This window comes from Exiguobacterium sp. MH3, from assembly GCF_000496635.1.
In the GTDB taxonomy this organism is placed as follows: Bacteria; Bacillota; Bacilli; order Exiguobacteriales; family Exiguobacteriaceae; genus Exiguobacterium_A; species Exiguobacterium_A indicum.
On the sequence record NC_022794.1, the window covers coordinates 1,656,918 to 1,710,243 of the forward strand.

Genomic DNA, 53,326 nt, shown 5'->3' on the forward strand with positions numbered 1-53,326 from the left:
TTTAATCCAGTATTCGAGTGCGGCATTCGTCGGAACACGGAACGCTGTCTTAAAGATTTCATTCGTTCCGTGTGACCCTTTTTGAATACCAGGGAAATCAAAGAACGTCATATCCGTGCCGGCAGATCCTTTATCATCGGCGAAGAATAAATGGTACGTTTGAATGTCATCTTGATTGACGGTCTTCTTGACCAATCGCATTCCTAAGACGTTCGTAAAGAAGTCATAGTTTTTTTCAGCACTGCTCGTAATCGCTGTCACGTGGTGGATTCCTTTTAGTTCATTCATGAAAAATCGCTCCTTTAATGGTTATTATCTCGAATTCGAGATATCAGTCTAAAAAATTTTTATTGTTTTTTTGCTTGATAGCCGATCGTTTTGGCTGTCTCGATGAATGCTTCGAGGTCTGACGGGGCTATTCCTTGAAATACTTGATTGATTGCTTGCTCGTGCTCCGGAAAAATCGTTTCCATCAATTGTTGCCCTTCAGAGGTCAGTTCCGCAAATGTCACACGCCGATCCTCTGGACATGCTTTTCGGACAACGTAATTCTTCTTTTCGAGCTTATCGATGACATAGGTGATGCTACTGCTCGTGATCAAGACTTTTTTCCCAATCAATTGAATCGGTTGCCTGCCCCTGTGAAACAGCAACTCAAGAACCGAAAAATCCGTCGGGTTCAACCCCCATTGCGCAACATCCTTCTTGATGACTTCATGTAACGCATCGACTGCGCGCACCATGACCGTCAATGCTTTCAAGTTCGGATTCGGTCGTGTCATTTCGTTCACCTCTTTTGTATCTTTAATTCATATATCTTTAATTCGAGATAAATATACCATCCTGATTTTTGTTCGTCAACTGTTTTGGCTACTATTTATATAAACTTGATGCGTAACAAACTAAAAAAAACTGAGCCGAAGAAAAATTTCGGCTCAGATGGGATGAATCACATGGTTTTTAAAATAGCTTGAATGTTAGACCCAATCAACGAGATCAGCGATGGCTTGACGCGTTTGCGCATGCGCCGGTGCTGCATTTCGGTAACCGAACGCGACCATGACGGCGACATTCAGATTATCCGTCAGGTGTCCTTCATCACGTAACAGCTGTTCGACGGCTTTTTGGTCGAATCCTTCCATCGGGCACGAATCAATCCCGATCTGTGCCGCACTGGTCATCATGTTACCGAGCGCAATGTATGTTTGTTTTGCCGACCAATCCCGCATGGCGCGCTTGGATGACACAAGATCGAAGTCGGCTTCCTGGAACTGCCGATAAAATGAATGACGACCTTTCTGTGCTTCAGGCGTTAATCCGATCACATCTTGCATCATATGGTTGATGTAAGGCGCGTCAAAATGCATGTCCTGTTCATTTCGAGCCAAGAGGATGACGAAGTGGCTCGCTGTCTCGAGTTGTCCGGTAGCGCCCCACGCAAACGGTGCAAGACGCGCACGAAGTGACTCATCTTGAATGATAAGAAAACGCCACGGTTCGTAGCCAAACGATGACGGTGAAAGACGTCCCGTTTCGAGAATGAAAGCAAAATCATCTTCCGGAATCTGTTTGTCCGCAAATCGTTTTGTCGCGTGACGGAAGGCGAATGCCTCGAGAATCTGTTGTTTTCGTAAATCGGTAGTCGTTTTAGTTAACATGTTCTAGCCTCATTTCGTATGATAGTGACATCTGAAGTGTATGCCGCTTCCTAACAAGCGACAAGTACGCACTTTGAAGTGACATACTATCAATCATGTAACTAAAGGAGACGATCCACATGCCAATCGAAGACAGTTGTGTCTTTCTGAATACCTATTCTTGCGCGACGGCAGCGACGGTTGAAGTGATCGGTGGAAAATGGAAAGCCATCCTGATCTATCAATTGCTTGACGGTCCGCTTCGCTTTTCAGAACTATTGAAGACCTCCGAATCCATTAGTCCGCGTATCTTGACCTTACAATTACGAGAACTCGAGTACGATGGGCTGATCCAACGTGTGACATACGCAGAAGTGCCACCTCGGGTCGAGTATTCGCTTACCCCACTCGGTGAGACCCTTCGTCCACTCGTCCTGATGATGAAACAATGGGCGACCGAACACATGTCTAGCGTGCTCGAACATCGTGCTACAGGAGAACTCGTTCGATGACGTTCTCACTATATGAAGCGCATCTACCGGTAACTGATTTACATCGATCGATTGTATTTTACGAATCACTCGGATTAACCTTTGATCATACCGTTGACGATCGAATCGCATTCTTATGGATTGAACCTGGAAAAAGTTGGCTTGGACTTTGGCTTAGCGAGCATGCGAACACACCGTATCATCCTTCCATCCGACACATCGCTTTAACTGTCGATATCGACTTTTTACGGAATGCTCCGAATTGGTTGCGCGAGCGTCAAATCGAACCACGCGCTGCATTTGGATTTGGACCAGATGAGCCCTTCGTGATGACACATACGGATTACGCCCATGCCAAACTGCATTTCAATGATCCGGATGGCAATAGTCTTGAATTCATCTGTCACTTACCGAATCTGAAACGACTATCGAAGAAGATGTCACTCTTAGAGTTCGAGACGCTAACGTTCACTTAATGTAACATCCATACAACGCGTGTCCTTCGCCTAATCGATAGTAATCGGTCCCAGAAAGAATATACGCCGTATCGTTAGGTAATCCGATGGCATGATCCATTTGAGGCAGGTGTTCCTGAAATCGGGTTGCCCGTTTTTCCTGGTTCAAGTGCGGACAGAGACAACCGCTCAGCCAGCCTTGCCCCGTATCCAGGCTATAGTCCGTTCCGTCCTCACTCGTACGGATTCCGTATTCCATCGCATAGATTGCTCCAGCGCTGACACCGACGTACCATGTTCCACGCTTAACGGCTTGTTCAAGCAATACATCCATACCTTTTAGAGCAAGCGTCTGAACGAGTAACGGGTAATTGCCACCCCCGACATAAAGAATGTCGGCACGTTCTATTAATCGTCGTTGCGTCGCCATGGATTGTTCGTCGTCAAACAGCGTGACGACCGAGATGATCGCTCCAAGTGCTTCATATGTATCTCGAAATTGGTATTGGTATAACGATTCATCTCGACTTGCCGTCGGCAGGAAGACGATATGTGGCGCGTGTTTCGTCAGTTGAACGACATGTCGATTGATGAATTGGTGAGACGGAGCAACCAGTTGACCGCCTCCGATTAGCATGAGGTTCATCTTTTTTCTCCTCTGTAGCGACTTTTTAGAAAAAGGAATACAGTCCGTGTTCGTAATAATCAAATTCTCGTTTAGTCAGTCGCTCAAGACGGTAGCCTTCGTAAAAGGCATCAAGGGCTCGCGGATCATCGATGATTGGACTGATCGCAAGAGCGATATCATACCGCCGATCGCCCGGTCTCATCGCCCCGACATCAATGAACGACAGCGTTCCGTCCGTCGCGATTAACAGATTGTCCGTCGTACAGTCTCCATGAATCCAACTGGCAGTTATCGGCTCCGGACAGGAGGACTTTAATCATTTCAGTAAATCCATCGTGCCGGACGTCCAAGCAGATGCGACATAACGTTCCGCTGTCATAAGTCGTTCCGTTAACCACTCCTGTGACGTTCCCCCTGTCATGCGTTGATGAAACTGGAAAAGATACCTTCCGAACGATTGCCACAGCTGAATCCGTTGCTCGCTTGTCGCCTGTCTTAAGGCTGTCGTCAACGTCATCCCGTCTCGCCACTGCATCAAGAGATGGCTTTGCTGTTCCATCTTAAAAAAACCAACGTACTCAGGTAGGAACCCTGGTTCTCGTTGCATCCATTCGTCTAAGACAATTGCTTCTTCTGCGAGCCATCCTTGGTATCTCGCTTTCGTAGCAGTCTTTAGTAAGTAACTCCCTTTCTTTGCTTCAATCCGATACACAATCGAAGTTCCCCCTTGCTCACAAAGCTTTTCGACGTGCTCGATATCTCCCGTCAGTTGTTCAATCCGTACACGTGTCGCTTCCGTCATACCGTATATCCCGTGAACGGCACTGGCGTCGACAGTCGAATCCAGGTCGACGGTTTGCCGTAGACCGATGCGTCATCGAGGAAACGCTCCAGTGTTGTAACGGACGCGGTTTGCAACTTGACCATGAAATTATAGCTACCGGTCAAGCGGTGACACTCGACGACTTCTGGATGTCCTTTACAAAATTCAATCAAACCTGCGCAACGTGTCTCTTCGAACATGACAATCGCGAGTAACCCTTGCGCGAGTGCTTCTGGATTAATGACAGCACGGAACCCTTCGATGATTCCCGCGTCCTCCATTTTTCGGACCCGTTCGATGACGGCAGGTGCCGATAATCCGATCTGACGTCCGAGTTCCGACCATGGAATCCGGGCATCGTCTTGCAGAATCCGGACAATCTGTTGATCAATTTGGTCCATTTTTCATCTTCCCTTCGAATTAAAACCACTTTCTTCAAATTAACATGGAATCAAAGGAAAATATAGCCTTTTACTTTATTCTCCTCCTGTGTTCATCGAGGAGTATTTCTTATACTACTAACAGGAGGTGATACTTATGGAACCAACCTGTGTCCGGTGCCAAGAGACGATTGAAACGACAGTCTATCAATGCTCGCACGCTTGTACATTTTGCGAACCGTGTACGAAAACGCTCGATCATATTTGCCAAAACTGCGGGGAGATGCTCGAACCCGTCACACCATTCGCGACTTAAAAAGACGGATGCCTCGGCACCCGTCTTTTGTCTATTTAGATCGTCTCTTGTGATTGCCGCTCGGCTAAGCGCCCTTTTGCTTGTTCTTGATGCGGCTTGATCGCCGACTCCCCGAGTGCTTTCGCTAGACCTCGTGTTGGAAGATTGACATACATCGACTCATAATTGCTGACTTCGAACGTCTCATGGAAGATCCCGACCGCTTCTGATGTCCGTGCCTTCTGATTGAATCGTTTCCACGCCGTCAAATGACGGGAACCATGGGCATATGCCATCAATTCTTCCATCGAACGCCAATACTGAATCAACGTCACGGAACGCCAACCGACAAGTGACTCATGCGAAATCAGACCGACATCGTTTTCATAACATTCTTGTAGCATCGGTCCCATCGCCTGGACCGTCGGCAACCATTGCCGGACGGAACGCAAGCGATTGATTCGTAAACCGATGATGAACACGACGACGTCTTTGTTCGGAGTCGCAATGATCCGTTTCATGTCAATTTCCTCCTTCAAGGGTCTCAAGGGAAGCGTCACACCAATCGAGTAAAGCTCGTGTTTTCCGAATGCCATAATCAAGCGTCAATAACCAATAGACGGCATCATTCGAGTCCGGATAAGAACGAATCATCGCATCGATCGCTTGATACGTCTCAAGCCGTTCTTCGAGCAATCGCGCGTGCTCCTGAATTTTCTGCAAGGTGACCTCTTTTGAAGCATGTCGAGCGAAGTACAGCTTCAACAATAGGTCGTTCCGTTGCACCGGCAGTTCGACGGACGGTTCAGCGACCCACCGTGCGAGCTCCGCATGCCCGTTTTTCGTCAGGGCGAATTGTTTCCGTTCCCCATCCGTGACCTCTTCAACGATCAACCCTTCCGCCTCTAACCGTTTCAGCGTTGGATAGACTTGTCCGAAGCTGATTTTCCAAAAGTGATTCAAGCTCGTATCGATCGTATGTTTCATCTCATAACCAGACGTACATCCGCTTGCAAGAAGTCCGAGAATCGCATAACGGGTCATGTTTTCTTTTGGCATCGGTCCCTCCTATATCTAAAAGATACTATCTTTTAGATATAGTTCCCGTTCATTCAAATGCCAAACAGGAAATTTACTGGATGAAGCAGGAATTCTCGTTTTAAATTCGAATTCTTGTTTACATACTTAATTAAAAAGGAGTTCACATATGACATACGCTAAAGCTTCTCTCTTCTTTAGTTTGCTCGGTCTGCTCATCGCCTCTATGATTTTCCCACCGCTCAACTGGTCGTTCGGACCGAACTCGATGCTTACGATACCAATCGGACTTGTCATTTATCTGTTTGGAATCGGACTTGGGATCGTCGCCATCAAACGACGCGAATTGGGAATCCTCAAATACGTCAGTCTCGCCTGTGCCGTTCCGCTTGGTGTGTTATTACTGCTCTTTCTCGGTTTCATCTTCAGCGGACAGATTTAATCATTTTACAATAGTTGTTCATGAGACGTTTTCCTGCCTGCATCGAATGTCAGCTGATGGATTGCTGGACTCCCCATCGCGCCCAGCCATTCATTTGCCGGTCGTCCAGTGTAGTGTTCGAGCACTAACGCCAACACGAGACCATGCGTCGCGACGACCACTCGGTGGTGCGGATGGGTTTTACGTAGCTGATCGATGGCTGTTAGAGCACGATTACGTGCTATTTGATTCGACTCTCCACCACTTTGCGTGTAATCGTCATTTTGGAATGATCGCTTCAACAGTTCTTCTAGCCGTTCAGGCGATAAACGTTCGTCTGTTTCCTGAAAACGCCGTTCCTGAAACGCTGCCTCGTAGATCGGCAAACCTCGTTGCTCAGCAAGTGGGCGAACGGAGTCCATCGCTCGTTGCATCGGACTCGAATAGATGGCGTCAATCGGTATCACTTCAAAGAACGCCACTAGTTCCTGTGCTTGTTCTTGACCTGCATCCCTTAATCCTCGTCCTCGATCACTACCTGTTTTGATTGATTCGCAATGGCGAATGAAATAGATCGTCCTCATCGCAACTGGACCCACGTTCCTTCAGAAATCACGTCTACGTTCGAACCGATGACACGGATCGCTGTCGCGTCATCGATTGCGTACGCCGGATTCGTTAATGTCTCAGCCCAAGACTTGGCAGCTTGTAAACGATTGTCTGGTAACTGCGGATGATCGAGATGCGGGAAGATTGAAAAATCAACGAGACCTAATGTTGCGTCCGATTGTTCCGGCGTCTTTTTCCACCCAACGAAATCTGTTCCGATTCGTGGCGTAAGCACCATGCTACCGGCGCTCATCCCGACATAAACACCGGTCAGTTGCGGTAATAGTCGATCGAAGCCCGATTCGACGAACCAGTGATGTAGAAAGAGTGGATCACCACCATTAACGAGAATGACATCCGCTTGTTCGACCGCTGGTTGCCAAATAGTTGGATCAATTACCGAGACCGCTGATAATTCCAACAGACCGACTGACTTCCATCCTAAATCCACCATCGGTGCCTCATCTTTTCCTTGAATGAAGTTGACAGCGAGGTCCGTTCCTCTGCCAAATGCGTAGGAAGCTGTCGTGATCGCGATGGCATGGCATTCTTCAATCGGTTTTCCAAGCATCTCACGTAACGCTTTATGAATCGATGGATTTTGTATCCCACCGGACGTTAATAAATAGTCCATCATCGTACCTCCTGTCCTTTGCTTCAATTTACAATATTTGTGTGTTTCTGGTATTCTTACTTTTATTAACAACTTACTTCATCAGGAACTTTTCTCCATTTTCTTTCGTATCAAAACATACAGGCTCATATTTTGACCAATTTTTGTGAACGGGAGGCACATATGTATTCGATTCCTAGCTACTTTACACTCTACTTAAGAATCATGCTGACGGATAAGATTCCGGTCTTTTGGTCGTTGATTTTCCCGTTGATTCTCGCCTTTGTCTTCGGGTCACGCCTCGACTTCACCGAGAACAGTTTCCTCTCATTCCTCGCGCTCTTTTGGGGCTATATCTTGCTCTCGATTTACGTGAATGGCATCGGTCTCCAACTTGCCCGGATGCGGGAGCATGGTTTGATGAAGACGTATATCATGATTTCCGGTAGTAAGATTGGTTGTATTCTCGCACTCGTACTCGTTCAGCTCGTGTTTGCAGCCGTTAGTTTGTCGGTCTTTACGACGATCCTGATGCTTGTATTCGGCTTCTTCTCACCTTTGACGTTGTTACTCGCTTATCTCGTCTTGTTGCTCAGCATCCCGCTTGCTTTTGCAAGTATCGCCTTGACGATGCTTCCAGCAAAGATTTCGAGTATGTCGACATTGATCAACATCGTCATGTATCCCCTGTTCTTGTTCGCAAGTAACCAACCGGATCGTTGGTACAGTTACTTGAATCCTTTTTATGTCATGAAAACACTCGGTCTCGCCGTCTCTGAGCACGTTACGGGAGCATCGTTACTTATCTTGACCGTCGTACTCGTCGTTTATCTGTTACTTGGTCTATTCTCTGTCAAACGCTTTAATCTCATGTCATTACTGACCCGATAGGAGGATTCAGATGCACGTTCAACACGTTCGCTTCAACTATCCGAAATCACCTGATCTGTTACACGATGTCTCCTTTTCGCTTGTTCCCGGGAAACTGAACGTCTTGATCGGGATGAACGGTGCCGGGAAAACGACACTGTTTGATTGCATGACCGGTGCTTTACCGATCACGTCCGGAGAACTGGACTTACCCGATATTTCGGACATTCTCTATTTGACGCAATTCATCTATTACTCTGATGAATTAAAGGGCAAGGATGTCGCTGTCTTCGTCGGTCGGCTCGCCCGTTTGAAAGCATATCGCAAACAAGAAACCTATACACGTCACCTGAAACAGCCACGAGAGCTCGATCTATTCGCTCATCTGTGGGAAATGAAAATCGGTAAGATGTCCGCTGGCGAAAAGAAATGGTTGTTCGTGACCCTGTTGACGACAGTACCACGTTCGCTCTACATCTTTGACGAGCCAACGAGCGGGGTCGATCCGGCAACACGCCTTCATATCATGCGACGCTTCGAGCAGATGACAGCTAACGGTCAAACGTGCCTCTTCTCGACGCATCAATTACACGATCTATTACATACCGATGCCCACGTCATCTTCCTCCATCAAGGTCGTATTTTGTACGAAGGCGACTTCAAGGATTGGTTGAACCGATTCGAGACGACGGATCCGGACGTCGCGTTCGTTCAAATGTTGGAATTAGCAGGTTAATGGATTCTAAAAAACCGTTCAGGATACTCGTATTTCCTAAGTGGAACACAAGTATCCTGAACGGTTTTTATTGCATGTTTATTTTTTCGACTCCGCATACGCCTTGAACCGATCAAGGATCGCCTGCCAGCCCGCTTGTTGCATCTCAGACGGGTTCATCGTTTCGGCATCAAACGATTCGATGACTTCGGTCTGTTCCCCGTTCCGAGAGAAGTCGATCGTCACCTGACGACCATCCTCGAGGACATACGCAATGCGTTCGTAAGGAACGATTGTCTCGTATGTACCCGTGAAATCAAATCCCATGCTACCGTCTTTTGCTTCCATTCGATTCGTGAATTGACCACCGACCGTCAAATCATTCGTTGACGCTGTCGTATGCCAATCGTCAGACGCTGCGTTCCAGCGTTTGATGTCTTCCGGTGCGTTCCAAATCTCCCACACGGTCTCGATCGGACGGTCAATCACGGCTTGAATCGTTAGTTTCGTCATCTTTCTTCCTCCTTACTAATTGAAGTTCCCTCCCTATTTCGAGGACGACTAAATGAATTCCTTGTTATTTTCGATTAATTCAAGTGTTAATTTGAACGCTTTGTTTTCCATACCATGAACAATAGAATCGCCGGAACGAGACAGATGATCGCATCGGTAACGGTCGGCAGGCGTAACGCCGGACTGGTTAAAAACCGAACGCCTTCCACTGTCCAGATCGTTAGCATACAGGCGGTCAACGCTGCAAGCCGCCAGCGTCTCGGAATCCGGATCCAGTAAGCGAGGAGTCGTTCCGATAACTTCATTCTCATTCCACCTTTCGGACCGCTTTCAAGAAGCTTTGTTCCGTTTTATAGGAGGCGTCGCGCCACATGAAACGTTTCGTATGCTTGAACGTATTTTTTTCAAACTGGTTGCCAGAACTCGTTTTGAAGTAGTGGGCGACACTTAACGAACCGTCGAATGTGTTCCCGATGATTTTGTTGTCATGGACATCATGCTGGACGAGCAATTGACCACCCTCGAGCCTTTTCGTATCATTCCCGATCAGCTGATTTTGCTCGATCCGGACGCGTTTTGTACCACCTCGCTTCGTATCATACCCACCGATTGAAATCCCGGTGTAAACATTTTGCCGTACATCATTCTGGCGGACGATGACATCTTCTGCGTACCGTCCGGCATGTTCACTCGTCACCTCAATTCCGATATCACTCGCTTCGACGAGATTCTTCTCGATCGTCAAATTTTTCCCACCATCGACATAGATACCGGCTGCGCTGTATTCCTTCCCGTAAGCAGGATTGCCGTAGCTTGACGTCCGGTAAACACGATTTTCTGACACGACGCCCTCACGGACGTAGTCGTCTTTCTTCGATCGAGCAATCCCTTCATGTCCAATCAAATCAATGCCGATGTTGTCGTTATCCCGTACGACGTTCTTCGTCACGTGGAAATGTTTGACGTTTCCGTTTAAGACGAGGGCTTCGCTGAAACCAAGACGATTTTGTTCGACTCGGTTACCGGTGATCGACAGGTGACGAATCGCTCCCGTTCCGTAGACAGCGATGCCGTGTGCATTCCCGTCCCTCGCGAGCGTCTTGATGTCGCGAACCGTATTATCCTTCAACGTGATGTGGGATCCTGATCCTGTGACCAAAATGCCGATCGGTGTCGCGTCCGTTCGTTTCGACTGAACGGCTTCGATCGTCAGTCCTTGGATTGTCACATATTTTCGATTTTTTACCTGAACGATCGGTAAAGTTGCATCCCGATCTTTAATGTTTTCCCCATTTAAGACGACTCGTTCTTGTTTATAATTCCGAAAGACGATTGGATGTTGTTTCGTTCCACTTTGTCTGACGTTCAGCGTCTCGTGATACGTTCCCTTTCGCAAGTAAACCGTCGTACCCGCAGTCGCTTTTTGTGTCGCCTGTCGAATCGTTTTAAACGGCTGTTTCAACGTACCGGTATTTTTATCACTGCCGTTCGGTGCGACGTATAACGATTTTGCCGTCGATTCGGCCTCTTCACCCGTCGAGGCACAACCGACGAGCAGGACGGTTGCTAATAACCATTTGCCTTTCATGATTTCCTCCTTTATTTAGCGAGAACATTGTTGGTATAATCTAGGTATCATTTCTAATTTTTTTGAATATTTTAATTTTATCCCGATTCACTATGACTATGGAAAAGAGGAACACGTCATGAAATATGCGCTTTTATTCACCCTTCCCTTCTTGCTTGCTGGTTGCACAACGGAAGCAACCGTCCTTCCAAAAGAAACCGTCAAGATCAAGAAGTCTTCCTTTTCGATCACACCTTCTACCGCGAAGGACGAGTCGCAGCAACAGCAGACATTTTTCTTAACTGGTACACTCGATCGCCCCCTCCAGCTCAAAGCGATTCAATTTGACGATACAGAACCATCAGAGGTGCTGATCGACAAATCGATTCCTGCCGGTACATATGATCGCACGCCGTTCCAGTTGACGTATGATTTGAACCTACTCAACGATTCGCATGCCTTCACCTATTCGCTTGATGCGAAGAATGGTATTCCTGAGACGAAAACGGCCTATACCTTACCTCAAAACGTCCAGACTGACAGCGGTCAATTCAATGATCAAAAACAGACGAATGCTTCGTTCTATCCCTTACTCCTCAAACGCTATACGACAGGAGAATCGATCATCGGTCGCTCAATCGACACGTTATCCTCTCCTCACCTAAAGGTCAGAAAACAAGAAGGCGCGATTTTGATCTATTTGGCGAAATCACGATAAGGAGAACGGCGGACCGAGAAAAATTCCGCCGTTTTTTTAGTCCGCTATGACATGCGACATGTCAGCTTCTAATCGAATCACGGCTTCCCCATCCCTGTATTCGACGATCGTCAAACTCGTTCCATGAATGAACGGCGGATCCCATAAGGTCGCGAACGGCTTACGTTGAAGATATGTCAGCAAGATGTTAAGGAAGATGCCGTGGGTGACGATTAAGATGTTTTCGTCTTCTTCATGATCTGCCAGTCGTTCCAAAAACGATAGGATGCGCTCGCGGACCGCGTCAAAGGATTCTCCACTCTCCGGTATGTACGTATGCGGCGTTTGCCAAAATGCAGCATGAGCAAGCGGATGCGCGACTTCAATTTCCGCCGCCGTCCGTCCTTCCCAGGTTCCCATGTGCATTTCACGTAATCGATCGTCGATGGTGACCGGAATCGCTGGATCGAGATCCATCATTCGAACTGTTTCTCGGACGCGACCAATCGGGCTGATATAGAGGTGATCCAGATGAATTTCACGTAAGCGGTGACCAAGGTCCCGCGCATTTTGTCTGCCCTTTGCTGTCAGAGGAGAGTCTTCCCAGCCTTGCATTCGTTTTTCTAAGTTCCATTCCGTCTCGCCATGACGCGTAATGTAAAGTGTTGGCATCTGTTCCATCCTTTCGATTTCTAATTTCTTTCAAAAGTGTATCAAACTCTGGCTGCTTTTTCCTACGACTAGAGAAAACGAATCCAGAAGAGCAATTCACCAATCCGTTCGGTATGATGAAGATAGACCTAAAGGAGGAATTCGATGAATCGCCAAGAGATGATTGACCTTGCCAAACAAATCCGCTCAGATGAGGAACGTCCTCAAGTCACACCTCCGCATCCACCGCAAGCGACCACGACTACGCTACACGTGCCGACTTCAGTCGGAGATGTTCGAGTGTTGCGTCACTCACCGATTGATGCAGTAGAACCATTACCTGGATTCATCAGTTTCCATGGTGGTGGTTTCATCACCGGAACGCCAGAGATGGATGAACCATGGAATCTGTTTCTCGCTGAGACCGCCAACTGTCATGTTCTCAATATTGAGTATCCGTTAGCGCCGGAACATCCATTTCCTGTTCCGGTCCACGTCGCCTATGAAGTCGTTCAGTGGATTTTCCAACATGCTGATACGCTACGCCTCGATTCTTCACGCATCGCAATCGGAGGGCATAGTGCCGGTGGCAATCTCGCGACTGCCGTATCGTTATGGAACGCTGATCAGACAGATCCTGTGCCGCTCATCGCTCAAATTCTAGACTACCCTCCGCTTGATCTCGCGACGGATCCCGCGGATAAACCATTCTTTGAGGAAGCGATCCCCGCTGAACAGGCACGGCAGTTCAATGCGATGTACATCGCTCGTGCGGAAGACGCGTATCATCACCTCGCTTCGCCACTCTATGCGGCTCAACTCGATGCGTTACCACAGACTCTCGTCCTGACAGCGGAGCACGACTCGCTGGCGCAGGAGGCACGGCAGTATGCAAATCGCCTTCAGGCGGCAGGTGTCGTTGTTGAGCACCAGGAATTCGCTGGTCAAGCTCATGCCTTTACACACCACGGTGACTTAGACGTGGCGTTTCAGGCTTGGCACCGTATCGCGGATTACCTCAAGTCCGTCTATCGTTCGTAAGTATAAGAGGCTGACTCAAAAATCCGTTTCCATAAAGGTAATGGTGGCAGAATGATGATCTGCCACCCTTACCTCGTAACAAAAAGAATGACGCGTTTCACGCAACTCCTACAGGAAAATACGCCTCTTTGCGCTGTCAGAGACAAATAAGATCTGCTTTCTTGCTTGAATAAGGCAGAAAAGCTCCTTGTGTCTCGCCTGAGGGAAGGGCGTGAACAGACGCGTCGTTCTTTTTTGGAGTCAGCCTCTTTGTCTATTCAGTCTGCTTAATTGTTTACTCAGTGAGAAGCGAGTCAATCGGACTTTCTGGTGATCGCTGAATCAACCGCATGGTTGTCTCTTCCGGTCGATCACTGACGATCCACATCACGTCTGTTCTATTTTGGTAGGCAAGATTGAGCTGTTTCCCTTGCTTTTGAACGTGTACCTTCAATCCGTTGATGGTACGTAGCCGTTTTCCAAATCGTGCCGGAATCTGCTCACTTTTCAGTCGTGTCTCCATTACCGTATAATGACGATTCGTTACAAGTTGCGTCGTCATTTTTTTCTTGTTTCCTTCCCACGCTAGACTCCCTTCGATCGACTCGCCTTTCGTGGATTGATCTCGAATGAGATCCATCGAACTGCGTAACATCCAGTTCGACTTCTTTTCATAAATCATCAGCGAATCGTATCGTCCATCGATTACGCTTGCTAGCAGTAAATTATAGTCACCGAATCGCGCGTCCACTCGGAAATCGTCTTGCTTTAACGTATAGGTGGACTTGTCACTCAAGTCATATTTAAACTGATGTTCGGCCGTCTCTACAGCAGTCGGATAAGAGCCACTGTTGAACAAACTCGTACCATCAACGTGAATCTTTTCTTTCACCTCAACATTATTTTCCGGTGCGCACCCGCTGAGAAAAAGGAGTCCTAACATGAAAAGAGTGATCTGTTTTTTAGGTTTGATTCGTTTGATCGTTTAATCTCCCTCTTATTTCATGTACATATATGTAGACCTGGGTCGTCTTGCCATCCTTTTTCGATCACACGTCGCTGAAAAATCGAATGACGCGCGGTACCGATTTGAAAAAGTGGCGTCGGTCGAATGATGCGATCAGCGAAATCGTTCGCACCATAAGGAAGATACAATTCGAAGTCTGGTCGTTTCGTCACTCCGATCGACGTGACGGTCTCGGGGAACTGTAAAATCGCATCCTTCGCGGACTTATATGGTGGTAATCCATTGATCAGATGCATGCGCGCTTGATTTTTAACGGACCACGGTATATCCGACAAGCGTCTTAGCTGCCCTTCATGACGCTTTTCCGTTACCTCCGAAAGATCGATAGGATCGAAATAAACGATATCGATATCCGGTCGTTCATATCGATTCTCCTCCCATACGATAGAGCGGACATATCCCGCGCACATCCACCAATCAGGTAATTCTAATGTTGCCACTAGCGTTAACATCTCTTGTAACTCAAGATTGTCTCGTAGTCGTTGATTAATCTCTTCTTCACTCAATCTCGTCTCCTCCGATTCGTAGGACGATTTTTCCTTGATACTGTCGAGATTCCATCAACCGATGCGCTTTTTGCACTTCCTCTAATGGGAACTCATGAATCATTGGCATCTTCAATTTATTTTCTTCAAACAACGTCAAGACATAGGATGCAGCAGTTCGAATACGTTCTGGATCCAGTTGACGTGTCGTGCCAAGACTAAATCCACGAATCGTCCGGCAACTCGCATGAACGTCTGTCGTCGAGAGTTCACCCGCTTCTCCACTACTATTACCGAATTGTACGAGTGTTCCGTAATACGCGAGACAGTCAAGACTTTTTCGTGTCACGTAACCCGCGACAGAGTCAAAGATAACATCCGCTCCCTTATCGACCGTCAATTCCTTCACTTTTTCAGAAAAATCATTATATGTAAAGACATTCTGAATACCAAGTGCATGAACATAAGGTATTTTATCAGCATGTCCAACAGTAGCAATCAATCGTGTCATTCCTTTTAATCGCGCCAATTGAATCAACATCGATCCGACACCTCCAGCGGCACTGTGGATGACGATTGTATCCTTCAGTTTCACTTGTGCGATCTGCGTCAACAATATCTCGCTTAAAATCGAAGTCAACATTCCTGCAGCAGCATCACGTAATGAAATCGTTTCAGGTAAACTGTAAACTAACCGTTCGTCGGCACGGACTACTTCCTTATATGATCCATCTAATACAAATGCCATGACTCGATCCCCTACTTTGATCGCGGAAGATGGATCCGCATCGACGACGATACCTGACACATCCACTCCGAGAACAAATGGAAAGGTTCCAGTCGCCTTGCCACCACGTCGTTGTTTGATATCCGTGAAATTGACTCCGGTCCATACCGCACGAATTAAGACTTCTCCAGATTGTCGAATCGGCATCACGACATCATCCATCTGTAGCACGTTTACATCACCGTATTGTTTTTGAATGACTGCTCTCATAATTCTTCCCCTTTCACTTCACTAAGGTTATTTTACCTTATTTTATCAATCGGGTAACCGTTTCCTTATTTTTACACTATTTTCTCCATTTAGCTTGTTTCCATTCCTTGTAAATAGTATATTTTATATAAATATTCTGACTATTCTATCGAAAAGGAGTGTTTTTATGCCACAAGCTCGTAAAGCGATTCCCCTAGTAATTACTTCTCTTGCCCTGATCGGTGGTGGCGGTTGGTATTGGTCATCCCATCAGGAGAAACCTATCAATGTCTCATCACAAACAAAATTAGCTGGTGTAAACGAGACGCAGGAGAATCGCATCTTAAACATTGACGAGTTGATGAAACAGGGACTCGTCAAGACATATCCGGGTGATCCTAAACTAAAAGCGAAGACATTCCGTGCCGAGGCACTTCTTTCCTCTCCTCCAAAAGAATTAAACCTGAAAGATAAACCAGGTTATCGTTATGTCACGATTCCGCTCGTCATGCATGACACGTCCGATAATTTCGGAGCTTACAGTGTCTATAAACCAAACTTATTCGTTCTCAATGATGGCAAAGGACACGAGTACGACGTCGTCGATTACGTCAATCATAATCCGAAGGCGTGGAAGAACAGTCATCAATATTATTCTCCACATCGCGCTCAAATCGATTTAGTCTATCAAGTACCAGAAGAAGCGAAGACGTTCGTCTTATTCGCTGCTTCCGATGCATTCCCGAAAACGCATACGATTAAAATCGAACTGTGATCCATTGCGCTTGCATGAATGTGCAAGCGTTTTTTACATAAGAATACGATGAGAAAGGATGTATGGTATCATGCTACGTTTCATCTGGAATTCGTGGTGGCGCAACAAGGAACGATTCATTTTATTACTCGTCGGCGTTCTCGTCGTCAGTACCGGTTTGAGTTATTTGATCGGGACGACACAAGCAAATAACGGAACAGTCGTCGACGAACTGCAAAAACGTTGGAAGTCTTCCTACGATATCGTCGTGCGTCCCCCAAATAGCCGAAGCGTGACGGAAGACCTCAAACTACTCGAACCGAACTATATGAGTAGTCTAGATGGTGGAATCACGATGAAGCAATATAAGACGATCCAAGATATCTCGGACGTCGAAGTCGCAGCTCCGATTGCGATGATTGGAAACCACTCTACAAATGCACCTGTTGGTACGCATCGGTTTGACGATTACGGTGTCTATAAGTTGACGATCACCGATAAACAGAATACCGGCTTGAACGTCGAAAAGTACTCTACCGTTAATTATCTCGCTGCCGGATGGACACCAGATGAAAATGCAACACGTTCCGGCGTCTCACCTGCTGTTCTGGGTGAAGATCCGTTATTAGAATTCGGAAGTGCGACGATGGTTGCCGGAATTGATCCCGAAGCAGAAGCCCGCTTGATCGGACTAGATAACGCGACGATCAGCGGAAAACATAGTCGCTACTTTGACAAACAAGACAAAGCAAACGTCGTCGATCCTGAACTCGGAACGGTTGAGATGCCTATTTTGATGAGCGAACGGGAATATGTCGATGCGTCACGGACGTATACGTATGAGAAAATAGACCTCCCGCTTATTAATGACTCGATACAAGAGACGATTCAAGATGTTACGAAGCGTGGTGGTGCAAAGTTTCTAAATATGCTACAGACGACTGACGATCCTGCAAAGACGTATTCAGTCACAACGCAGGACGTTCAAAAAACACTGCTAAAACAGATCATGACGGACTCGTTTCCTGAGCTGCCGTCAGGAAATTCCGAATGGCTGATCCTAAAGCCGTCACCGATTAGTTATCAGTCTATCTCTAGCCCCTTTGCGTCGCGCTGGCCGTTCAGTTACCAAGTTGAACCGAAGAAAGTCGATCCGGATTCGTTACTTGCGAAACGGACGATGTACCGGGAAGCACGCATGTTTGGGAAGACGAGTGATGATTGGCCAAGAGTTCGCTTAAACTACATCGGAGTCTTCAATCCGAAGAAATTGAATATATCGAAGGATCCCTTGACGGAACTACCGATGGAAACGTATTTCCCTGCAAAGGCGCAATGGGTCATGGATAAAAATGATCGTCCGGTTAACCCCGTCAAGGATGTCAAACCGACGAATGATCCGTATGACTTCCTGACGAAACCCCCTTCGATGTTGACGACGCTTGATGCCGCCTTCAAGATTCGCGGCGAAAAAGCAATCTCTGTCATTCGCGTCAATGTCAAAGGCGTCGATCAGATGAATGGAGCGAGTGAGCAAAAGCTCCAAGACGTCGCGAACGAAATTGAGGAGAAGACTGGTCTGATCACGGACATCACACTTGGTTCCTCTCCGCAGCTCGCTTTGACGTACTTACCAGGACTTGAAAAACAATCGGCCCTCGGTTGGGTCCAACAACCGTGGATCAAACTCGGTTCTTCAATGACGATTTTCCAAGAGGCGAAGGTCGGTATGTCTGGCGTCATCGCTAGCGTCATCGCGGTTGCGCTCGTCTATGTCTTTAGTTCAAATATCATTCTACTCTATGCACGCAAAAAGGAATTCGCGATTCTATTGTCTCTCGGCTGGCGTCCGCGTCAACTCTCGAAGTTGCTGTTCCTTGAAGCGACGCTACTCGGATCTCTCGTAGCGTTAATCGCTTGGTCGATTCTCGGTACGTTTTGGTTAACGACTGATCATCCGATCGCTTTAGGACGAATTCTGTTAATCGGTCTTGCTGGTCTACTCATTTACTGGGGTGGGACGCTCGTTCCGATGGCATTGATTCGTAGAATCAAACCATATGAGAGCATGCGATCCGGTGAAGTCTCACGTTCGCGACGATTCGTTCGGTCACAATCGATTCTTGGTATGAGCATGAACCAACTCTTTACGTACTGGCAACGAACAATCCTTTCGATTATCGCCATCGCCTTGCCGACGAGTCTGTTCATCTTCTTCCTCTTCGTGACATTCCGCTTAAAAGGGGTGCTCTATGCGACGTGGCTTGGTGAATATGTCGCCTTAGAAGTCGGCACGATGCATTATGTCGCGATGGGTGTTGCCCTATTGATCGCCATCTTGACGACGACGGAAATTCTTTGGCAAAACGTCAATGAACGTCGCAGTCAACTCGCTGTCTTAAAAGCGACAGGGTGGCAAGACGGGTTGATTCGACGCCTCGTCTTATTAGAAGGTTTGCTGACAGGGTTACTAGCTGGAATCGTCGGACTTCTCTTTGCGCTAGTGATGATTTGGCAAGTATACCGCCAATTCCCGACGACGGAACTCGGTTTCTTGTCTGCAACGATTCTAATTCCACTGTTGACAGGGATCATCGGTGCAATTTTACCAGCACAGCGCGCTGTCCGTATCGTTCCGAATGCTGCAATCAGCAGCGTCAATGCTAACTCAAAAGAAACCGAACGACGCTTTAAACTTGCTCTCTCATCTATCGGAGCCGTGTTATTCGTCGGTGTCCTTTCCCTCTTCCTGTTTGCAACGAATGAACAACCTGCCAAACAGACGTCTGTTGCGAAAGCTCCAAAAGTCATCACGACGGGAAGCAAAATTTCCGATGGTCTTACGGGTGCAAAGCGACAGCTCGAGACGACGAAAAAAGAATCATCCGGTGTCATCGAAGAGACGATGGCAAAAGGAACGATTAAGACGTTCCCAGGAGATCCGGCTGTTAAAGATACAAGTTTCTGGATCGGAAAATTGTTGAAGCAACCGCCTGCTTCCCTGAAACTAAAAGAGAAAGAGGGGTATCAGTACATCACGGTTCCGACGTTTTATCAAGATCTCTACTATCGAGATGCTGGGGAAGAAAGTTACTATTTCCCGAATCGTTTCCAAGTGACGGGAGTCAGTGGTGTCTATGAACCGATTGATTATGAAAACAAAAACGAAAAAACATGGAAACAGGGTATGAAGTATGTTGCACCGGGTCGGTCACATGTGAACCTTGTCTATCAAGTACCTGCAGATGAGACAGAATTCGTCATGTTCGTCTCAGGGGATATTTTCGCAAAGACGATTACCGTTAAAATTGATTTAAAGAAATGACCGAAGACAGCTCGTTCTCAACGTATGCCACCATACGTTCGAACGAGCTGTTTTTAAATGCGTATCAACACAATACCGCTAAGCATGACAAGTAGACTGACGATCTGCACACCTGTGACCGGTTGTTTCTTTGCACCGAACCAGCCGAAACGGTCAATCAATAGGCTGCCGGTCAGAAGACCGATCGTGACAATGACGACAGCGAGTCCTGTACCAACGAGCGGAACGATGAAGGCATTACCGGCAACGAACAATGCACCAATCAATCCCCCGATCCAAATCCAAGCAGGTAAGGGTTGCGACCGATCGATGTGCCACTTAGTTCGGAGGATCAGATTCAGCAATAACAAGGTGATCGTACCGATGACGAATGAAATCAAGGCGCCTTTGACGGCTGACCCGAGAACACTTCCGAGATGACCATTGATCGCCGTCTGGGCAGCACTCATCATACCGGTCAGAATCCCGAGCAGACGCCAGACAAGCACCGAGTTTTCTGATGATGCCACCTGTTGCTTCCGCCGTCGTGCGAAATAGTCACCGAGCGCGACCGTCCCGACGACACCGAGTAACACAAGCACTGCACCGATGACCCGTGTCAGTGAAAGTGTCGTGACGTTCGCTTCAAACAATCCAAAATGATCGATCAACAGTCCCATGATGACTTGACCGAAAATCGGCATGATGACCGTTTGGACACCACCGAGTCGCGGAAACAGCAAGATGTTCCCAGTCAAATAGATGACGCCAAGCAGTCCCCCACCCCAAATCCAGAGCGGTTCATCGGCAGTAGCTGTAAGACCTGTGAGATTCCCATCGACGACCAACACCAGAATCAGTAAGAAGAGTGAGCCGATCGAAAAGGAAATTAGCGAAGCGAGGAACGGCGATCCCACGACGCCCCGTAGCCGTGTATTGACACTCGTTTGAACCGGTACGAGCAGACCGATGATAAATCCAATAATGATTGCAAGCATACGAGGACCTCCTTCTTCATGTGCCCCTTCATCATACGGCAGTCGAACACGCTGAAGCGACCGGAATGCTCAAAAAGGAGCCGGTTCATCGACCGGCTCCACGAATTAGATCTTTTTCCACGACTTCGGATACGTCCTTAACTCCTTCTTCGTCGGATGCTCAGCATCAAGACGTTTTCCGTTTCGTTCAAGCAACATATCGGATACGAGCAAAACAATCGCAAGGACGACATAGACGGCAAAACTGAGGAAGAATGGCAAGTCGAATACGATGATCAGTGGGAAAAATAATCCCATTAAGATCACGAACAAAAAATCAGTCACATACTGCCATTGAATGATTTTTTTCATCTGTGGTTTTACCGTTAATGCCATATCACGTTCGACTTCTTGCGAGTGAATCCGCGCAATCCAGACCAATGCTACAAGTAAAAAGAACAATGGCCAGTACACGTCGCGATTGGCGACGACTAATAAGATACTGACGCCGTACAGCAACGAGCTGTATAAACGTGGTTTGACGAGTTGACGCTTTTCTTCTTGAATGAACGCGATGCGCTCGGCTTTCGTTTTCATCTAAATCCCCCAACTGATGTGACGTATCTTTTTAATCTGATCGAACCGTCCGTGATCGACCGATGTACTCGACTTTATTTTGAAGTACACGATACATCCGGTATTCTCCCGTTGGTGCCGACTTCAGCTGAACGGCAATCTGATGACGTCGTGATTTCGATGATTCGGACGCTACGAAGTACGGTTTGACTGACGCGATATCATCACGTCCGAACTGCTTCGTCACGTGTCTTACGACTTGCACTTCAACAATCTGTTCATAGGTCGCATCCCGTTCATCTGCGATCATCCACCAGCCGACACCGCTAATTACTATGAGTAATAGAATCGCCCCGATCGTTTTTCGCATTTCGATCCCCCCGGTTCTCGTGCCCTTACTTACTGTTTCAATTCGTGAACGAGGTTTTCCTGCTTTCGTCGGGTGACGAACCAAGCAATGCTTAGGACAAGCACTATCAAACCGGCAATGGTTCCGGCAATCGTCGGTACGTTAAAGTAAAATGCCCCCCTATCATCGATCCGTGTCACGAAGAAAGTCGCACCAAGACCACTAATCAGCCCAAAGGTGATGCCACTCCCAACGAATAAGAGCATTTGAATGAGTGTCAGCTGCCGGAGCTTGTTCCGTGTCAACGCAATCGTTCGTAGCAAGGCATACTCGCCTCGTTTTCCACTCACGAAACTGAGTAAGGCGTTCGCAAGTCCGAACCAGACGGATCCACTCATGACGACAAGCGCAATCAAGAAGACGAACCAGCGTTCCGTCGTTTGTTGCTTTGCATCGCGAAGCGCGTCAGATAGTCGATTCACTTGCAATGTCGGATAACTTTCTGTGATCTCTAATAATGTTGTGGTCACTTGAGTCTTTTTTAACTCGGACGGAACGTCGATAAAGACATTCAAGATGTGATCGTTTGGTTGCCGCAGTTGCTCGTTCCGCCAATCCACGAGGACGTCTGGTGCTATCTTCTTTTCAATTCCAACGATTCGGAATTGACCGACCGAAACGCTTCGTTCTTGTTCCCCGTCCCATCGCCCGAGCGGCAACGTATCACCTTTTTCGAGACTATGTTTTTTAGCGAAGGTACGTGAGACGATGATTCCTTCTGTGTCACTCGTCTGTTCTCCCTTTAAAACGTCAAGACGACGATAGTCCGTTACTTCGTATTCGATCGAGACATCTTCTTGAGACGATTGATATTCGAGTGAATTTCGAGACGACAGGAAGGTCGCTTTTGCGCCAGGTAGGTCCGTTTCAATTTGCCGAATCAATTGTAGCGGGTCTCCTTGCGATCCTTCATCTAAACGACTCTTTAGGACGACCTCCGTCGGATATTGGCTGATGATGTACTTCCGTTCGTTTTGTTGCACCGTCTCAAGGAACGTCGAGCCGATGACGACGATGATCATCAAGACTTGAACAATCAGCATCAACCAGGCATTTTTCCGAAGTTGCGGTAACACGCCCCGGAAGGCGACGAAACTTGTCGGTCCCGCTAACCGACGAACGATCGGTTCCGCTCGATGCAGCACTCCCTTCAAGAGGAGTGGCGTCGCAAGATACATCGTCAGTAAAAAGGCGACGGTTGCACCGAGCCAGGCGATTGCCCGTGCCCCCTCCGTACTGGCAATCACTTCAGCGAACAACACCAAACTGACGGTCAATCCACTACTGAACAGGACGAGACGTTTTCGCCGGGTCGGTCGTGACGCCGTTTTCAGATTTTCTCGCAAGACGTGGAGTGGTAACACATCCCGTTTTCGGTAAGCCGTACTCGCGAGCAACAGCAGAATCAACAAAGCACTACCGAACGTTACGAGCACCAAGAACGCTCCCTGTTCGATCATGAGGGAGACAATCATTTTACCCTCTGTCGGCCATACGAGTTGACCGAGTAACGGGAAGCAAATACTGCCTAGAATCGTAAGCACCATGCCCGCTAAGACAATCAATCCAGATTGAACGAAGAACAGCTGAAACAGTTGCCGTGTCGTCGCCCCAAGCGTCCGCATGATGGCAAATTGGACAGCATGTTTACGTAAATACAAGTCGAAATTCGCCATCAAGATGAAGCCGGACACGACAAGGATCAGTACTGACAAGATTCCGATGTAACCGTTCAGCGCCGGTGAGAGCGTTTGCCCTTCCGAAAGTTCAATCCGGAGCTTCGGATTCGCTTTGACGAGTGTATCGGCATAGTGGACGAGATCCGCCTCTTTTTTTAGATTGAGCAAGACGGCTTTCGTTTCGATCGGATGATACTTCTTCAGATCAGCATACGAAAGAAAGACTTGATCTTGCGTAGCTTCAGATGTTGTCGCACTTGGTAAAATCTCACGGATTCGATACGTCGCTTCTCCGACGCGAAGCGTTTGCCCGACACTACGATCAAGCGACGTCGCGAGTCTAGCTGACACGATCGCTTCTCCCTGTTTCAAATCGTTCGTGAAATGATACCGACTTTTCGTCAGGGCATCCGAATGAACTCCTATCGTCTCCACGTCGGCCATCGTTTGACCAGCTACGCGCGCTGTCGTCTGTATGATCGACTCTGCGCCCAAGACATCGTGATCCTTTTTAAGTTGCTCAAACACGGACTGATCCGTCCGCTCGTCTTCAGGTGTATATTTGACCGTCAGATCGACTTGACCATATCTTTGTACACGATCTGTCTCGATAGCGGCTTGATTATGTAATAAAAAAATGACCATCGTCAAGACAAGACCAATCGAAATCATGACGCTTCCGATTGAGGTCACTAAAATCATCGGACTTTTACGGTACAGTCGGTGGGAAAGACGGAAGAGATGTTGTCGTTTCATACAGCCCCCACGAATTGCTCGTATGTCTCTAAGATCGGCGCCACGTCTCCGGTTGACAGCTGATCGGCAACGATCTGTCCGTCATGGAAATACAGCACACGTTTCGCATGAGCAGCTACGGTCGCATCATGAGTCACGAGCAGGATGCTCGTTAATTGTTCGCGATTGAGTTCTTGAAGTAACTGCATGATTTCAGCAGATGTCTTGAAATCGAGGTTCCCCGTCGGCTCATCCGCTAAGATGATCGGTGGTCGACTGATCAAGGCACGTGCGATGGCGACACGTTGTTGTTGTCCACCCGACAGCTCTTGCGGTCGATGATTGTTCCACTTCGTCAGTCCGACTCGCTTGAGCCAAGTGTCCACCTCTTGATTGATCGTTTTATCATCCATCCCCTTCAGCATCAATGGTAAAGCGATGTTCTCCTGAACTGTCAAATCATCGAGCAGATGAAACGATTGAAAGATGAACCCGATTTGCTGTTGTCGGTATAACGTCGCAGCAGGTTCAGTGAAGATGTCGCGTTGCCGTTTTTCCTTTAAGGTCAACGTTCCGCCGGTTGGTGCGTCAAGCGCTCCCAGGATATTCAACAGTGTACTTTTCCCGGAGCCACTCGTGCCCATGATGGCGATGAACCCTCCTTCCTCTAACGTAAAGCTGACTTGCTTCAATGCATGGATCGTCTCCGTTCCACGTATGTAAGTTTTTGATAACCGTTCGACTTCTAATAAAGCTGACACACGCATCCCTCCTTAGTTATTCCGTCTTTATCATAACCATAATAAGGATTATTTAGAAGTAAATGCAAAAAACTCCTCATCCAAACGACGAGGAGTTACTGGTTATTGTCGAACATATTTCAAAGGAATCAAATCCGCAATCCGGACTTTCGTCAATTCTTCGTCAAGATTCAAGAGGACAAACGCGTCCGGTGCATAGTCGGAAATCAATTCGCGACACATGCCGCACGGACTGACGACACGAATCGTTCGGTCCGCCTCATCCGAATAGGGATGTCGGACGGCGACGATCGTCTCAAAATCCGTCAATCCATCCGTGATGGCGGAACCGATCGTGATGGCTTCCGCGCACACCGTCACCCGTCCGATATAGGCTTCGACATGAACACCCGTTTTCGTCGCGCCATCTTTTGTCCGCAACGCAGCTGCGACGTGATGTTTATCGTCGGCGTAACGGCTTTGAATCGTTTCAGTTGCTCGTTCGACCAGTTGCAGGTCGGCTTCTGTAATCGGATAAGTCTGCATAATGTGCTCCTTACGTGTCTTTTTTCTTATAGGTCAAACCGATGAATTGTGCTTTTTCATTGAATAGTCGACGGTAGGATAGAAAACCAACGAGGACCGATGCCATCGCCGCCGTCGTCAAGATCAGGAATAGAATCAATAGTTGATAAAGGACCGCTTCCATTGGATCGGCGCCACCGATGATCAACCCACTCATCATCCCTGGCAGTTGGACGAGCCCCATCGTTTTTTGCGCTTCGATTGTTGGAATCATACTTGTCCGGATTGCGCCTTTTAAGCTCGTATCAATCGCTGTCTTCGCATCTCCACCGAGTGAAAGAATCAGTTCGATGACCTCGTCGCTTCGTTCGACCTCGTCCTTGAACTTATTGAGAAACAATAAAGACAAGATCATACAGTTTCCGATGACCATCCCGCTGATTGGAATGACTTGCTGGGCTTCGAACGGAATGATTCGTAACCCGAGCAAAATCCCCATCGTCAATGCTTCGACCGCAATTAATGTCAACAAGATGATCCACTGGATCCCGGGAATCCCGTCCCCTTTACGGATGACGTTCAGTGTCGCTGCACCGATCATCAACAAAATCATGAGTAACATGAAAATTGGACTGCCGCTTTCAAAGACGAACGTCAGAATATAACCGATGATCAAGAGTTGAACGATTGATCGAACGGTTGCGATGAGGATGTCCTTCTCTAGACCAAGCCGTAACGTCCGCGCTAAGACGAGGGGGATCAAAATAAAGATGAGCGAAGTTGCCAGTTGGAGGTAACTCATACCGATTCCCCCTTCAAGAACGCTTGTGTCTCTGCTTGACCACTTGAAACGAGTTCCTTGAATGCACCAGACTCGATCAATCGTCCTTCCTTTAAAAACCAGACGTCGTCGCTGACCCGCTTGGCTTGCTCTAAGTCATGCGTAATCCAAATGATCGTCGTCTGTAACTTCTGCTGTAAATCAAGAATCAGCTTCTCAATCTCCTGTACCATCCGGTAATCGAGACTTGCCGTAATTTCGTCAAGCAACAGGACGTCCGGTCGATTGACAAGTGTCCGCGCGATTCCAAGTCGGCTTCGTTCACCACCCGACAAATCTTTGACCGGTCGCTCAAGTTCGACGGATAGGTCAACTTGTTGTAGCAAGCATTCCGCCTCTTCGCGCGGTAACGATTCACCGAAGATCGATTTCGGTAAATTGATATTATCGTAGACGGTACCTGGAATCATCGGCGCACTTTGGAACGCCATTCCGATCCTTTTGCGGACATCGAGCAGATTCATCTGCTCAAGTGGTTCGCCTCGAAAACGAATTTCGCCGCGATCGGGAGAAATTAATCCATTGATGTGTTTCAATGTCGTCGATTTCCCGGCACCACTCGGTCCGACGAGCGTCGTAATGACGCCTTCGCGGAACTCACCTGTTATTTCGTGTAAGATGTGTTGATAGCTGACTTCGTGAAACGTAAGAATCGACATACCGTGTGTTCACCTGACTTTCTACAAGTTTCGGGTAATGCTCCTGTAGTGTTGTACCCGAAAATCCGTCACGTTAGTACGTCAAGCGACACTTCCTTACGAGTGGATGATCTCTCCGGCAAAATCATAAGGTACCGTTCGACCAGCAAAGAGCGATTCTTTTGATGCTTCCGGTAAATTGAGGTGTTTGAACGCTTCTTCACGATCCATCCAGACGAGTCCGGAAATTTCTTCTGGAACATTCGTCTTTAATTGACCGGAAGTGATTTCTCCCGCGAAGAAGAAAAAGAGACAATGTTCCCCCGCTTGCGGGAAGAATGCTTCTGCAAGATGGACGATGTCACTTGGTATGATTGTAAATCCTGTCTCTTCCAGAACTTCACGCGTGATTGCCGTATGTAGCGTTTCGTCGCGCTCGACTGTCCCACCGGGCAATGTATAGTAGTCACCGTGATCGCCACGATTCTCGACCATCAATAATTGATCGCCGGTTTCATTAAATAATGTCGCATAGACGATGTTTTTACGGATATTCATGTTCGTCCTCCTATCGTTTTGTACATCTGCTATTTCTGATCAAAGCGTGTTGTTTTTATTATGTCTTTTCTAGCTCATTTGTCCAAATTTCAATTTGACCCTGTAGGAACGCCATCAACTCTTTCATTTCCGCATCACTTGGTAAGAAGGATACGCCCGCTCTCGCATAGACGGTTTGGATCGAATGGGTTTGACTAAGCGCTAAAGCTGCGATGAAATCTTTCAGCGTTTGGTCAGGGTCTTTCGTGAAACGGTGATAAACCTGGAGAGCGGCGATTTGAGCAATCGCGTACTCGATGTAATAAAAAGGTGTCTCAAAGAGATGGATGACACTCATCCATGCGTGACCTTTCCAATCGGGTGTTTCCGACCAATCAATGACGTCCGTATCGTATGATTCTCGGAGATCGGCATAATAGGCATGTCGTTCTGTCGGATCATGATCGGGGTAAGCATAGAGCCATGATTGAAAACGATCGACGATGATCGTCTCGGGTAAGAACTCGACAATGGAACGAATCTGTTCCAGTTTCGCCCGGGCAACGTCTTTTTTATCCGAAATCACCTGATGCCATTCGTTCATCGTCAACAACTCGAGCGACATGGCAGCGAACTCCCCTACTTCGAGCGGAATCGGTTGTAGTCCGTCGTACGTTTCTTTCATCGCATCATGATGGACGGCATGGCCGATCTCATGCATAAAGATGACGAGATCATCGAAGGTATGGATGCGATTCATGAATAAGAACGATTGTTGTTCGACCGGTAAATACTCACAAAACCCTCCGCCTGCTTTGTTCGACCGGGCATCGATATCGAGATGATTTATCTGTCGCATGTCTTTTAATACTTCAGCAAAATAGGGGTGAACGCTCTTGAGGATGGCTTGAGTCTGATCTAAGAATGAAGTATCGGAATCGGTCACGTGATGATCAATCTGTGTATAGGCCGATTGCCGGACGTCCCACGGATGGAGCGCATGTTTGCCGAGAAACGTTTGTTGTTCGCGCTGAAATTGCCGTTTGACCGGTAGAAATTCGGATTGAATGATGGCGGCGTAGTGATTGACATCTTGACTCGTATAATCGACGCGTCCGAGTTCTGCAAAAGCTAGTTCTTCGAATCCGATCTTACCACTTGCAGTGGCACGCGCTTGTCGTAACTCAACGAGTCGTGAAAACAACGGTTGAATGACGGATTCTTTCATGCGGAATGCTTCCTCAATCGATAAGAGCGCTTGTTTTCGAGTGGATTCATCCGCGTCAAATAAAGCAGCATGCAGATCGGAAACCGCCTCTCCCGATTTTGTCAGCATCGTCGCCTCAATTCGGAGATAGTCTTGAATAAGACAAGCTTCCTCTTCTGTCACACTTGTTGCTCTGAGTGATTGTTCAAAACGTGCTCTCGTTCGAAGTGTGATGTCATCACGCGAGACGAGATCCATTTTTACGGAACGTCTCAACGTATCGAGCTTATCCGATAGCTGCTGACGCCCTTGTTCGTATTCAGAAGTGGTACCGGGGTCTGTGACGTCCTGGAGATACGCGATTTTTTGTTTGAGCAATGTCTCTTCCATTTGGAGAATCGAAGCAATCTGGTGCGTAACATTCTCATCATGATAAATAACGTTATTTACAGATGACTGAGATTTCATCGACGGATTTCACATCTCCTTTCAACTTATTCCAGTATACAGTTTATGCCAACGATATGATTATTTTACGAATAAATGACTATTATATTGTCTTATTTGACTATTATCGTTGTCATAAAGACAATGATAAGTTACATTATATAGGAGGTGAATCCCCATATGAAATCCAGGTTAAAAGAATTACGTGCCCGTCACGGGTGGAATCAGTCTGAACTAGCACGGCGTGCGAACATTTCGCGCCAGACGATCAGCTTAATCGAACGCGAAGAATTCATGCCGTCGCTATTGATTGCTGTCAAAATTTCTCGTGTGTTTGATACGCCGCTAGAAGATATCTTTTATTTCGATGAGGAGGAATTAACATGAACAAGGAAGCAGTCAAGGTCATCATCGCAGCATTACTCGGTGGCATCAGCAGTTATTTCGTCATGTTTGTCCTAAAAAATACCCATTTGTCACAGTTTGAACGATCGCTCTATCTTGATTACATATTCATTGGTCTTTTCGTTATCTTGACGATCTTGACTCTCAGTTACATCGTACGCTATTTGCAAATTCGCCAATTAACTCAACACTCTGTTTCTTCCGACGAAGAGGACGCAATCGATGATCAATTGAATCGATACTATGCAGATGGCATGATGATGGTTCAGGTTTCTACTCTTCTCAGCATCGGGCTCGCATCATTTAGCATCATTGAAAACCAGTTCGGACTTCATTTGATACTGATCGGACTCTTTTTTATCATCAGTAGTCTTGCCTCTGTTTTTTATCTTAATCTCATGCATCATATATATCCGGACCGTCAGTTCCCGAAGTACTCGGAAACAAACTATATCAAAAAGCTGTTCGCTGCTTCAGATGACGGCGAACGTCACGTCATGTTAGAGGGACTCATCCGTTCACAGTCTTCTTTGCAACTCCTATTGATGGGGATTATCGTCGTATTGGTCGTGTATTCGTATGAGACCGGTCAGTCTCAGATCTTTGCAATCAGCTTATTGATTATCGCCTTGATCTGGAGCAACGCAAAATATTTTCTCCATGTACGCAATCGCTAAAAAGGAGCATTCAGTCAATGGACTGGATGCTCCTTTACATGCCTTCAAAAATCACGATGATTTTGTTGTTGATGGACATCATGCTGGTTCAGTGTATATTCCTGATCGTCGAGCGAGCGATGTTTCGATTGACTCCGCGCTGAAATGAACCAGACGACTCCACCAACGGCGAGAAAGATCGCAATGAAGATCATGGAAACCCTCCTTTAGATTCCTTTTTTACTTTATTCTTCCAACACCCTGGTTTTTCCTTTACGATAAGATAGAAGATATGAATTTATAGGGGGCGTTAGGATGTTCGGCAAAGAACCGACATGTATGCATTGCGGCAAAACGATTGAAGGAAACGAAAAAGTCTACATCCAGATGCGCTATCCGAAACATCGCGGGATGACGGAAGTCAAAGCATACCTAAAAAGCGAAGGACGTTTCATTTGTGAGCAGTGTTTCGCAGAAAAGACAGAGTCAAAGGGGTAAGCATCCATGAATCTGAAAGAGAGTACGATTTTAGTTACAGGAATGACCGGAACGCTTGGCTCTCGTGTTGCGCGACGTTTTCTTGAAGAAGCGCGTGAAGTGCGCGGTTTGTATCGCTCTCAGGAACAAGCGGATCAATACGCTTTCAAAGATGTCCACGCAGTCATCGGTGAGCTCGGTGATCCGGATTCGCTTCTAACAGCACTTCAAGGCGTCGATCTGTTGATTCACTGTGCTGCCTATCTCGGAGATGATCCCGATTTAGCACAGGAAGCAAATGTCACAGGTGTACAACATCTCGCGGATGCTGCGACAAAAGCTCGTGTCAAGCGCATCGTTCACATCTCGACGACTTCCGTGTACGGCGAAGTCGTGAGTGGACATTTTACGGAAACGTCACCACTCCTACCGTCCGAACACGTCTACATTCATACAAAACAGGAATCCGAACGCCTGTTACAGGAAAACACACCCAATTCCGATTTAATCATCTTACGCCCAGGATCAATTTGTGCCGAGAAGCAGTCCTACTGGGGGGATCGTCAAGTCGAGCGGATGAAGGAGGCGGAAGTGATTACCTGGGTGCATCCGGACGATGTCGTCCCGTGGGTCCATACCGATAATCTAGTCGAGATGATCGTCATCGCCGCAAAAAATGCGCATAATGGGGACACCTTTAATGCGATTGATGCGAATCTACCTGAGACGGATTTTCGGATGAAGTTGATCACAGCAAGTGACAAGCCGTACCAAACACCGAATCGTTCGGCGGAATGCGCTACTTTCTCAAACGAACGAATCAAACGACTCGGATATGTTCCGATTCGTACTCCTGAATCAACTATTGAACAGTTGGTCAAATCGTTTTAATAACGAAGAGGCATCGAATCGAGTGATTCGGTGCCTCTTTTTATGCTTATCTTACCGACATCCACTTGATCCAGCGATTCCGGTCGTGCGCTCGTAATTCTTTCATCGTTAAAAGGATTTGTTCTGTTCCAAGTACTCGTTCTGCCTCAAGGATTCCACTTTTCCCAAGTGAGCGATTGAGATTAAAATTCAGCCAGTCTAGCTTTCCTTGAACACTGCTATCGATGACGTGCGTCCAGTCGACATCAGGCAAACGTTGTTTTGTCGCGTAACCGTCAAGAAATGCGTTAAATCGAACGCTGTCAAACGTATTGTTTTCCTGCTTCGACCAATAACAGGCTGTCTCGAACACGTCGACGGCTCGATGGATCAGACCCGCAGACTCCCAGTCAATCAGGACTGGACCCGTTGGTGTCCAGAGGATGTTCTTTGGATCGAGATCACGATGACTGACGATCCAGTCTACTGGCAGTTGTTTTTGCGCTCCCTGTGCTAATCTTTCTATTCGTTGCAGCTGTTCCTGCTCTTCCATGAATAGCTGCAGCCACTTTGCTTGCTGCCGTTTTCCTTCTTCTAAATGACCGTCCCAATCGATTGAAGTACTCGAGGTATCCGGCTTTAAAAAACCAGTTGTCGCTACCGTAAGTCCATGCAACCGTCCTAATTGAACTCCGATTTGTCGTGCATGTGCCGATCGAAGCTGGTCGGTTGATAACGTCTTGCCATCGATCCAGTCAAACAAAAGGTAATCCGAGCCGTCAATCGTTTGTACCGCTTGGTCTTTGATGCGACGTGCCGGTAATGCTGCTAAGTGAAATGACGCTTGCACGGCGACATCTTCTGACATCTTAAAATTATTTCGTGCTTCAGGGCGTTGCATGATGTCCGGATTCAATCGTTTTAAGACGTAAGATCCAGTCGTCGTCTGTAATCGCCATGTCTCATGCATGAGTCCGCCAGTCAATCGTACAGGTTCGCTAATCATTTGTCCTATTGTAAAACGTTCACAAATCAAATTCATCGTTTGTTGCATCCTATTCTCCATTTCGTTCGTTCCAACCGATCCATGAAATGCTACACTAGTTTTGCATGATTTCATTGAACACGAAGGAAGGTTTTAGTATGAAACAAATTCATCACATCTGCATTCAGACGACGGACTATGCTGCGTCTAAACATTTTTATGAACAACTTGGATTCTCCCTCGTTCAAGAGTCACCTGGTTTTCACGACCGCGCCTTTAACAGCTGGTTACGTCTCGGTGACTTCTATATCGAATTGCAAACACCCAAATCGGGTCAGCCGTTCACTGATTATACGAAACAAGCAGCTGGTCCCGTCCATTTCGCACTTTACGTTGACGACTTGCAAGAAGAAGTAGCACGCCTCGAACGACTCGGGATGCCTTTCCTACCGAAACACGGCGGAAACATCTACTTCGTCGTCGATGGTCATCTTAGCAAATTAAAAGCACCCGAAGGAACAATCATCGAATTACGGGATACGTTTGCAATCTCTTAATTTCGATTCAACCGCCCATAATAAGGCGGTTTTTATATTGTCCAAACCAGTACTTTGTGTTACTATATAGTGGTAGTCATTAATACTAAGTAGCTGATTTATTAAGTATCGAGGTGAATAATTTGGAAAATATCACAGAATTGCTCAAAGGTATACTTGAAGGATGTGTACTTGAGATCATCAGCCGCGGTGAAACTTATGGTTATGAAATCACTCAACAGTTACGTCAACTCGGATTCTCAGATGTCGTGGAAGGTACAGTCTATACAATCACGATGCGCTTAGAAAAGCAGCAGCTCGTTCATATCGAAAAAAAAGCATCAACAATGGGACCTCCTCGAAAATTTTATACGCTAAACGAAGCAGGACACGATCGTTTACGTATCTTTTGGGAAAAATGGGCGTTCGTATCTGACAAAATGCAAGAACTGCAGCAGTTAAAACAAGAAGGGAGTACGAGATGATGAGAATATTCGAGCGGATCACCGGTAGTATGGAAGCTAAACGAGAATGGCGGGCGATGGAGAAGCGGGCTAAATCTCTTCCTCCTCGCTACTATGAGGCTTATCAAGCGATTCAACGCTATTTAAATGTCACGGGTGGACTAACGAGCTGGCAAAGTAGTCATCGTGTACTGACCGTCGTCCTCGAGTTGATGGAACAAGCCGCCTTCGAGCAAAAACCAGTGACAGATTTCACTGGAGAGGATGTTGCTGCGTTTTGTGATGAGTTAGTGAAGGACGAGCAGTCTTGGCAAACATCGTACCGTCATAAATTGAATGAAACCATTCGTCAGAATTCATGATGACGTATGGAGTAAAGGGATGTGTCAAACACATCCCTTTTTTTGTATTCATCAAATCCGTCGATTGACAAATATTAATACGATTGGAAAGAACAGGATTTGCCCTCCTAATACTAGCAACAGAGCAAATTGAATGTCTTTTATGATCGACAGATTGACGAGAATCAAGATCAAGAAAAGATATCCGATGCTTACGAGATAAGCGATATGTCCACTACGAATTTTAACAATTCCTTGGCGCTCATCATACGGTTCCGTTGGCGAGAATACCGTTCCTGTGATACGTGACGTGACGCCAGCTAAAACGAGGATGATCCCGAGAGTTTTAGCCGCCGGATCTGTCATCGTTAAGTACAGACCTACTCCAATTAAAATGATGTCTAGTAACATATTGACTCGCTTCATTCTATTCCCTCCTCGTTCGTTCGATTCGGTGTAAAGATGTCTTCGATTCGCCGTTCAAACAGATCAGCTAGTGAAAACGCGAGGTCGAGTGACGGATTATACCGTTCTTTTTCGATGGAAATGACCGTCTGACGCGACACGTTCAATCGTTTTGCCAGTTCGCCTTGTGACCAACCTCGTTCTTCGCGCATCTCCTTGACCTTATTTTTCATGATTTCACCTCGTAGTCCCACTATATGTAAATAACATACCACCTGTCAAGTTTCCTTTACACCCTCTTCATACGCTCCCACATGATATATTGATTGTCGCTCCCGACCTGCATCAATCCCGCTTTTTCGAGTACTCGGATTGATGCTTGATTCGTCGACTCCGTCTTCGCAAGTACCCCTGTCACTTCCGTTTGTTCAAACGCCCATTCAATCAATGCTTGAACTGCTTCCGTCGCAAACCCTTGATTGAGATACGCTGGTAACAGACCATAACCGATTTCGACCGCTTGTCGTATGTCCGGCTTCCCCTTGAATCCGATATCCCCGATTACTTAACCATCCTTTGTCATGACGAACCAGCTGCACCAGTATAATAGCGAGGAATCTGACGCTATTGACATCAAATGCTGCTGAACTTCCGGTCCGTTATCGTAGTGCTGTTGTTGTAAATGTGTCACGTCATTCGCTGTACACGGATGAATCGTCAATCGCTTTGTTTGAAGGGTTATCATTACTTTGTCTCCTTTTTTAGGTTTGCCACCACTGTTGTAGGTAACGTTGGATATACCAACAAACGATAAAAAGACTTGTTGCACCGAGTACACTGTAAAAAACAGGAATACCTAAGCGGATCAATCCATATAAGACGGCAAGCAATAAGAACGTCGCTGGTAATCCGAGTAACACACTCTTTAAGAATGTACTCAGTTCTGCCCGTTCACTTCCCTGTTTAACGAGCCAGGCAAAACTGATCAGACTGACGACGGGCAATGCAGACAACACACCACCCAGTGACGGTGAACGCCGAGCGACTTCCGTGACGAGACCGATGACCAGTGCGCTCGACAGCACTTTAACGAGAAAAGTAGTCATCTGCCGCCTCCCGCAACAATCGAAACGCCTGTTCAATCGCCTGTTGGTCTGTTTTTGACATCGTAGCAAGGACTTGATTTAACCGTTCAGGATCGAGTTCCGTATGACGACGAACGATTGTATCCCCCAAGTCTGTCAAACCAATTGTCACTTGGCGCTGGTCTTCTGGATTCCGTTTTTTTTCGATATAGCCTAATCCCTCCAACTTTTTGACGTGCTCAGACGTCGTATTATGTGAGAGGCGAAATGCCTCGGCAATCTGCTTGATCGTCGGATTCATCGCAAATTGGATGTATTGCAAAATACGCACACTTTGGTGAGACAGGTTTTCTTCGAACCGTGGATGTAATTGATAATAAATTTTTGCAAAATCAGCTGAAATCATAATGCTCCCCCTTATATCGTATAATCCGAATATATCGTAAATTACGATATATAACCAGAGAAAGAGGTATTTTCATGAAAAAAGTGTTAGCTACTATCGTATTGGTCATTCTTTTTCTCAGTGGATGCTTAGCGGAGACGACGATGACAACGACGGACCTCATCGCGGCGGAAGCCATTGAACAAGATCAAGACGTCATCCGCTTGAACGATCGCGTGTACCGACTAGATCAGGTAGTAACCGTCTCGAGTCTTTCTTTGACTCCTGGTCCACGTGTCCAAAAAATAGCATCCGAAAAGACGCTCAAGGACGGCATGGCAACTCGTCTTAAGAGCGGTACGGTCATCTATCAAGAAAAAGATGATACGATGTTTTTATATGTGCAGCGAAACAAGAAGTGGTATCGCTATCAATCCATCCCTGAAGGATGAGGAGGAGGAAGACAGATGAAGTATCCAACGACATTGGGCACGAAAAATGGCTACATCCACAATCCAACTTCCGCTGAAGCGATTCCTGTCCGTTATCGTGCCGTGATTCAGGACGTCGTCGCCTATGTACAAACCTTATCCGCGTTTCATGGCGTGTACTTGTATGGCAGCGTCGCCAAAGGAACGGCGCGTTCCTTTGAATCCGACCTCGATTTTACACTGATTTTGACAGAGCCGTTGACGGAAGAAGAACACATGCAGTTAGATGAACGGACAGAAGACTGGTTGAAGGACTATCCATTCGTCACCAAAATCGATTATGACATCGGTCTGCTTGGCGACGTCATACGGGATGACGAAGCACTTCGTTGGGGCGTCTGGTTGAAATCCGTCAACTTGTTTCTGGCAGGCGAAAATCTCCAAAGTCGATTTCCGTCCCTTCGTCCGACACGCGCTCTTGGCTTCGCATTAAACAGTGGGCTATCCGAGCAGTTGAGGTCTGATCTATCACGTCTAGAGAAAGGGCAAGTCACCTTGCTTGATTCGGATTCGATCGTGAAACGGATTGTTCGGAGCGCCTATCACCTCATCTTAGAGGAAGATCAAAGCTTCGTGCATGACCTCGAGACACTCCGCCCGATCCTGCTTCATTATTTCCCTGACGAACCGCGCTTTTTGTCACTGTTCGCCGCATACGATACAGACCAAATCGTTTCGCTAGAAGATGTCCACTACTTTGTGGACTGGTTCGCGTCTCGAATGCCGGACGAATCAATTCTTTAATCGAAACAGACCAGTCCACAGTCCAGCATGACCAAATAATGCCTCTGGATTGTCGACGGGTTTCATTTCCGTTAGTTCGATGACGTCGAATGCATCGAATATGGAGAGTAATCGCTCTTTCGTATAGCCGAGTCCGCCTTGGAGACTATTTTCTTGATAGACTTCCCAGTCTGTCAACGTCGCCCCGCCAAGCGGACCGCCCGCAACAAAACACGTTAATCCGAAATATCCTCCTGGTCGCAACATCTCCTTCATTCGCGTCACGTAGGTCAAACGTCGATGTGGCGCCATATGGTGAAAACAGCCTGAATCGTAAATGAAATCATATGTATTCTGTTCTGTCGTCTCTAGAAAATCTTGCTTTCGAAACGCAACGTGCGCTCCAGTCTGTTGTGCTTGTTCCGTTGCCCATTCTAACGCGGTTGATGAGAGATCCAGTCCTGTCATCGAGAAACCGTGTGCTGCGAGATAGATCGCATTTCGCCCCTGTCCTGTTCCGAGATCTAACGCGTCACCTGGCGAGATCCAGCCCTGTTCGACGTAGCGAACTAAGTTCTCGTCAGGAATGTTTTTAAAAAACGGGATCGGTTTCGTCCGATCTTCATAAAACTTGTCCCAAAACGGTTCTGGTTCACGCAATCGCGCATCAAGCATCTTTAAAATATCCTCCATCGTATCAATCGTCTGTGTTTCTGTCATTGATCAGTTCCCCCTCTTTTCTTCTATAATATTGTATTCGTGTTCAACCTCTTATTTTCCTGTATTTCTCGGATGAAAATGCGCTATTTTTCTTACCTTACGATATTGTTAGTATGTTCTCGCAATCGCCCATGCTACACTAGCCTTTAATTGAAACAACCATTCAAAAGGGAGATATCTTGCATGCGTCAACATCCGACTTCCACTTCCACCTTAGCAACGGATGAGAAGATCATCCGCTTGATTCAAGGTCTTCATCAAATGCACCATTCACCTATGAAAGCTACCCATTATCAAAAGTTAGCAGCTCAACTTCCTTATCCTTCTCTTGAAGAGATCAATGCCCGATTCGGTTCGTGGGCACACCTGTTAGAACGAGCTGGAATCGTCAAGACTTCCCATTTATCGACGAAAGAACGCATGACGTTAAACCGTCCCGCCGCGGTTAAGCGAACGAAACGGTGGTCGATCGAAGAGAGCGTCGCCTTTTATGTCGCACAAAAAGGAACGAACATGACGATTCGCTCCTACACAGAATTACGAGATTTACACCCAGAGATGCTAAGCGCAAATACGATCATTCGTCGTTTCGGCACGTGGAAAAATGCCTTAGCGCACTTCGACCTCACCTCGAACGGCTTCTTCACCGATCAAGACTGCTTAGACGCTCTTCAACAAGCTGCAGCCACACATGGACCACTTCTGACGAGTCAACAATATGCTAAGTGGGCGCGTGCGCATCAAGCACCTTCACTGACGTTGTTGATTGAACGCTTCTCCAGTTGGCGCGAAGCCTTGCGTCGTCTCGACAGCGAATAAAAAGGATCGTGCCCGCTGATTGATTCGACGGGACACGATCCTTTTTGATTATTGTTTTAGCAATCGTAAGAGCTCATGATCCGCCCCTTCAGCGCATTGGCGTAACGTATAGACCGACTGTTCCTTCTCGCTTGTCTTGACGAGTCTCTTACAGACTTCGTTTTTACGATCATCGTCTGTTGTACCGAATTGATCACGCGATGAATCAGACGTGTATTGATACGACTTTCCGTCATACTTGACGTCATACAATACTGGGTCTCCTTCAGTCGTAAATGCCGTGATGCGAATCTGATCTGATTTGCCTTGCGTTGACTTCTTTAAAAAGGACTCGAATCGGTCGCTGTTCGTAACATCCTTCTGGACGATGATGTCGCCGTTCTCCTTCGCCTCTTCCATCGTATACTTTCCGCAACCGGCTAAACAAAGCATACATACTATAAGACTGAGCTTCCGCATCCTTACCGACTCCTTCTCAACGTTTCGTTAATAAGCGATCAAGGCGATGCAGTTGCGACGTAAAGCCTTCCTTCATCCCCATACCGAGCACTTCTTGCACGGCTGCTTCTGTCTCATAGGTCGACTCGAAGACGATCAACGTCGTCTCCCCGTGGTCGAGGAATGTCGTGACATTCTCGCTTCCTGGTAAATGTTCTGAGATCGCCCCTGACGCGTCCGAGAAATAATCGGCATGACTATACGTGTTCGGAGCATCGATGTGTCTGAAAATCGCTTTCCCCCACGACTCCATGCCATAAAAGTCACCTTGCGCCGGATCAACACAGCGCATGCAATAATGCCATACGCCACCCGGTTGAAACTCAAACGTCTTGATCGTCGTTTCCCAGCCTTCCGGACCCCACCACGTTTCAAGCTGCTCTTTTTCTGTGAATGCAGCAAAGACGCTATCTCGTGGCGCCTCGCACGTCCATTCCATTCGTAAAGTCTTCCCCTCAATCGAGGTCTTCAATTCCTTTTTCATTCGTCCCGTCTCCCTTCACGTTCGACTGAATCTGCTTCAAATGTGCGTCTAGACGATGCATACGGGCTTCCATTTGCGCAAGCGAGTTGCTCCACATGACGAGCTCTCGAAACGCTTCTGGGCGAAGGCTATACAGGCGACGATTCGCCTGCCGTTCGACAGTGATCAGTTCCGCGTCAAGCAACAGCTTCAAATGCTTCGAGGTTTGCGGTTGGCGTAAGTGTAGTTGTTCAGCCAACTCATTGACGGAGCGAGGACCGTTTCGTAACGCTTCAATAAGTTGGAGCCGTGTCGCGTCTCCGAGTGCTGAGAATCGTATTGGTATCCGATCGTTCATATCCGTTCACCTCTTTATTTTGTATATTCCCATTTTAGAATATTCCAAACCAAGAATATAAAAAGTGCAAAATGATTGTCAGATGCGTTCAAATGACGTACGTTCTAGACAACCTGTATGAAAAGAGCGTGAACCAATGAAGACCGAATGGATGGAAGCATTCCTCGTCACCGCGGAGACCGGTAGCCTGACGAAAGCAAGCGAAGTACTGCATATGACGCAACCGGCGTTAAGTAAACAAATCAAAAGCCTTGAGAGTGCACTCGACGTCTCGCTGTTACACCGTTCGGCACATGGTGTCACGTTGACGACAGCTGGCGAAATCGTCTTTGAAGAGAGCCGTGAACTGCTTGACCGGATCGATCAGATGAAACGACGGATCGGTACGATCGACGAACGGACGACCCTGACGCTCGGATCATGGCCAAGCGTCGCGATGACGTATCTCCCGCGTCACGTCTCGCGTCAAGCGACGGCCCCGGATCTCAAATTAAAGACGGCGCATACGACGATCGATTTGATGCAAGGTCTTGAAGAACGCCGATACGATGCTGTCTTACTCGACGATCGTCACCATGTCCATCCGTATCATACAACGCATTTGTATACGGAGAACTTTTTACTTTATGTCCATCAAGACGACGAACGATTTATAGGCTGTACGTCTGTGGCGTTTGAGCAAATTCGTGACGCCTCTTTCTTGTCGCTTCCGATCGATTGCGATTCAACGAACATCCTAAAGGACGCGTTCATCGAGCGAGGTGCCGTCTACCAAGCAGAAAACGAGATGGAATTCGGTTCAAGCGTCCTCGGTTTCATCCGTGCAGGGCTCGGTATTGCCCTGTTGCCGGAGATTTTCCAAGACGGACTATCCCCAGAAATCAAGACGTTACCGGTCGACGGGTTTGATGTCGTCCGTGAATTGTCACTCGTCTCACGGGACGTCTCTCATCATGCGATTCTGCTTGATTTACTTGGTCAGTCGCGCTGAAGGTGCACTTGTAGTTCATGCCTCAGCCCATCGACTTGATCTTGTGAAATCGCCGAATCCGGTGTGTCACCGTACCGGACGAGATGGTAGATCGATGGATCAAGCGTGACATCAATCCGTTGTAACCATTCGCCGACCGTCTCTTCGGAGCGGCGGCGTTTTTGTCGTGTCAGTTGCCGATCGAACGTTTGTAACAGACGGCGAATCTCTGACTCTGATTCTTCACCAACAAGTGTTTGTCGTGTCGAACGATTTGGGGAAAACACCGGCGGCGGCTGCATTAAATCGTCGATTACATTCTCTCGTTTGCGTCGTTTTCGCAAACGCTTCAAGAAATAACGCACACTAAAGATGACAATCAGTAGTATGACAAGACCGATGACGCCGTAAAAGGTAGCAACACCTAAGGCATCCTTATCCGCAAATCCCCCGCTTTGGATGTCCATTTTTTGCTTGGTCGGTTTTCCTTCTTCTTTCCCGCCTCCATCAACCATAAATCGGGCTTGATAGGTTGCCGGATCATAAAAGAAATAACGATAGACTTCTGTACCGACTAGTTGAATAGCAGCAAGGCTCACGAGTGTTATACATAATGTCACAACTAAACCACGCTTCATCTCATCCCTCCTTTTCAATATTTTACCATCCCCACTCTACCTTGGAGTGATTTTTCTTTCTTTTCAGTCAATTTTTCATTAGAGTAAGTGATGACTCTCAATAAAAGGACGTGACATCATGTATCTTCCAAGTTTTTCGTTAACCGATCAGACATTTCTCATCACAGGAGCTGGTCGAGGCATCGGACGTGCACTCGCCATCGGAATGGCAGAAGCCGGTGCCGACATCATTCTCGTCGCCCGGACGGAACGCGATTTGAAGGAGACGGCACAAGAAATCGAACGACTCGGTCGAACGGCTTACATATTCCCGTGCGACATCACTGACCGGAAACAAGTCGTCGAGACGGTAGCTCGTGCTTACGAACAAGTACTGCAGATTGATGGGCTCGTCAACAATGCCGGAATGAACATTCGTTCGAAGGCACTCGATGTGACGGAAGACGAGTGGGAAACGATCCAACAGACCAATCTGAAATCCGCTTTCTTCTTTGCTCAAGAAATTGGTAAACGGATGCAGGAGACAGGTGGAAGCATTCTGAATATCGCCTCGGTTGCTGGTCACGTCGCCTTACGGACCGGCGTCGTGTATGCGACGACGAAAGCGGCAATGATTCAGATGACAAAAGTACTGGCGCTTGAATGGGGACCACGAAACATTCGTGTCAATGCGATCGGACCGTGGTATTTTAAGACACCATTAACGGAACCATTACTGAAAGATCCTACATACCTGCAAGAGATCGTTGACGTGACACCGCTCGGTCGGGTCGGTGAATTAGAAGAACTGGTTGGACCAGCTGTCTTCTTATCGTCTGCTGCAGCCCGTTACGTGACCGGGCAAACGCTTTATGTCGATGGTGGGATGACGATTAAAGGTTTTTAAAGACAGAAGAAGACGGATGCGCATCTGCCCATCCGTCTTCTCGTATCTGAAAGGAGTTTCATCATGTCAAAACGGATTGCACTCGTCGCTGGCGCCTCGCGTGGTGCCGGACGTGGCATCGCTTATGCCTTGGGTGACGCTGGAACGATCGTCTACGTCACGGGACGGAGTACGAATGAACAGACAACGGACAACCGTAGAGAGACGATCGAAGAGACGGCTACTGGTGTCACGGCACGCGGCGGACTCGGCATACCGGTCGTTTGTGACCATACGAATCAAACGGACATTGATCTTCTGATTCAGCAGATTCAGCACCAACATGGTTGAATCGATCTCCTCGTCAATTGTGTGTTCGGTGGTTCGGAAAGCCACTTACCGTCCGGAACTGGACGACGGTTTTGGGAGCGACCACCGGAACATTGGGACGCGATGATGTCTGCCGGACCAAAAGCGTATTTGTGGACGATTCGGGCTGCGATGCCCTTGTTGCAACAAAGTCCAGCTGCGCTCGTCATCAATGTGACGTCATTCACTCCAGATCAGGTGGCTGGAAATCTTTATTATGATTTGGCGATGCAAACGATTAATCGAATGACACACGTCATGGCGCAGGAGTTAGCTCAGACGACCATTTCTGTCATCGCGCTCTGCCCCGGTTTCATGCGGACGGAACGGGTCGTCGATGCTGGATTCGCGAGTGCCGCGACTGAATCGACGACCTATATCGGACGAGCCGTTACAGCGCTGATGGCGGATGACGATGTTAGCCGTTATTCTGGACAAGCCATCTTCGTTGCCGATCTCGCGAAGACCTATCACTTTACGGATCAGGACGGAACGCAGCCACTACCTTTTTAATTGCTTTAATCGATGAATTAACTAGTTTTCAATCACTCACTTCCGTTCCGGTCGTGCTGGATCAAAGACTTCTTTCGCATCAAAGAATGGATCGAGCATGCTCGTATTTCCAGCAACTGCTTGACGTAAACGAATCCCATCAACGTTGATTCGAGCTTGGCGGAAGTAGTCGGGTCCAACTTGCTTCCACGCATGTTGACTCGCATCGACATTGAAGAAATAACGGAAACCGCTATCGATGAGCAAACGATATTTCTCACCCGAATACTCATGCCAATCCCCGACATCACTGCCATATGGATAAATCAGTTGCGTCGTTTTTCCGATCAGCGGAGCAACGTCCTGTTTGTAGCGTTTAAGATCCGCGCGAATCGTCGTGACTGATTCTTTCCCGACCCAAATATGTCCGTACGTATGACTCGCGAACTGCCAGCCGTCCTCTTTTAATGCGACGGCGGTCTGTTTCGCTTGTTTTCGTGCCGTTTCGACCTGTTTATTGTGTCCGTATTGGTTGTAGGAGGAACGATACCCGAGCACCCCATTATAACCTGTAATACCGAGCAACCCTTTTGCTCCTTTATAGGAAAAGTCAGGATGAGACTGGACGAACGCATCGACGATTGGTACGAGATCATAAGCACCATCGGGTTTTCCGACCATCGTGTTGACGATTTTTCCATCCTTCACTTTTAAATTCTTCGCAAATCCGTCGCCTTCCATGTATTCGTAATAATTGACGTCGTCCTGCGACAACACGAGCGGTTGCTTTCCTTTTGGTAAACGGACGGGTGTCTCGACGATCTTCCCGTTCACCTCTTTTGCTAAATCTGTTGGTCGGACGAGTACGTAGTTGTTTTTGTACAACGCATCCAAGATCCGTTCGAACTCCTGTTGTGTCACCATGTAATCATCGTATCCCGCTTCCTTCCGGTCGCCATCAAATGCTTGGTTTGGATCAGCAATCAATGAATGGAAAAAGAGATGTGGCACAGGTTTCGTCACAGGCAGGAGCGCCTGCTTTTTCTGTTCGTATTCCTCTTCCCTCTGTTTCGTCTCTTTTGCGCGGACGGGTTTCAACACTTTGATCGCCCGGTCATAATCGTACTGGGCAGCGTAACGATCAGCACGCTGTATCGTCTTTTCTATGTATGCCTGTTGCGAAGCTTGTCTTTTTTGCTGTGTCTCTCGTGTTTTTTCCGACTTTTTCTCGCTGACTTCGCTTTCCCCACATCCACTTAGTAGCAGACTCAGCGCCACACCGCCAATGATCCAGTTCCGTCTCATGTTTTTCGACTCCTTCATCAATTTTGACGTTTTCATTCCCCTCTATTCTAACTGTTCCCGATTGTTCAGTCGATTAACTACTTTTTTGAGTCATTCCGTTTCGTTATGACTGTCCATCCAAAGCGGAACTTCCGCTCACTCGTCTTGAGGTGTTTAATAAAGGACGTAATGAAATTCACGGAGGTGCAACAAGATGATTGAAAAGAACTTAATTAATGGTGAATGGTACGATACGACAGAAACGATTCCGGTCTACGACCCAGCAACGAAAGCATTGCTCGGACATGTTCCAGCAAGTTCAGCGGAAGACGCACAACGTTCCGTTGACGCAGCGAGCGAAGCATTCGTTAAGTGGTCAAATGAAACAGCAGACACACGCGCGAATTTAGTCGACGCCTGGTATCGCTTGATCAACGAAAACCGAGAGGAACTCGCCCGCATCATGACGACGGAACAAGGGAAACCGTACGTCGAAGCACTTGGCGAAGTCGATTACGGCAATCAATACGTCCGTTGGTACGCTGAAGAAGCACGTCGGATTTACGGTGAAACGATTCCGGCTTCTGTTCCAGGGAAACGACTCTTCGTCGAAAAAGAACCGGTCGGTGTCGTCGCAGCGATCACACCATGGAACTTCCCAGCAGCAATGATCACACGCAAACTCGCACCGGCTCTTGCAGCAGGTTGTACAATCGTCCTTAAACCATCAGAAGAGACACCGTTTACGGCACTTCGCCTCGTTGAACTAGCAGAAGAAGCAGGTATCCCTAAAGGGGTCATCAACGTCCTAACAGGTGACGCAGCAACAATCAGTGGCGTCTGGCAAGCGGATTCTCGCGTCCGGAAAATCACGTTCACAGGTTCAACAGCCGTCGGGAAATTGATCATGCGTCAAGCAGCTGATACGATGAAAAAATTGTCACTTGAACTCGGTGGACATGCACCCTTCATCGTCACGGAAAATGCGGATCTCGACAAAGCTGTCGAAGGCGCGATGCGCTCGAAATTCCGAAACGGTGGTCAAGCGTGTGTCGCGACGAACCGCTTCTACGTGCAAGCATCTGTCCTTAATGAGTTTACGGAAAAATTCACAGCTGCCGTCAAACAACTGCAAGTCGGTAACGGGATGGACGCCGACTCGACAGTTGGTCCATTAATCAATGCGAAAGCCGTCGCAAAAGTCAAAGCACACATCGATGACGCTGTCGCAAAAGGGGCAACGATCCTGACTGGTGGTACGATTGACGAATCTGTCGGCTACTTCGTCACTCCAACCGTGCTTGCAAATGTCACAGAAGACATGCTCTGCATGCAGGAAGAAACGTTTGGTCCGCTCGCACCGATCTCTGTCTTTGAGACACTCGATGAAGTCATCGAACGGGCGAACAACACACCATACGGACTTGCAGCTTACGCGTTCTCTGAACGCATCGATGAAGCATTGATGCTCGGAAAACGACTCGAATACGGGATTGTCGGTCTGAACGATGGCGCACCATCTGCTGCACAAGCTCCATTTGGTGGCTATAAAGAGAGTGGTCTTGGCCGTGAAGGTGGCGTCTACGGCATCGAAGATTATCTCGAAGTCAAATACTTGTCGCTCGGTTAATCAATTAAACATTTCGTTTGAAACAAACGATCTTTACCCATAGGTCACCCCTCATTTCTTGAGTGAAATGAGGGGTTTTTGTTTGGCATGCTTACATACTATTTTGTAAGGTATGATTGAATTCAAATGATTATACGAAAAGGAGTGATTTAAGAATGGATGTCATCACCTTCGGGCAACAAGAACAGAACCAACACTACATAACAAGACCTGCTGTTTATGCGGTCATGCGCGACTCTCAAACAGGTAAAATTGCCGTCATTCAAAAAAAGGACGGTAAGTTGTTTCTTCCAGGTGGCGGTATCGAGACCTATGAGACGTATGAAGACTGTCTTAAAAGAGAGGTACTAGAAGAAACGGGGATGGACATCGAAATCGGTGATTTCATCGGACGAGCCAATCAACATTTCTATTCACAAAACGAAACGGCATATTATTTGAACGAAGGGCAGTTCTATCGTTGTGATGCTGGGCAGAAAGTACAAGATCCGATTGAGGATGATCATGCCTTACGATGGATCGACCCGGTTGAAGCAATCGAACATCTATTTCACGACCATCAACGCTACGCAGTCCAAAAGACGCTATACATGATTTAAATCAAGACGCACAAAAGGAGCACGATTCTCTTTTTCAGAGAAAACGTGCTCCTTTTAAATATGTGACAAACGAACAGTCTCGTTGTTATTCGACGTATTCGTAGAGAACGACACTCTCGATGTAGTGAATGAAGCGACGTAATTCCTTCTCCTCTTCGTTCGAGAGATCCCCTTCTTTCGACATATTCGCGATTTCAAGACGCTGAACTTCGATCGCTTTCAAGCAAAGTTCTTCTTTTTGCTGATCGACGTCCTTGCCACCGATTGGTGACGACCAACGCGTATGTTTGAAGCGAAGTCGTTTATAGAATTCCAGCACACTTTGAACGACGTCTGGTGGGTACGATGAGCGGCAATTCTCGAGACGTTCGATCACTGTGCCCATTACCTTTTCATACAGTTCATGCTCGACTTGTGTCATTTGAATCAACGCGTCAGATGACATGTTCGATCGTTTCCGCTTCCACCACAATTTTCGAATCGGTTGGACGATTTGGAAACGCGAATCCTTGCCGATCGCCTTACGACGGTTTTCGATCGAGCGGAAGACATCCTTCTTCAACAGATCCGGCACCTTGTGCTCAGCGACGAAACGTTTTGATTCTTCCTTTTCCCACTGGACGGCTTCCAGTCGCAGTGCTTTCAATTGATCATTGAATTGATCGAGCTCTTCCTGACTTTTTTCCTGTGCCCGAAGCAACCGAAGCATGACATGATACTCATTAAGGAGATCAAACGCAACGACCGCATTGTCTTCGTCCGTCACTTGTTTGATTTCTGAGATTGCACGGCGAATCATCCGTTGTTTTTGGGCATTCAGGTCGAGTGCGATCGGTGTAGCCGCTTCTCCCCGGTTCAAGACCGGTAAGAGAATCGTTGCGAGAACAAGTGTATAGATGATGACTCCCGCTGCAAGGAAGATGATCAATGAGCGTTCCGGGAAGGCTTCGCCGGACTCCGTCAAGAACGGTAATGACAAGACCCCGACCATCGTGATCGTTCCGCGAACCCCGACCAGTGTCGTGATTAAATCTTGTTTGAAGGACGGTCGACGATGATCGCGGTCCTCTTTTTTAAAGAACCGATGATCGAACCAATTGAAGAACATCGTCCAGACGAGACGGATCGCGAGAATGAATGAACCGATTTCGATGACATATAGCATGAGACGCCAGTTGTTGATCGCATCATCTGCAAAAATCTCGCGTGTCGCTTCCGGCAACGTCAAACCGAGCAATAAGAAGATAATCCCGTTTAACGTATACGCAATCATCGTCCAGATGTTATCCGTCAACGTCTGCTCTTGTGCAAAGAACGTTTCCGTCCGTTCTTTGATCAAGGCATGCAAGATACCACCTGTCACGACGGCGATGACGCCTGACGCGTGAAACCCTTCTTCGGCGATGAAGAAGATGATGAATGGCGTTAAAATTTGCAATAAGGCATAAAAGACAACATCTTCAATGCCGGCGCGACGCAAGCGAACCTTGAGAAAGTTCATCGCGAGCGAAATCGTCAATCCGATCAATGCTCCGACGATGAACATGTAGAAGAACTCCGTCGTTGCACTTTGAAGCGAGAAATACCCTGTGACGACAGCAGCGACCGCATAACTGAACGCAACTAATCCTGAAGCGTCATTGATCAGTGATTCTCCACGGACGAGTGTCAGAATCTGTTCTGGAATCTGGACACGTTTCGCGATCCCGTTGACGGCAATCGGATCGGTCGGCGATAAAATCGCAGCTAAAGCAAAGGCAGCAGCGACTGGAATAACTGGAATCAACCAGTTGATGAAGTACCCTCCGACGATCGTCGTCAACAAGACGAGAATGATCGCGTTCCCGAAGATCGCTGTCCGCATCCGCCATAAATCTTCTCGTGGGAAGTGAGAACTATCGTTGTAAAGTAACGGTGCGATGAATAAGAGGAGGAACCACTCGGATTCGACCTCGATTGTCAAACCACTCATCAGGAGAGCGGCGACGGTTCCGGCAATGATTTGAATCAAAGCCGTTGGGATGAAACGGATGTAATGTCCGATGACTTGCGTCAATAAGATGAGGGCAAGCATCAATAAAATCAATGATAGTGTTTCCATGGAAGACCCCTTCCTCTATTGTTTCTTTCTACCTATATCCTAACATAGTTTTTTAATCAATCCTGTCCGAGCGCCTTATCGGATCGTTGCACAGCAATTATTTCTGCTGCTTGACGAATCAACTGCTCCCGGAGTTCGAGTGGTTCAAGGACTCGCACTTCCGGACCGAGCCGCATCAATTGGCGTCCGAGATTCGGCAGTTCGGTTTCCGGAACCAACCATGTTCGTTCCGACTGAATCGGTAAAATCCCCTCTAGCAACCGTTCGCCTAATGGTGATACTTCCAGTTTTACCGTCGTCATCGGTACACGTGTCATGTCTTGTTCCAAATCTGAAAAGGTTAACACGGTTGCTGGCAACTCATGAAGCGTCACGTCTTTGATCCGATCAACACGGAACTGGCGATACCCTCGATTCGTCTGTCCATAGAAGTACCAGCGTTCCTGTTCGAACGATAAACCAATCGGATCTACGACGATCATGCGTCGTCCTTTTGTCGTCTCATAAAGAATATTCCCCATCCGTCCGCTCTCTAACAAGTTGAGTAACGCAGGATTTTGCGGCGACGGTGGTGTATCGACCGCTTGAAAGCGAAAGCGGTCTTTCCATTTTACGATCTGTTGCTCCGTTATTTTCGGTAACTCGTTCGCATAGCGTTCAGCGACTTCCTGACGAATCGTTCCGAATGGAAAATCAGGAATCTGACTAATCCATTCCAGAAGGATGAAGAAGACAATCGTCTCTTCATCCGTCAAAACGAGTGGCGGCATGTTCCGATGTGGCAACATCCGGTACCCCCCTGCCACGCCAGGTTCGCTGTAGATCGGATAACCATTTGCTTCAAGTACCGTCATGTCTCGTTGAATCGTCCGGATCGACACCTGACATTCTTCCGCGAGCATCCGTGCAGAGAAGTGTTCGCCCCGGTTTAACAAGCGTACTAAACGCCATTGTCTCGTATTCATACAGTTCCTCCTATAATGACGACATCTTTTGTCGTCATTATACGCTAAGATGAAGTCACACGATGCAAAAGGAGGAATTATGGATGTCACAACCTACGACCGTTCTTTATATCGCTTGTAGTCTTGACGGGAAAATTGCCAGACTCGATGGTTCACTTGATTGGTTATTTGCCGTTGCCGGAGACGGGGATAATGGTTATCAAGCGTTCTATGATCAAGTCGGTGCCGTCATCATGGGACGAAAAACATATGATGAAGTCCTACAACTCAGCGAGACATACCCTTACGCAGATATTCCGAGTTATATCTATAGCCGGACGCAACGAACGTCTGAGACGGTCACCTATACGGATGAACCGCTCGATCAACTGCTCGACCGGATTTCGCCAACGATCGAAGGTAACGTTTGGCTGATCGGTGGTGGCGAGTTGATTCAAGAAGCGTTGCGCTTAAAGCGCATCCGCTCGATTGAACTGGCGATCGCCCCTGTCATCCTTGGAACAGGTATCCCGCTGTTTCCGGAAGGAACGAGTGAAACCAATCTTCGTTTGACAGCGAGTCGCCATTCGGGACAATTCCTGATGGCGACGTATGAAGTCTTGACTTAAACAACAACAACCGGTTCGGGAAAGCGAACCGGTTGTTCGTTTATATCAGTCAGGCATTTTTCTTCGTCTTTTTCGCTTTTGGTTCCGTCCACTTGAAGATTTTATTCATGACGTTGTAAATCCGTTTTGATTCCTTCGTCATCAACGGTCCGAGAATGGCGAGAATCAAGACGTATAAAGCAGAGAATGGTGACAAGATGTCCATCAACCCACCAGCGATTCCGAGATTCGCGACGATGATCGAGAATTCCCCACGCGAGACAATCGTCAAGCCGATGTTCGAGGATGCTTTGTGTGACAAGCCTGCTTTACGCCCCGCAATCATACCGGCCACGTAGTTCCCGATGATCGTGATGACGACGGCACCGAGTGCGAGCCAGACGGCGTCAAGTAACATCGTCGGATCGATGCTCAATCCGAAACTGAAGAAGAAGATCGCACCGAAGAAATCACGGAATGGTACGACGAGATGTTCGATCCGCTCACCTTGGTCGGTTTCTGAGAAGACGAGGCCGAGTAACAACGCCCCGATTGCTTCTGCAACATGAATCGTTTCCGAGAATCCGGCGATGAAGAACAAGGCAGCAAAGACGACGATGATGAAGACTTCATCCGAGGCGATCTTCAGCATCTTATTCAAAAGCGGTGTTGCCTTCCGAGCGACGATGAAGAACAACAACATATAGCCGAGGGCGATCAAGATCGATGTGAGGGATGCGAGTAATGTCGTCCCACCACCGAGAAGCAGTCCCGATAAGACCGACAAGTAGACAGCGAGGAAAATGTCCTCGAACATGATGATTCCAAGAATCAATTCCGTCTCCGTGTTACCAGTCCGGCGGAGATCAACGAGGACTTTCGCCACGATCGCACTCGAGGAGATCGTAATGATTCCGGCGATGACGAGTACTTCATAGAGTGGGAATCCGGCGATGAATCCATAGAGTAAACCACCTGTAAAGTTAATCGATAAATAGATCGTTCCGCTCGTGACGATCGATTTTCCAGACCGGATCAACTTACCGATCGAGAACTCGAGTCCGAGATAGAACAAGAGGAATAGGACGCCAATTCGTCCGAGGAAACTGATGAACTCAGCACTTTCAATGAACTTGAAGTCTAGTATCCCGATTGTCGGAGCGTGCGGTCCAACAATCATCCCGAGAATAATCAGAAACGGGATGATTGAGAAATTGAGTCTGTTCGCGAGCACTGCCGCGATCGCCACTAAGATAAGCGCGGTACCGACTTCAAATATGAGATGATCCATATATTATCCGCCTCCTTCGATTGAGAATAATGCTTTCGTGATGTGACGGACGTTTTGACGTTCTCCTGACAGGACAATCGTATCTCCCGCTTCAAGGCGCGTTTCTGGTCCAGGATTTAACGATTTCGAACGGTCATGTTTAAGCACTGCAATGATCGAGATGTCATATTGGTTACGGACATCGAGTTCCCCAATCGTTCGATTGTTGACCTTTGAATCCTGACCGACTTTGAACCACTCGATGACGAGATCATCAAACGCGAGTTCAATTTTTTCAAGATCCTTTGGCTTATAAGATAATCCTCCGAGAATCCCTGCCATCTGACGAGCTTCTGCATCATTGAACGTCACGCTCGAGATGCTCTCATCAAAATCATCGTCATCATAATGATGCATTTCGCGTCGTCCGTCGTCATGGACGATGACGACCACCTTATCTCCTCGTGTCGTGATGCCTTCGAACTTCCGTCCGATTCCTGGTAAATCTACTTCGCGCATATCCATCTGTTATTTCCTCCTTTTTATTTTTTACAAATGATGATTCGCTTTGTGGATGAGCGTCTTGAACGTCTCATCGCTCAATATATCTTGAAGGTCATGCAGCTGTTTCAAATCCGCTTTCGCCATGATGACAAACCCGTCCTCCTCAATGAATGCCACGCGATCTCCTTCCTCCACTTGCAAGGCCTGCCGAATTTTTTTGGGGATGGTGATCTGTCCTTTTGACGTTAACTTTGATAGCTCCATCACGAACTTCCTTCTTTCTGTGTTTTTCTTGTATTCCTTACTTCCTTACTTTTCTTATTACCATCTTAGCATAGATTTAAACTTATTCCGAGTGTTTTGCTTTGAATTAAAATTAAAAAAACGATTTTCTTTTTGTTCAACCATATTCATACGATTATTTTCAAGACATCTTACAATAAACATAGAAAAACGCATCCTAGTCTAAATGGATGCGTTCTTTGTCTTATTGTTATTTGGAGGTGATTTTATGTCGCAATTATTTTTAATTGCGTTTGTAATCTATATTTTATCGTTGAACGTGGCAGCGATCTACCTTGTCTATAAACGAGTCGTACCAGCTGTAGTCGCCGGCTTAACAATTCTCTTCTTGATTCCAACCGTCAGTTGGACCGTCATGGTACTTTTTGTATTCGCTTTATTCGTTACACCAGTCATGGATTGGTTTGAAGGTTTAGAAAGTCTGATTAACTTGATGTGGATTGGTCTGCTGAACGGATGTTGCTACATCTTATTCGGAACCGTTAGATGGATCATTTCAATGATTCGGAGATGATTCTTTGGCTGGATTAATCTTTAGCCCTTTTTCACCTAGGTGATGGATGGACCGTTCAATCGCTGTTTCGATGTATCCGTCCAATTGATGCGGCAACAAGATATCATATTCTTGTGGCAGAACGGTTCGTCGATCTTCCTCTACTTCTCTAATGAAATGCGGAAGTGCTTTCCATCTCGACTGCACACTGACTTCATGAAGCGCTCCGTTGATCGCTTGTTCATTCCAGTTCACGAACGGAGCAATGCGTGTATTGTACCGCCTAAAGTCATCA

Annotated in this window: 74 protein-coding genes and 1 pseudogene (2 of these 75 only partly in view); 28 read left to right on the forward strand and 47 right to left on the reverse strand. The window is 47.3% G+C overall.

Annotated features, from left to right (window positions below; all coding sequences use genetic code 11):
* The 3 genes from U719_RS08845 to U719_RS08855 all read right to left on the reverse strand — a co-directional run.
* Positions 1-288 carry the 5' end (the start) of a ring-cleaving dioxygenase gene (locus U719_RS08845; protein WP_023468419.1) on the reverse strand. It extends 696 nt beyond the left edge of the window, so only the first 288 of its 984 coding nucleotides appear in the window; its start codon is at positions 286-288; its stop codon lies beyond the left edge, outside the window.
* A gap of 59 nt (positions 289-347) precedes the next feature.
* A complete protein-coding gene (locus U719_RS08850; protein WP_023468420.1) occupies positions 348-782 on the reverse strand; it encodes a MarR family winged helix-turn-helix transcriptional regulator in 435 nt (144 codons plus the stop codon).
* Between the two features lie 195 nt (positions 783-977).
* Positions 978-1,658, reverse strand: a complete 681-nt coding sequence (locus tag U719_RS08855; protein WP_023468421.1) for an NAD(P)H-dependent oxidoreductase — start codon at positions 1,656-1,658, stop codon at positions 978-980.
* A gap of 119 nt (positions 1,659-1,777) precedes the next feature.
* Here U719_RS08855 and U719_RS08860 point away from each other — a divergent pair, with 119 nt between their 5' ends.
* Both U719_RS08860 and U719_RS08865 read left to right on the forward strand, forming a co-directional pair.
* Positions 1,778-2,149 (forward strand): helix-turn-helix domain-containing protein, encoded by a 372-nt coding sequence (locus U719_RS08860; protein ID WP_023468422.1) that lies wholly within the window; start codon positions 1,778-1,780, stop codon positions 2,147-2,149.
* Positions 2,146-2,604: a VOC family protein gene (locus U719_RS08865; RefSeq protein ID WP_023468423.1), complete on the forward strand. Its 459-nt coding sequence runs from the start codon at positions 2,146-2,148 to the stop codon at positions 2,602-2,604. Before U719_RS08860 ends, U719_RS08865 begins: the two co-directional genes overlap by 4 nt.
* On the opposite strand, the gene U719_RS08870 is transcribed toward U719_RS08865, so the two are convergent.
* The 3 genes and pseudogenes from U719_RS08870 to U719_RS08880 form a co-directional block, all read right to left on the reverse strand.
* Positions 2,597-3,229 (reverse strand): Type 1 glutamine amidotransferase-like domain-containing protein, encoded by a 633-nt coding sequence (locus tag U719_RS08870; RefSeq protein WP_023468424.1) that lies wholly within the window; start codon positions 3,227-3,229, stop codon positions 2,597-2,599. The two genes, U719_RS08865 and U719_RS08870, sit on opposite strands and share 8 nt — an antisense overlap.
* Positions 3,230-3,254: 25 nt before the next feature.
* Positions 3,255-4,013, reverse strand: a pseudogene (locus U719_RS17035) (aminoglycoside phosphotransferase family protein).
* On the reverse strand, positions 4,010-4,435 hold the full coding sequence (locus U719_RS08880) for an Lrp/AsnC family transcriptional regulator (RefSeq protein ID WP_023468425.1): 426 nt from the start codon (positions 4,433-4,435) through the stop codon (positions 4,010-4,012). Before U719_RS08880 ends, U719_RS17035 begins: the two are co-directional and overlap by 4 nt.
* Before the next feature lie 136 nt (positions 4,436-4,571).
* On the opposite strand from U719_RS08880, the gene U719_RS16625 reads away from it, so the two are divergent.
* A complete protein-coding gene (locus U719_RS16625) occupies positions 4,572-4,730 on the forward strand; it encodes a DUF1272 domain-containing protein (RefSeq protein WP_023468426.1) in 159 nt (52 codons plus the stop codon).
* Between the two features lie 35 nt (positions 4,731-4,765).
* Here U719_RS16625 and U719_RS08885 read toward each other — a convergent pair whose 3' ends face one another.
* The gene (locus tag U719_RS08885; RefSeq protein ID WP_023468427.1) at positions 4,766-5,230 is read right to left on the reverse strand and encodes a DUF4188 domain-containing protein; all 465 of its coding nucleotides are present in this window, start codon (positions 5,228-5,230) and stop codon (positions 4,766-4,768) included.
* A 1-nt stretch (position 5,231) separates the two neighbouring features.
* Complete coding sequence (locus U719_RS08890) at positions 5,232-5,768, reverse strand: PadR family transcriptional regulator (protein ID WP_023468428.1); 537 nt, start codon at positions 5,766-5,768, stop codon at positions 5,232-5,234.
* A 148-nt stretch (positions 5,769-5,916) separates the two neighbouring features.
* Between U719_RS08890 and U719_RS08895 the strand changes: the two genes are divergently transcribed.
* The gene (locus U719_RS08895) at positions 5,917-6,189 is read left to right on the forward strand and encodes a hypothetical protein (protein ID WP_023468429.1); all 273 of its coding nucleotides are present in this window, start codon (positions 5,917-5,919) and stop codon (positions 6,187-6,189) included.
* A gap of 5 nt (positions 6,190-6,194) precedes the next feature.
* Here the strand turns inward: U719_RS08895 and U719_RS08900 are convergent, their stop codons facing one another.
* Positions 6,195-6,752, reverse strand: coding sequence for a histidine phosphatase family protein (locus U719_RS08900; protein WP_023468430.1), 558 nt, complete (start codon positions 6,750-6,752; stop codon positions 6,195-6,197).
* On the reverse strand, positions 6,749-7,411 hold the full coding sequence (locus U719_RS08905; protein WP_023468431.1) for a Type 1 glutamine amidotransferase-like domain-containing protein: 663 nt from the start codon (positions 7,409-7,411) through the stop codon (positions 6,749-6,751). Before U719_RS08905 ends, U719_RS08900 begins: the two co-directional genes overlap by 4 nt.
* 162 nt (positions 7,412-7,573) lie before the next feature.
* On the opposite strand from U719_RS08905, the gene U719_RS08910 reads away from it, so the two are divergent.
* Positions 7,574-8,281, forward strand: coding sequence for a hypothetical protein (locus U719_RS08910; RefSeq protein ID WP_023468432.1), 708 nt, complete (start codon positions 7,574-7,576; stop codon positions 8,279-8,281).
* 10 nt (positions 8,282-8,291) lie between these two features.
* Positions 8,292-8,996 carry an ABC transporter ATP-binding protein gene (locus U719_RS08915; RefSeq protein WP_023468433.1) on the forward strand — a complete coding sequence of 235 codons (705 nt, stop codon included), beginning with the start codon at positions 8,292-8,294 and terminating at the stop codon, positions 8,994-8,996.
* Positions 8,997-9,074: 78 nt separating this feature from the next.
* On the opposite strand, the gene U719_RS08920 is transcribed toward U719_RS08915, so the two are convergent.
* The 3 genes from U719_RS08920 to U719_RS08930 form a co-directional block, all read right to left on the reverse strand.
* A complete protein-coding gene (locus tag U719_RS08920) occupies positions 9,075-9,488 on the reverse strand; it encodes an SRPBCC family protein (protein ID WP_023468434.1) in 414 nt (137 codons plus the stop codon).
* An 86-nt stretch (positions 9,489-9,574) separates the two neighbouring features.
* On the reverse strand, positions 9,575-9,793 hold the full coding sequence (locus U719_RS08925; protein WP_023468435.1) for a hypothetical protein: 219 nt from the start codon (positions 9,791-9,793) through the stop codon (positions 9,575-9,577).
* 2 nt (positions 9,794-9,795) lie between these two features.
* Positions 9,796-11,076 (reverse strand): right-handed parallel beta-helix repeat-containing protein, encoded by a 1,281-nt coding sequence (locus tag U719_RS08930; protein WP_023468436.1) that lies wholly within the window; start codon positions 11,074-11,076, stop codon positions 9,796-9,798.
* Between the two features lie 118 nt (positions 11,077-11,194).
* Here U719_RS08930 and U719_RS08935 point away from each other — a divergent pair, with 118 nt between their 5' ends.
* A complete protein-coding gene (locus U719_RS08935; protein WP_023468437.1) occupies positions 11,195-11,773 on the forward strand; it encodes a hypothetical protein in 579 nt (192 codons plus the stop codon).
* A gap of 36 nt (positions 11,774-11,809) precedes the next feature.
* Here the strand turns inward: U719_RS08935 and U719_RS08940 are convergent, their stop codons facing one another.
* The gene (locus U719_RS08940) at positions 11,810-12,424 is read right to left on the reverse strand and encodes a histidine phosphatase family protein (protein WP_023468438.1); all 615 of its coding nucleotides are present in this window, start codon (positions 12,422-12,424) and stop codon (positions 11,810-11,812) included.
* Positions 12,425-12,568: 144 nt separating this feature from the next.
* Between U719_RS08940 and U719_RS08945 the strand changes: the two genes are divergently transcribed.
* A complete protein-coding gene (locus U719_RS08945; RefSeq protein ID WP_023468439.1) occupies positions 12,569-13,444 on the forward strand; it encodes an alpha/beta hydrolase in 876 nt (291 codons plus the stop codon).
* A gap of 274 nt (positions 13,445-13,718) precedes the next feature.
* Here the strand turns inward: U719_RS08945 and U719_RS08950 are convergent, their stop codons facing one another.
* The 3 genes from U719_RS08950 to U719_RS08960 are packed head-to-tail and all read right to left on the reverse strand — an operon-like array spanning position 13,719 to position 15,932.
* Entirely contained in the window at positions 13,719-14,366 is a 648-nt protein-coding gene (locus U719_RS08950) for a hypothetical protein (RefSeq protein WP_158408697.1), read from the reverse strand.
* A 59-nt stretch (positions 14,367-14,425) separates the two neighbouring features.
* Entirely contained in the window at positions 14,426-14,956 is a 531-nt protein-coding gene (locus U719_RS08955) for a nucleotidyltransferase family protein (protein WP_023468441.1), read from the reverse strand.
* Positions 14,949-15,932, reverse strand: coding sequence for a zinc-binding dehydrogenase (locus U719_RS08960; protein ID WP_023468442.1), 984 nt, complete (start codon positions 15,930-15,932; stop codon positions 14,949-14,951). The genes U719_RS08955 and U719_RS08960 overlap by 8 nt, the downstream gene beginning before the upstream one ends.
* A 166-nt stretch (positions 15,933-16,098) precedes the next feature.
* Between U719_RS08960 and U719_RS08965 the strand changes: the two genes are divergently transcribed.
* Positions 16,099-16,686, forward strand: a complete 588-nt coding sequence (locus tag U719_RS08965) for a hypothetical protein (protein WP_023468443.1) — start codon at positions 16,099-16,101, stop codon at positions 16,684-16,686.
* Positions 16,687-16,756: 70 nt separating this feature from the next.
* On the forward strand, positions 16,757-19,990 hold the full coding sequence (locus U719_RS08970) for an FtsX-like permease family protein (protein WP_023468444.1): 3,234 nt from the start codon (positions 16,757-16,759) through the stop codon (positions 19,988-19,990).
* A gap of 53 nt (positions 19,991-20,043) precedes the next feature.
* Here U719_RS08970 and U719_RS08975 read toward each other — a convergent pair whose 3' ends face one another.
* From U719_RS08975 to U719_RS09020, 10 genes are all read right to left on the reverse strand, one after another.
* Positions 20,044-20,967 carry a DMT family transporter gene (locus U719_RS08975; RefSeq protein ID WP_023468445.1) on the reverse strand — a complete coding sequence of 308 codons (924 nt, stop codon included), beginning with the start codon at positions 20,965-20,967 and terminating at the stop codon, positions 20,044-20,046.
* 105 nt (positions 20,968-21,072) lie between these two features.
* Entirely contained in the window at positions 21,073-21,543 is a 471-nt protein-coding gene (locus U719_RS08980; protein ID WP_023468446.1) for a hypothetical protein, read from the reverse strand.
* A gap of 31 nt (positions 21,544-21,574) precedes the next feature.
* On the reverse strand, positions 21,575-21,892 hold the full coding sequence (locus tag U719_RS08985; RefSeq protein WP_023468447.1) for a hypothetical protein: 318 nt from the start codon (positions 21,890-21,892) through the stop codon (positions 21,575-21,577).
* Between the two features lie 29 nt (positions 21,893-21,921).
* Positions 21,922-24,366 (reverse strand): ABC transporter permease, encoded by a 2,445-nt coding sequence (locus U719_RS08990; RefSeq protein WP_023468448.1) that lies wholly within the window; start codon positions 24,364-24,366, stop codon positions 21,922-21,924.
* The gene (locus U719_RS08995; protein ID WP_023468449.1) at positions 24,363-25,112 is read right to left on the reverse strand and encodes an ABC transporter ATP-binding protein; all 750 of its coding nucleotides are present in this window, start codon (positions 25,110-25,112) and stop codon (positions 24,363-24,365) included. Before U719_RS08995 ends, U719_RS08990 begins: the two co-directional genes overlap by 4 nt.
* 96 nt (positions 25,113-25,208) lie before the next feature.
* Entirely contained in the window at positions 25,209-25,631 is a 423-nt protein-coding gene (locus U719_RS09000) for a cytidine deaminase (RefSeq protein ID WP_023468450.1), read from the reverse strand.
* A gap of 10 nt (positions 25,632-25,641) precedes the next feature.
* Positions 25,642-26,412 carry an iron export ABC transporter permease subunit FetB gene (fetB, locus tag U719_RS09005; RefSeq protein ID WP_023468451.1) on the reverse strand — a complete coding sequence of 257 codons (771 nt, stop codon included), beginning with the start codon at positions 26,410-26,412 and terminating at the stop codon, positions 25,642-25,644.
* Positions 26,409-27,110, reverse strand: a complete 702-nt coding sequence (locus U719_RS09010) for an ATP-binding cassette domain-containing protein (RefSeq protein ID WP_023468452.1) — start codon at positions 27,108-27,110, stop codon at positions 26,409-26,411. The genes fetB and U719_RS09010 overlap by 4 nt, the downstream gene beginning before the upstream one ends.
* Positions 27,111-27,206: 96 nt before the next feature.
* Positions 27,207-27,647: an NUDIX domain-containing protein gene (locus tag U719_RS09015; RefSeq protein WP_023468453.1), complete on the reverse strand. Its 441-nt coding sequence runs from the start codon at positions 27,645-27,647 to the stop codon at positions 27,207-27,209.
* 58 nt (positions 27,648-27,705) lie between these two features.
* Positions 27,706-29,301 carry a M3 family metallopeptidase gene (locus U719_RS09020; RefSeq protein WP_023468454.1) on the reverse strand — a complete coding sequence of 532 codons (1,596 nt, stop codon included), beginning with the start codon at positions 29,299-29,301 and terminating at the stop codon, positions 27,706-27,708.
* A 159-nt stretch (positions 29,302-29,460) separates the two neighbouring features.
* On the opposite strand from U719_RS09020, the gene U719_RS09025 reads away from it, so the two are divergent.
* Together U719_RS09025 and U719_RS09030 are read left to right on the forward strand one after the other, a co-directional pair.
* Positions 29,461-29,667 (forward strand): helix-turn-helix transcriptional regulator, encoded by a 207-nt coding sequence (locus tag U719_RS09025; RefSeq protein ID WP_023468455.1) that lies wholly within the window; start codon positions 29,461-29,463, stop codon positions 29,665-29,667.
* Positions 29,664-30,362, forward strand: a complete 699-nt coding sequence (locus tag U719_RS09030; RefSeq protein ID WP_023468456.1) for a DUF3169 family protein — start codon at positions 29,664-29,666, stop codon at positions 30,360-30,362. Before U719_RS09025 ends, U719_RS09030 begins: the two co-directional genes overlap by 4 nt.
* A 44-nt stretch (positions 30,363-30,406) precedes the next feature.
* On the opposite strand, the gene U719_RS16850 is transcribed toward U719_RS09030, so the two are convergent.
* Positions 30,407-30,556 carry a hypothetical protein gene (locus U719_RS16850; RefSeq protein WP_023468457.1) on the reverse strand — a complete coding sequence of 50 codons (150 nt, stop codon included), beginning with the start codon at positions 30,554-30,556 and terminating at the stop codon, positions 30,407-30,409.
* A gap of 100 nt (positions 30,557-30,656) precedes the next feature.
* Between U719_RS16850 and U719_RS09035 the strand changes: the two genes are divergently transcribed.
* Positions 30,657-30,839, forward strand: coding sequence for a hypothetical protein (locus tag U719_RS09035; RefSeq protein ID WP_023468458.1), 183 nt, complete (start codon positions 30,657-30,659; stop codon positions 30,837-30,839).
* A gap of 6 nt (positions 30,840-30,845) precedes the next feature.
* Positions 30,846-31,709: an NAD(P)-dependent oxidoreductase gene (locus U719_RS09040; RefSeq protein ID WP_023468459.1), complete on the forward strand. Its 864-nt coding sequence runs from the start codon at positions 30,846-30,848 to the stop codon at positions 31,707-31,709.
* A gap of 46 nt (positions 31,710-31,755) precedes the next feature.
* On the opposite strand, the gene U719_RS09045 is transcribed toward U719_RS09040, so the two are convergent.
* Complete coding sequence (locus U719_RS09045; RefSeq protein ID WP_158408698.1) at positions 31,756-32,694, reverse strand: phosphotransferase; 939 nt, start codon at positions 32,692-32,694, stop codon at positions 31,756-31,758.
* Positions 32,695-32,831: 137 nt separating this feature from the next.
* Here U719_RS09045 and U719_RS09050 point away from each other — a divergent pair, with 137 nt between their 5' ends.
* The 3 genes from U719_RS09050 to U719_RS09060 all read left to right on the forward strand — a co-directional run bounded on the left by U719_RS09050 (position 32,832) and on the right by U719_RS09060 (position 34,035).
* On the forward strand, positions 32,832-33,230 hold the full coding sequence (locus U719_RS09050) for a VOC family protein (RefSeq protein ID WP_023468461.1): 399 nt from the start codon (positions 32,832-32,834) through the stop codon (positions 33,228-33,230).
* Positions 33,231-33,352: 122 nt separating this feature from the next.
* Complete coding sequence (locus U719_RS09055) at positions 33,353-33,694, forward strand: PadR family transcriptional regulator (protein ID WP_023468462.1); 342 nt, start codon at positions 33,353-33,355, stop codon at positions 33,692-33,694.
* Positions 33,691-34,035 (forward strand): DUF1048 domain-containing protein, encoded by a 345-nt coding sequence (locus U719_RS09060; protein WP_023468463.1) that lies wholly within the window; start codon positions 33,691-33,693, stop codon positions 34,033-34,035. The genes U719_RS09055 and U719_RS09060 overlap by 4 nt, the downstream gene beginning before the upstream one ends.
* A gap of 51 nt (positions 34,036-34,086) precedes the next feature.
* Here U719_RS09060 and U719_RS09065 read toward each other — a convergent pair whose 3' ends face one another.
* From U719_RS09065 to U719_RS09085, 6 genes are read right to left on the reverse strand one after another with little or no spacing between them, the layout of a single operon-like run.
* Entirely contained in the window at positions 34,087-34,440 is a 354-nt protein-coding gene (locus U719_RS09065) for a hypothetical protein (protein WP_023468464.1), read from the reverse strand.
* Positions 34,437-34,652 carry a helix-turn-helix transcriptional regulator gene (locus U719_RS09070; RefSeq protein ID WP_023468465.1) on the reverse strand — a complete coding sequence of 72 codons (216 nt, stop codon included), beginning with the start codon at positions 34,650-34,652 and terminating at the stop codon, positions 34,437-34,439. The genes U719_RS09065 and U719_RS09070 overlap by 4 nt, the downstream gene beginning before the upstream one ends.
* A 56-nt stretch (positions 34,653-34,708) precedes the next feature.
* The gene (locus U719_RS16630; RefSeq protein ID WP_081706924.1) at positions 34,709-34,981 is read right to left on the reverse strand and encodes a GNAT family N-acetyltransferase; all 273 of its coding nucleotides are present in this window, start codon (positions 34,979-34,981) and stop codon (positions 34,709-34,711) included.
* Between the two features lie 3 nt (positions 34,982-34,984).
* The gene (locus U719_RS16490) at positions 34,985-35,164 is read right to left on the reverse strand and encodes a hypothetical protein (RefSeq protein ID WP_051353608.1); all 180 of its coding nucleotides are present in this window, start codon (positions 35,162-35,164) and stop codon (positions 34,985-34,987) included.
* Positions 35,165-35,180: 16 nt separating this feature from the next.
* Entirely contained in the window at positions 35,181-35,525 is a 345-nt protein-coding gene (locus U719_RS09080; RefSeq protein WP_023468466.1) for a DUF3147 family protein, read from the reverse strand.
* The gene (locus tag U719_RS09085; RefSeq protein ID WP_023468467.1) at positions 35,506-35,910 is read right to left on the reverse strand and encodes a MarR family winged helix-turn-helix transcriptional regulator; all 405 of its coding nucleotides are present in this window, start codon (positions 35,908-35,910) and stop codon (positions 35,506-35,508) included. The genes U719_RS09080 and U719_RS09085 overlap by 20 nt, the downstream gene beginning before the upstream one ends.
* Before the next feature lie 74 nt (positions 35,911-35,984).
* On the opposite strand from U719_RS09085, the gene U719_RS09090 reads away from it, so the two are divergent.
* Both U719_RS09090 and U719_RS09095 read left to right on the forward strand, forming a co-directional pair.
* Positions 35,985-36,341, forward strand: coding sequence for a hypothetical protein (locus U719_RS09090; protein ID WP_023468468.1), 357 nt, complete (start codon positions 35,985-35,987; stop codon positions 36,339-36,341).
* A 15-nt stretch (positions 36,342-36,356) separates the two neighbouring features.
* Positions 36,357-37,124, forward strand: coding sequence for a nucleotidyltransferase domain-containing protein (locus U719_RS09095; protein WP_023468469.1), 768 nt, complete (start codon positions 36,357-36,359; stop codon positions 37,122-37,124).
* Here the strand turns inward: U719_RS09095 and U719_RS09100 are convergent.
* On the reverse strand, positions 37,113-37,823 hold the full coding sequence (locus tag U719_RS09100; protein WP_023468470.1) for a class I SAM-dependent methyltransferase: 711 nt from the start codon (positions 37,821-37,823) through the stop codon (positions 37,113-37,115). The genes U719_RS09095 and U719_RS09100 overlap by 12 nt on opposite strands.
* A gap of 183 nt (positions 37,824-38,006) precedes the next feature.
* On the opposite strand from U719_RS09100, the gene U719_RS09105 reads away from it, so the two are divergent.
* Positions 38,007-38,642: a homing endonuclease associated repeat-containing protein gene (locus U719_RS09105; protein ID WP_023468471.1), complete on the forward strand. Its 636-nt coding sequence runs from the start codon at positions 38,007-38,009 to the stop codon at positions 38,640-38,642.
* Positions 38,643-38,690: 48 nt separating this feature from the next.
* On the opposite strand, the gene U719_RS09110 is transcribed toward U719_RS09105, so the two are convergent.
* From U719_RS09110 to U719_RS09120, 3 genes are read right to left on the reverse strand one after another with little or no spacing between them, the layout of a single operon-like run.
* Positions 38,691-39,074, reverse strand: coding sequence for a DUF4362 domain-containing protein (locus U719_RS09110; protein WP_158408699.1), 384 nt, complete (start codon positions 39,072-39,074; stop codon positions 38,691-38,693).
* 43 nt (positions 39,075-39,117) lie between these two features.
* Positions 39,118-39,624: an SRPBCC domain-containing protein gene (locus U719_RS09115; protein WP_023468473.1), complete on the reverse strand. Its 507-nt coding sequence runs from the start codon at positions 39,622-39,624 to the stop codon at positions 39,118-39,120.
* Positions 39,596-39,961 carry a metalloregulator ArsR/SmtB family transcription factor gene (locus U719_RS09120; protein ID WP_023468474.1) on the reverse strand — a complete coding sequence of 122 codons (366 nt, stop codon included), beginning with the start codon at positions 39,959-39,961 and terminating at the stop codon, positions 39,596-39,598. The genes U719_RS09115 and U719_RS09120 overlap by 29 nt, the downstream gene beginning before the upstream one ends.
* Before the next feature lie 136 nt (positions 39,962-40,097).
* Between U719_RS09120 and U719_RS09125 the strand changes: the two genes are divergently transcribed.
* Positions 40,098-40,952: a LysR family transcriptional regulator gene (locus U719_RS09125; protein WP_041255130.1), complete on the forward strand. Its 855-nt coding sequence runs from the start codon at positions 40,098-40,100 to the stop codon at positions 40,950-40,952.
* On the opposite strand, the gene U719_RS09130 is transcribed toward U719_RS09125, so the two are convergent.
* On the reverse strand, positions 40,940-41,569 hold the full coding sequence (locus U719_RS09130) for a hypothetical protein (protein ID WP_023468475.1): 630 nt from the start codon (positions 41,567-41,569) through the stop codon (positions 40,940-40,942). The two genes, U719_RS09125 and U719_RS09130, sit on opposite strands and share 13 nt — an antisense overlap.
* Before the next feature lie 118 nt (positions 41,570-41,687).
* On the opposite strand from U719_RS09130, the gene U719_RS09135 reads away from it, so the two are divergent.
* The 3 genes from U719_RS09135 to U719_RS16640 all read left to right on the forward strand — a co-directional run bounded on the left by U719_RS09135 (position 41,688) and on the right by U719_RS16640 (position 43,316).
* Complete coding sequence (locus U719_RS09135; RefSeq protein WP_023468476.1) at positions 41,688-42,455, forward strand: SDR family NAD(P)-dependent oxidoreductase; 768 nt, start codon at positions 41,688-41,690, stop codon at positions 42,453-42,455.
* 63 nt (positions 42,456-42,518) lie between these two features.
* Positions 42,519-42,785, forward strand: a complete 267-nt coding sequence (locus tag U719_RS16635) for a hypothetical protein (protein ID WP_081706925.1) — start codon at positions 42,519-42,521, stop codon at positions 42,783-42,785.
* The gene (locus tag U719_RS16640; RefSeq protein WP_304413038.1) at positions 42,786-43,316 is read left to right on the forward strand and encodes an SDR family NAD(P)-dependent oxidoreductase; all 531 of its coding nucleotides are present in this window, start codon (positions 42,786-42,788) and stop codon (positions 43,314-43,316) included.
* A gap of 36 nt (positions 43,317-43,352) precedes the next feature.
* Here U719_RS16640 and U719_RS09145 read toward each other — a convergent pair whose 3' ends face one another.
* Positions 43,353-44,600, reverse strand: coding sequence for a polysaccharide deacetylase family protein (locus tag U719_RS09145; RefSeq protein WP_023468477.1), 1,248 nt, complete (start codon positions 44,598-44,600; stop codon positions 43,353-43,355).
* Positions 44,601-44,793: 193 nt separating this feature from the next.
* On the opposite strand from U719_RS09145, the gene U719_RS09150 reads away from it, so the two are divergent.
* Both U719_RS09150 and U719_RS09155 read left to right on the forward strand, forming a co-directional pair.
* Positions 44,794-46,209: an NAD-dependent succinate-semialdehyde dehydrogenase gene (locus U719_RS09150; protein WP_023468478.1), complete on the forward strand. Its 1,416-nt coding sequence runs from the start codon at positions 44,794-44,796 to the stop codon at positions 46,207-46,209.
* A gap of 155 nt (positions 46,210-46,364) precedes the next feature.
* A complete protein-coding gene (locus tag U719_RS09155; RefSeq protein ID WP_023468479.1) occupies positions 46,365-46,808 on the forward strand; it encodes an NUDIX hydrolase in 444 nt (147 codons plus the stop codon).
* A gap of 85 nt (positions 46,809-46,893) precedes the next feature.
* Here U719_RS09155 and U719_RS09160 read toward each other — a convergent pair whose 3' ends face one another.
* Both U719_RS09160 and U719_RS09165 read right to left on the reverse strand, forming a co-directional pair.
* The gene (locus tag U719_RS09160) at positions 46,894-48,909 is read right to left on the reverse strand and encodes a Na+/H+ antiporter (protein ID WP_023468480.1); all 2,016 of its coding nucleotides are present in this window, start codon (positions 48,907-48,909) and stop codon (positions 46,894-46,896) included.
* A gap of 56 nt (positions 48,910-48,965) precedes the next feature.
* Positions 48,966-49,874 (reverse strand): YafY family protein, encoded by a 909-nt coding sequence (locus tag U719_RS09165; protein WP_023468481.1) that lies wholly within the window; start codon positions 49,872-49,874, stop codon positions 48,966-48,968.
* 83 nt (positions 49,875-49,957) lie between these two features.
* Here U719_RS09165 and U719_RS09170 point away from each other — a divergent pair, with 83 nt between their 5' ends.
* Positions 49,958-50,482, forward strand: a complete 525-nt coding sequence (locus U719_RS09170; RefSeq protein ID WP_023468482.1) for a dihydrofolate reductase family protein — start codon at positions 49,958-49,960, stop codon at positions 50,480-50,482.
* A 49-nt stretch (positions 50,483-50,531) separates the two neighbouring features.
* Here the strand turns inward: U719_RS09170 and U719_RS09175 are convergent, their stop codons facing one another.
* From U719_RS09175 to U719_RS17075, 3 genes are read right to left on the reverse strand one after another with little or no spacing between them, the layout of a single operon-like run.
* Positions 50,532-51,752 (reverse strand): cation:proton antiporter, encoded by a 1,221-nt coding sequence (locus U719_RS09175; RefSeq protein ID WP_023468483.1) that lies wholly within the window; start codon positions 51,750-51,752, stop codon positions 50,532-50,534.
* 3 nt (positions 51,753-51,755) lie between these two features.
* Positions 51,756-52,256: a cation:proton antiporter regulatory subunit gene (locus tag U719_RS09180; protein WP_023468484.1), complete on the reverse strand. Its 501-nt coding sequence runs from the start codon at positions 52,254-52,256 to the stop codon at positions 51,756-51,758.
* 24 nt (positions 52,257-52,280) lie between these two features.
* Complete coding sequence (locus U719_RS17075) at positions 52,281-52,499, reverse strand: AbrB/MazE/SpoVT family DNA-binding domain-containing protein (protein WP_023468485.1); 219 nt, start codon at positions 52,497-52,499, stop codon at positions 52,281-52,283.
* 247 nt (positions 52,500-52,746) lie between these two features.
* Between U719_RS17075 and U719_RS09190 the strand changes: the two genes are divergently transcribed.
* On the forward strand, positions 52,747-53,052 hold the full coding sequence (locus U719_RS09190; protein WP_023468486.1) for a hypothetical protein: 306 nt from the start codon (positions 52,747-52,749) through the stop codon (positions 53,050-53,052).
* Here U719_RS09190 and U719_RS16495 read toward each other — a convergent pair.
* Positions 53,035-53,326 carry the end of a zinc dependent phospholipase C family protein gene (locus U719_RS16495; RefSeq protein ID WP_023468487.1) on the reverse strand. It continues 332 nt past the right edge of the window, so 292 of the gene's 624 nt are visible here — the last part of the coding sequence; its start codon lies off the right edge, out of view; it ends in the stop codon at positions 53,035-53,037. The two genes, U719_RS09190 and U719_RS16495, sit on opposite strands and share 18 nt — an antisense overlap.

Bases quoted from the DNA above. Each gene is read 5' to 3' on its own strand.
- U719_RS08850 (WP_023468420.1), bottom strand. From the start codon at position 782: ATGACACGACCGAATCCGAACTTGAAAGCATTGACGGTCATGGTGCGC.
- U719_RS08855 (WP_023468421.1), bottom strand. From the start codon at position 1,658: ATGTTAACTAAAACGACTACCGATTTACGAAAACAACAGATTCTCGAG.
- U719_RS08860 (WP_023468422.1), top strand. From the start codon at position 1,778: ATGCCAATCGAAGACAGTTGTGTCTTTCTGAATACCTATTCTTGCGCG.
- U719_RS08865 (WP_023468423.1), top strand. From the start codon at position 2,146: ATGACGTTCTCACTATATGAAGCGCATCTACCGGTAACTGATTTACAT.
- U719_RS08870 (WP_023468424.1), bottom strand. From the start codon at position 3,229: ATGAACCTCATGCTAATCGGAGGCGGTCAACTGGTTGCTCCGTCTCAC.
- U719_RS08880 (WP_023468425.1), bottom strand. From the start codon at position 4,435: ATGGACCAAATTGATCAACAGATTGTCCGGATTCTGCAAGACGATGCC.
- U719_RS16625 (WP_023468426.1), top strand. From the start codon at position 4,572: ATGGAACCAACCTGTGTCCGGTGCCAAGAGACGATTGAAACGACAGTC.
- U719_RS08885 (WP_023468427.1), bottom strand. From the start codon at position 5,230: ATGAAACGGATCATTGCGACTCCGAACAAAGACGTCGTCGTGTTCATC.
- U719_RS08890 (WP_023468428.1), bottom strand. From the start codon at position 5,768: ATGCCAAAAGAAAACATGACCCGTTATGCGATTCTCGGACTTCTTGCA.
- U719_RS08895 (WP_023468429.1), top strand. From the start codon at position 5,917: ATGACATACGCTAAAGCTTCTCTCTTCTTTAGTTTGCTCGGTCTGCTC.
- U719_RS08900 (WP_023468430.1), bottom strand. From the start codon at position 6,752: ATGAGGACGATCTATTTCATTCGCCATTGCGAATCAATCAAAACAGGT.
- U719_RS08905 (WP_023468431.1), bottom strand. From the start codon at position 7,411: ATGGACTATTTATTAACGTCCGGTGGGATACAAAATCCATCGATTCAT.
- U719_RS08910 (WP_023468432.1), top strand. From the start codon at position 7,574: ATGTATTCGATTCCTAGCTACTTTACACTCTACTTAAGAATCATGCTG.
- U719_RS08915 (WP_023468433.1), top strand. From the start codon at position 8,292: ATGCACGTTCAACACGTTCGCTTCAACTATCCGAAATCACCTGATCTG.
- U719_RS08920 (WP_023468434.1), bottom strand. From the start codon at position 9,488: ATGACGAAACTAACGATTCAAGCCGTGATTGACCGTCCGATCGAGACC.
- U719_RS08925 (WP_023468435.1), bottom strand. From the start codon at position 9,793: ATGAAGTTATCGGAACGACTCCTCGCTTACTGGATCCGGATTCCGAGA.
- U719_RS08930 (WP_023468436.1), bottom strand. From the start codon at position 11,076: ATGAAAGGCAAATGGTTATTAGCAACCGTCCTGCTCGTCGGTTGTGCC.
- U719_RS08935 (WP_023468437.1), top strand. From the start codon at position 11,195: ATGAAATATGCGCTTTTATTCACCCTTCCCTTCTTGCTTGCTGGTTGC.
- U719_RS08940 (WP_023468438.1), bottom strand. From the start codon at position 12,424: ATGCCAACACTTTACATTACGCGTCATGGCGAGACGGAATGGAACTTA.
- U719_RS08945 (WP_023468439.1), top strand. From the start codon at position 12,569: ATGAATCGCCAAGAGATGATTGACCTTGCCAAACAAATCCGCTCAGAT.
- U719_RS08950 (WP_158408697.1), bottom strand. From the start codon at position 14,366: ATGTTAGGACTCCTTTTTCTCAGCGGGTGCGCACCGGAAAATAATGTT.
- U719_RS08960 (WP_023468442.1), bottom strand. From the start codon at position 15,932: ATGAGAGCAGTCATTCAAAAACAATACGGTGATGTAAACGTGCTACAG.
- U719_RS08965 (WP_023468443.1), top strand. From the start codon at position 16,099: ATGCCACAAGCTCGTAAAGCGATTCCCCTAGTAATTACTTCTCTTGCC.
- U719_RS08970 (WP_023468444.1), top strand. From the start codon at position 16,757: ATGCTACGTTTCATCTGGAATTCGTGGTGGCGCAACAAGGAACGATTC.
- U719_RS08975 (WP_023468445.1), bottom strand. From the start codon at position 20,967: ATGCTTGCAATCATTATTGGATTTATCATCGGTCTGCTCGTACCGGTT.
- U719_RS08980 (WP_023468446.1), bottom strand. From the start codon at position 21,543: ATGAAAACGAAAGCCGAGCGCATCGCGTTCATTCAAGAAGAAAAGCGT.
- U719_RS08985 (WP_023468447.1), bottom strand. From the start codon at position 21,892: ATGCGAAAAACGATCGGGGCGATTCTATTACTCATAGTAATTAGCGGT.
- U719_RS08990 (WP_023468448.1), bottom strand. From the start codon at position 24,366: ATGAAACGACAACATCTCTTCCGTCTTTCCCACCGACTGTACCGTAAA.
- U719_RS08995 (WP_023468449.1), bottom strand. From the start codon at position 25,112: ATGCGTGTGTCAGCTTTATTAGAAGTCGAACGGTTATCAAAAACTTAC.
- U719_RS09000 (WP_023468450.1), bottom strand. From the start codon at position 25,631: ATGCAGACTTATCCGATTACAGAAGCCGACCTGCAACTGGTCGAACGA.
- fetB (WP_023468451.1), bottom strand. From the start codon at position 26,412: ATGAGTTACCTCCAACTGGCAACTTCGCTCATCTTTATTTTGATCCCC.
- U719_RS09010 (WP_023468452.1), bottom strand. From the start codon at position 27,110: ATGTCGATTCTTACGTTTCACGAAGTCAGCTATCAACACATCTTACAC.
- U719_RS09015 (WP_023468453.1), bottom strand. From the start codon at position 27,647: ATGAATATCCGTAAAAACATCGTCTATGCGACATTATTTAATGAAACC.
- U719_RS09020 (WP_023468454.1), bottom strand. From the start codon at position 29,301: ATGAAATCTCAGTCATCTGTAAATAACGTTATTTATCATGATGAGAAT.
- U719_RS09025 (WP_023468455.1), top strand. From the start codon at position 29,461: ATGAAATCCAGGTTAAAAGAATTACGTGCCCGTCACGGGTGGAATCAG.
- U719_RS09030 (WP_023468456.1), top strand. From the start codon at position 29,664: ATGAACAAGGAAGCAGTCAAGGTCATCATCGCAGCATTACTCGGTGGC.
- U719_RS16850 (WP_023468457.1), bottom strand. From the start codon at position 30,556: ATGATCTTCATTGCGATCTTTCTCGCCGTTGGTGGAGTCGTCTGGTTC.
- U719_RS09035 (WP_023468458.1), top strand. From the start codon at position 30,657: ATGTTCGGCAAAGAACCGACATGTATGCATTGCGGCAAAACGATTGAA.
- U719_RS09040 (WP_023468459.1), top strand. From the start codon at position 30,846: ATGAATCTGAAAGAGAGTACGATTTTAGTTACAGGAATGACCGGAACG.
- U719_RS09045 (WP_158408698.1), bottom strand. From the start codon at position 32,694: ATGATTAGCGAACCTGTACGATTGACTGGCGGACTCATGCATGAGACA.
- U719_RS09050 (WP_023468461.1), top strand. From the start codon at position 32,832: ATGAAACAAATTCATCACATCTGCATTCAGACGACGGACTATGCTGCG.
- U719_RS09060 (WP_023468463.1), top strand. From the start codon at position 33,691: ATGATGAGAATATTCGAGCGGATCACCGGTAGTATGGAAGCTAAACGA.
- U719_RS09065 (WP_023468464.1), bottom strand. From the start codon at position 34,440: ATGAAGCGAGTCAATATGTTACTAGACATCATTTTAATTGGAGTAGGT.
- U719_RS09070 (WP_023468465.1), bottom strand. From the start codon at position 34,652: ATGAAAAATAAGGTCAAGGAGATGCGCGAAGAACGAGGTTGGTCACAA.
- U719_RS16490 (WP_051353608.1), bottom strand. From the start codon at position 35,164: ATGATAACCCTTCAAACAAAGCGATTGACGATTCATCCGTGTACAGCG.
- U719_RS09080 (WP_023468466.1), bottom strand. From the start codon at position 35,525: ATGACTACTTTTCTCGTTAAAGTGCTGTCGAGCGCACTGGTCATCGGT.
- U719_RS09085 (WP_023468467.1), bottom strand. From the start codon at position 35,910: ATGATTTCAGCTGATTTTGCAAAAATTTATTATCAATTACATCCACGG.
- U719_RS09090 (WP_023468468.1), top strand. From the start codon at position 35,985: ATGAAAAAAGTGTTAGCTACTATCGTATTGGTCATTCTTTTTCTCAGT.
- U719_RS09095 (WP_023468469.1), top strand. From the start codon at position 36,357: ATGAAGTATCCAACGACATTGGGCACGAAAAATGGCTACATCCACAAT.
- U719_RS09100 (WP_023468470.1), bottom strand. From the start codon at position 37,823: ATGACAGAAACACAGACGATTGATACGATGGAGGATATTTTAAAGATG.
- U719_RS09105 (WP_023468471.1), top strand. From the start codon at position 38,007: ATGCGTCAACATCCGACTTCCACTTCCACCTTAGCAACGGATGAGAAG.
- U719_RS09110 (WP_158408699.1), bottom strand. From the start codon at position 39,074: ATGCTTTGTTTAGCCGGTTGCGGAAAGTATACGATGGAAGAGGCGAAG.
- U719_RS09115 (WP_023468473.1), bottom strand. From the start codon at position 39,624: ATGAAAAAGGAATTGAAGACCTCGATTGAGGGGAAGACTTTACGAATG.
- U719_RS09120 (WP_023468474.1), bottom strand. From the start codon at position 39,961: ATGAACGATCGGATACCAATACGATTCTCAGCACTCGGAGACGCGACA.
- U719_RS09125 (WP_041255130.1), top strand. From the start codon at position 40,098: ATGAAGACCGAATGGATGGAAGCATTCCTCGTCACCGCGGAGACCGGT.
- U719_RS09130 (WP_023468475.1), bottom strand. From the start codon at position 41,569: ATGAAGCGTGGTTTAGTTGTGACATTATGTATAACACTCGTGAGCCTT.
- U719_RS09135 (WP_023468476.1), top strand. From the start codon at position 41,688: ATGTATCTTCCAAGTTTTTCGTTAACCGATCAGACATTTCTCATCACA.
- U719_RS16635 (WP_081706925.1), top strand. From the start codon at position 42,519: ATGTCAAAACGGATTGCACTCGTCGCTGGCGCCTCGCGTGGTGCCGGA.
- U719_RS09145 (WP_023468477.1), bottom strand. From the start codon at position 44,600: ATGAGACGGAACTGGATCATTGGCGGTGTGGCGCTGAGTCTGCTACTA.
- U719_RS09150 (WP_023468478.1), top strand. From the start codon at position 44,794: ATGATTGAAAAGAACTTAATTAATGGTGAATGGTACGATACGACAGAA.
- U719_RS09155 (WP_023468479.1), top strand. From the start codon at position 46,365: ATGGATGTCATCACCTTCGGGCAACAAGAACAGAACCAACACTACATA.
- U719_RS09160 (WP_023468480.1), bottom strand. From the start codon at position 48,909: ATGGAAACACTATCATTGATTTTATTGATGCTTGCCCTCATCTTATTG.
- U719_RS09165 (WP_023468481.1), bottom strand. From the start codon at position 49,874: ATGAATACGAGACAATGGCGTTTAGTACGCTTGTTAAACCGGGGCGAA.
- U719_RS09170 (WP_023468482.1), top strand. From the start codon at position 49,958: ATGTCACAACCTACGACCGTTCTTTATATCGCTTGTAGTCTTGACGGG.
- U719_RS09175 (WP_023468483.1), bottom strand. From the start codon at position 51,752: ATGGATCATCTCATATTTGAAGTCGGTACCGCGCTTATCTTAGTGGCG.
- U719_RS09180 (WP_023468484.1), bottom strand. From the start codon at position 52,256: ATGGATATGCGCGAAGTAGATTTACCAGGAATCGGACGGAAGTTCGAA.
- U719_RS17075 (WP_023468485.1), bottom strand. From the start codon at position 52,499: ATGGAGCTATCAAAGTTAACGTCAAAAGGACAGATCACCATCCCCAAA.
- U719_RS09190 (WP_023468486.1), top strand. From the start codon at position 52,747: ATGTCGCAATTATTTTTAATTGCGTTTGTAATCTATATTTTATCGTTG.